53 protein-coding genes, 1 pseudogene and 1 riboswitch (2 of these 55 cut by a window edge) are annotated in these 56,460 nt (G+C 73.2%); of the genes and pseudogenes, 10 read left to right on the top strand and 44 right to left on the bottom strand.

What is annotated here, in order from left to right; genetic code table 11:
* Nucleotides 1-176: the 3' end of a manganese catalase gene (locus tag FHX45_RS05460; protein WP_167097221.1), read on the top strand. The gene continues 691 nt to the left of window position 1, outside the view; the window shows 176 of its 867 coding nt (coding positions 692-867); the start codon falls outside the window, past its left edge; it ends in the stop codon at nucleotides 174-176.
* A gap of 45 nt (nucleotides 177-221) precedes the next feature.
* Here FHX45_RS05460 and FHX45_RS05465 read toward each other — a convergent pair whose 3' ends face one another.
* The 4 genes from FHX45_RS05465 to FHX45_RS05480 form a co-directional block, all read right to left on the bottom strand.
* Nucleotides 222-1,139, bottom strand: a complete 918-nt coding sequence (locus FHX45_RS05465) for a hypothetical protein (protein WP_167097223.1) — start codon at nucleotides 1,137-1,139, stop codon at nucleotides 222-224.
* 65 nt (nucleotides 1,140-1,204) lie between these two features.
* On the bottom strand, nucleotides 1,205-2,446 hold the full coding sequence (locus FHX45_RS05470) for a glycosyltransferase (protein ID WP_167097225.1): 1,242 nt from the start codon (nucleotides 2,444-2,446) through the stop codon (nucleotides 1,205-1,207).
* Entirely contained in the window at nucleotides 2,443-3,267 is an 825-nt protein-coding gene (locus tag FHX45_RS05475; protein WP_167108457.1) for a glycosyltransferase, read from the bottom strand. The genes FHX45_RS05470 and FHX45_RS05475 overlap by 4 nt, the downstream gene beginning before the upstream one ends.
* 235 nt (nucleotides 3,268-3,502) lie before the next feature.
* A complete protein-coding gene (locus FHX45_RS05480) occupies nucleotides 3,503-3,907 on the bottom strand; it encodes a DUF4383 domain-containing protein (protein WP_167097227.1) in 405 nt (134 codons plus the stop codon).
* Nucleotides 3,908-4,047: 140 nt separating this feature from the next.
* On the opposite strand from FHX45_RS05480, the gene FHX45_RS05485 reads away from it, so the two are divergent.
* From FHX45_RS05485 to FHX45_RS05495, 3 genes are all read left to right on the top strand, one after another.
* The gene (locus FHX45_RS05485; RefSeq protein WP_167097229.1) at nucleotides 4,048-4,842 is read left to right on the top strand and encodes a SigB/SigF/SigG family RNA polymerase sigma factor; all 795 of its coding nucleotides are present in this window, start codon (nucleotides 4,048-4,050) and stop codon (nucleotides 4,840-4,842) included.
* Between the two features lie 119 nt (nucleotides 4,843-4,961).
* On the top strand, nucleotides 4,962-7,469 hold the full coding sequence (locus FHX45_RS05490) for an ATP-dependent Clp protease ATP-binding subunit (RefSeq protein ID WP_167097231.1): 2,508 nt from the start codon (nucleotides 4,962-4,964) through the stop codon (nucleotides 7,467-7,469).
* A gap of 5 nt (nucleotides 7,470-7,474) precedes the next feature.
* Nucleotides 7,475-7,762, top strand: coding sequence for a DUF6480 family protein (locus tag FHX45_RS05495; protein WP_167097232.1), 288 nt, complete (start codon nucleotides 7,475-7,477; stop codon nucleotides 7,760-7,762).
* A gap of 9 nt (nucleotides 7,763-7,771) precedes the next feature.
* Here the strand turns inward: FHX45_RS05495 and FHX45_RS05500 are convergent, their stop codons facing one another.
* The gene (locus tag FHX45_RS05500; protein ID WP_167097234.1) at nucleotides 7,772-8,605 is read right to left on the bottom strand and encodes an SCO6745 family protein; all 834 of its coding nucleotides are present in this window, start codon (nucleotides 8,603-8,605) and stop codon (nucleotides 7,772-7,774) included.
* Nucleotides 8,602-10,017: an amidase gene (locus FHX45_RS05505; protein WP_167097236.1), complete on the bottom strand. Its 1,416-nt coding sequence runs from the start codon at nucleotides 10,015-10,017 to the stop codon at nucleotides 8,602-8,604. The genes FHX45_RS05500 and FHX45_RS05505 overlap by 4 nt, the downstream gene beginning before the upstream one ends.
* A 93-nt stretch (nucleotides 10,018-10,110) precedes the next feature.
* On the opposite strand from FHX45_RS05505, the gene FHX45_RS05510 reads away from it, so the two are divergent.
* Together FHX45_RS05510 and FHX45_RS05515 are read left to right on the top strand one after the other, a co-directional pair.
* A complete protein-coding gene (locus FHX45_RS05510) occupies nucleotides 10,111-10,872 on the top strand; it encodes an HAD family hydrolase (protein ID WP_167097238.1) in 762 nt (253 codons plus the stop codon).
* Nucleotides 10,869-13,250, top strand: a complete 2,382-nt coding sequence (locus tag FHX45_RS05515) for a glycoside hydrolase family 65 protein (RefSeq protein WP_167097240.1) — start codon at nucleotides 10,869-10,871, stop codon at nucleotides 13,248-13,250. Before FHX45_RS05510 ends, FHX45_RS05515 begins: the two co-directional genes overlap by 4 nt.
* A gap of 51 nt (nucleotides 13,251-13,301) precedes the next feature.
* On the opposite strand, the gene FHX45_RS05520 is transcribed toward FHX45_RS05515, so the two are convergent.
* From FHX45_RS05520 to FHX45_RS05530, 3 genes are read right to left on the bottom strand one after another with little or no spacing between them, the layout of a single operon-like run.
* Nucleotides 13,302-13,496 carry an HVA1 family protein gene (locus tag FHX45_RS05520; protein WP_167097242.1) on the bottom strand — a complete coding sequence of 65 codons (195 nt, stop codon included), beginning with the start codon at nucleotides 13,494-13,496 and terminating at the stop codon, nucleotides 13,302-13,304.
* Between the two features lie 6 nt (nucleotides 13,497-13,502).
* Entirely contained in the window at nucleotides 13,503-13,676 is a 174-nt protein-coding gene (locus FHX45_RS05525; protein WP_167097244.1) for a hypothetical protein, read from the bottom strand.
* A gap of 30 nt (nucleotides 13,677-13,706) precedes the next feature.
* Nucleotides 13,707-14,483 (bottom strand): Fpg/Nei family DNA glycosylase, encoded by a 777-nt coding sequence (locus FHX45_RS05530; protein WP_167097246.1) that lies wholly within the window; start codon nucleotides 14,481-14,483, stop codon nucleotides 13,707-13,709.
* Between the two features lie 85 nt (nucleotides 14,484-14,568).
* Here FHX45_RS05530 and FHX45_RS05535 point away from each other — a divergent pair, with 85 nt between their 5' ends.
* Nucleotides 14,569-14,949 carry a nitroreductase family deazaflavin-dependent oxidoreductase gene (locus FHX45_RS05535; RefSeq protein ID WP_167097248.1) on the top strand — a complete coding sequence of 127 codons (381 nt, stop codon included), beginning with the start codon at nucleotides 14,569-14,571 and terminating at the stop codon, nucleotides 14,947-14,949.
* Here FHX45_RS05535 and FHX45_RS05540 read toward each other — a convergent pair.
* The 3 genes from FHX45_RS05540 to FHX45_RS05550 are packed head-to-tail and all read right to left on the bottom strand — an operon-like array spanning nucleotide 14,942 to nucleotide 19,309.
* Nucleotides 14,942-15,982: an LLM class F420-dependent oxidoreductase gene (locus tag FHX45_RS05540; RefSeq protein ID WP_167097250.1), complete on the bottom strand. Its 1,041-nt coding sequence runs from the start codon at nucleotides 15,980-15,982 to the stop codon at nucleotides 14,942-14,944. The genes FHX45_RS05535 and FHX45_RS05540 overlap by 8 nt on opposite strands.
* Nucleotides 15,983-16,028: 46 nt before the next feature.
* Nucleotides 16,029-17,660, bottom strand: coding sequence for a DUF885 domain-containing protein (locus tag FHX45_RS05545; protein WP_167097252.1), 1,632 nt, complete (start codon nucleotides 17,658-17,660; stop codon nucleotides 16,029-16,031).
* Entirely contained in the window at nucleotides 17,657-19,309 is a 1,653-nt protein-coding gene (locus FHX45_RS05550) for a DUF885 domain-containing protein (protein WP_167097254.1), read from the bottom strand. The genes FHX45_RS05545 and FHX45_RS05550 overlap by 4 nt, the downstream gene beginning before the upstream one ends.
* Before the next feature lie 116 nt (nucleotides 19,310-19,425).
* Here FHX45_RS05550 and FHX45_RS05555 point away from each other — a divergent pair, with 116 nt between their 5' ends.
* A complete protein-coding gene (locus FHX45_RS05555) occupies nucleotides 19,426-20,376 on the top strand; it encodes an AsnC family protein (RefSeq protein WP_167097257.1) in 951 nt (316 codons plus the stop codon).
* Here the strand turns inward: FHX45_RS05555 and FHX45_RS05560 are convergent.
* The 9 genes from FHX45_RS05560 to FHX45_RS05600 form a co-directional block, all read right to left on the bottom strand.
* Nucleotides 20,373-21,299, bottom strand: a complete 927-nt coding sequence (locus FHX45_RS05560) for an RluA family pseudouridine synthase (RefSeq protein WP_341771357.1) — start codon at nucleotides 21,297-21,299, stop codon at nucleotides 20,373-20,375. The two genes, FHX45_RS05555 and FHX45_RS05560, sit on opposite strands and share 4 nt — an antisense overlap.
* The gene (gene lspA, locus FHX45_RS05565; protein ID WP_167097259.1) at nucleotides 21,296-21,871 is read right to left on the bottom strand and encodes a signal peptidase II; all 576 of its coding nucleotides are present in this window, start codon (nucleotides 21,869-21,871) and stop codon (nucleotides 21,296-21,298) included. The genes FHX45_RS05560 and lspA overlap by 4 nt, the downstream gene beginning before the upstream one ends.
* 36 nt (nucleotides 21,872-21,907) lie before the next feature.
* Nucleotides 21,908-23,230 (bottom strand): aminotransferase class V-fold PLP-dependent enzyme, encoded by a 1,323-nt coding sequence (locus FHX45_RS05570; RefSeq protein ID WP_167097261.1) that lies wholly within the window; start codon nucleotides 23,228-23,230, stop codon nucleotides 21,908-21,910.
* Nucleotides 23,231-23,261: 31 nt separating this feature from the next.
* A riboswitch (SAM riboswitch) is annotated at nucleotides 23,262-23,376 on the bottom strand.
* Between the two features lie 46 nt (nucleotides 23,377-23,422).
* Entirely contained in the window at nucleotides 23,423-24,901 is a 1,479-nt protein-coding gene (locus FHX45_RS05575; protein WP_167097263.1) for a potassium/proton antiporter, read from the bottom strand.
* Nucleotides 24,902-24,933: 32 nt separating this feature from the next.
* The gene (locus FHX45_RS05580) at nucleotides 24,934-25,206 is read right to left on the bottom strand and encodes a DUF167 domain-containing protein (RefSeq protein ID WP_167097265.1); all 273 of its coding nucleotides are present in this window, start codon (nucleotides 25,204-25,206) and stop codon (nucleotides 24,934-24,936) included.
* Nucleotides 25,207-25,261: 55 nt separating this feature from the next.
* Entirely contained in the window at nucleotides 25,262-25,942 is a 681-nt protein-coding gene (locus FHX45_RS05585) for a metalloregulator ArsR/SmtB family transcription factor (RefSeq protein ID WP_167097267.1), read from the bottom strand.
* 43 nt (nucleotides 25,943-25,985) lie between these two features.
* On the bottom strand, nucleotides 25,986-27,581 hold the full coding sequence (locus FHX45_RS05590) for a penicillin-binding transpeptidase domain-containing protein (RefSeq protein ID WP_341771358.1): 1,596 nt from the start codon (nucleotides 27,579-27,581) through the stop codon (nucleotides 25,986-25,988).
* Between the two features lie 40 nt (nucleotides 27,582-27,621).
* Nucleotides 27,622-30,792, bottom strand: a complete 3,171-nt coding sequence (gene ileS, locus FHX45_RS05595) for an isoleucine--tRNA ligase (protein ID WP_167097269.1) — start codon at nucleotides 30,790-30,792, stop codon at nucleotides 27,622-27,624.
* Between the two features lie 244 nt (nucleotides 30,793-31,036).
* On the bottom strand, nucleotides 31,037-32,386 hold the full coding sequence (locus FHX45_RS05600; RefSeq protein WP_167097271.1) for an MFS transporter: 1,350 nt from the start codon (nucleotides 32,384-32,386) through the stop codon (nucleotides 31,037-31,039).
* 91 nt (nucleotides 32,387-32,477) lie between these two features.
* Here FHX45_RS05600 and FHX45_RS05605 point away from each other — a divergent pair, with 91 nt between their 5' ends.
* Nucleotides 32,478-33,236 (top strand): ArsR/SmtB family transcription factor, encoded by a 759-nt coding sequence (locus FHX45_RS05605; protein ID WP_167097273.1) that lies wholly within the window; start codon nucleotides 32,478-32,480, stop codon nucleotides 33,234-33,236.
* Between the two features lie 3 nt (nucleotides 33,237-33,239).
* Here FHX45_RS05605 and FHX45_RS05610 read toward each other — a convergent pair.
* The 8 genes and pseudogenes from FHX45_RS05610 to FHX45_RS05645 form a co-directional block, all read right to left on the bottom strand.
* Nucleotides 33,240-33,879, bottom strand: a pseudogene (locus tag FHX45_RS05610) (hypothetical protein).
* A gap of 77 nt (nucleotides 33,880-33,956) precedes the next feature.
* Complete coding sequence (gene wag31, locus FHX45_RS05615; protein WP_167097275.1) at nucleotides 33,957-34,787, bottom strand: DivIVA-like cell division protein Wag31; 831 nt, start codon at nucleotides 34,785-34,787, stop codon at nucleotides 33,957-33,959.
* Nucleotides 34,788-34,843: 56 nt separating this feature from the next.
* Nucleotides 34,844-35,128 (bottom strand): YggT family protein, encoded by a 285-nt coding sequence (locus FHX45_RS05620; protein ID WP_167108465.1) that lies wholly within the window; start codon nucleotides 35,126-35,128, stop codon nucleotides 34,844-34,846.
* A 178-nt stretch (nucleotides 35,129-35,306) separates the two neighbouring features.
* The gene (locus FHX45_RS05625) at nucleotides 35,307-35,930 is read right to left on the bottom strand and encodes a cell division protein SepF (RefSeq protein ID WP_167097277.1); all 624 of its coding nucleotides are present in this window, start codon (nucleotides 35,928-35,930) and stop codon (nucleotides 35,307-35,309) included.
* A gap of 65 nt (nucleotides 35,931-35,995) precedes the next feature.
* A complete protein-coding gene (locus FHX45_RS05630; protein ID WP_167097279.1) occupies nucleotides 35,996-36,730 on the bottom strand; it encodes a YggS family pyridoxal phosphate-dependent enzyme in 735 nt (244 codons plus the stop codon).
* Complete coding sequence (gene pgeF / locus FHX45_RS05635) at nucleotides 36,727-37,428, bottom strand: peptidoglycan editing factor PgeF (RefSeq protein WP_167097281.1); 702 nt, start codon at nucleotides 37,426-37,428, stop codon at nucleotides 36,727-36,729. Before pgeF ends, FHX45_RS05630 begins: the two co-directional genes overlap by 4 nt.
* 110 nt (nucleotides 37,429-37,538) lie before the next feature.
* The gene (gene ftsZ, locus FHX45_RS05640) at nucleotides 37,539-38,825 is read right to left on the bottom strand and encodes a cell division protein FtsZ (RefSeq protein WP_167097283.1); all 1,287 of its coding nucleotides are present in this window, start codon (nucleotides 38,823-38,825) and stop codon (nucleotides 37,539-37,541) included.
* A gap of 190 nt (nucleotides 38,826-39,015) precedes the next feature.
* Nucleotides 39,016-39,510, bottom strand: a complete 495-nt coding sequence (locus FHX45_RS05645) for a DinB family protein (protein WP_341771359.1) — start codon at nucleotides 39,508-39,510, stop codon at nucleotides 39,016-39,018.
* Nucleotides 39,511-39,575: 65 nt separating this feature from the next.
* Here FHX45_RS05645 and FHX45_RS05650 point away from each other — a divergent pair, with 65 nt between their 5' ends.
* The gene (locus FHX45_RS05650; RefSeq protein WP_167097287.1) at nucleotides 39,576-40,010 is read left to right on the top strand and encodes an OsmC family peroxiredoxin; all 435 of its coding nucleotides are present in this window, start codon (nucleotides 39,576-39,578) and stop codon (nucleotides 40,008-40,010) included.
* A gap of 18 nt (nucleotides 40,011-40,028) precedes the next feature.
* On the opposite strand, the gene FHX45_RS05655 is transcribed toward FHX45_RS05650, so the two are convergent.
* From FHX45_RS05655 to FHX45_RS05725, 15 genes are all read right to left on the bottom strand, one after another.
* The gene (locus tag FHX45_RS05655) at nucleotides 40,029-40,820 is read right to left on the bottom strand and encodes a cell division protein FtsQ/DivIB (RefSeq protein WP_167097289.1); all 792 of its coding nucleotides are present in this window, start codon (nucleotides 40,818-40,820) and stop codon (nucleotides 40,029-40,031) included.
* Complete coding sequence (gene murC / locus FHX45_RS05660) at nucleotides 40,821-42,230, bottom strand: UDP-N-acetylmuramate--L-alanine ligase (protein WP_167097291.1); 1,410 nt, start codon at nucleotides 42,228-42,230, stop codon at nucleotides 40,821-40,823.
* The gene (murG, locus tag FHX45_RS05665; RefSeq protein WP_167097293.1) at nucleotides 42,227-43,330 is read right to left on the bottom strand and encodes an undecaprenyldiphospho-muramoylpentapeptide beta-N-acetylglucosaminyltransferase; all 1,104 of its coding nucleotides are present in this window, start codon (nucleotides 43,328-43,330) and stop codon (nucleotides 42,227-42,229) included. The genes murC and murG overlap by 4 nt, the downstream gene beginning before the upstream one ends.
* Nucleotides 43,331-43,336: 6 nt before the next feature.
* The gene (gene ftsW, locus FHX45_RS05670; RefSeq protein ID WP_167097295.1) at nucleotides 43,337-44,758 is read right to left on the bottom strand and encodes a putative lipid II flippase FtsW; all 1,422 of its coding nucleotides are present in this window, start codon (nucleotides 44,756-44,758) and stop codon (nucleotides 43,337-43,339) included.
* The gene (murD, locus tag FHX45_RS05675) at nucleotides 44,745-46,139 is read right to left on the bottom strand and encodes a UDP-N-acetylmuramoyl-L-alanine--D-glutamate ligase (RefSeq protein WP_167097297.1); all 1,395 of its coding nucleotides are present in this window, start codon (nucleotides 46,137-46,139) and stop codon (nucleotides 44,745-44,747) included. The genes ftsW and murD overlap by 14 nt, the downstream gene beginning before the upstream one ends.
* A gap of 4 nt (nucleotides 46,140-46,143) precedes the next feature.
* Nucleotides 46,144-47,229, bottom strand: coding sequence for a phospho-N-acetylmuramoyl-pentapeptide-transferase (gene mraY, locus FHX45_RS05680; RefSeq protein WP_167097299.1), 1,086 nt, complete (start codon nucleotides 47,227-47,229; stop codon nucleotides 46,144-46,146).
* Nucleotides 47,226-48,695: a UDP-N-acetylmuramoyl-tripeptide--D-alanyl-D-alanine ligase gene (locus FHX45_RS05685; RefSeq protein WP_167097301.1), complete on the bottom strand. Its 1,470-nt coding sequence runs from the start codon at nucleotides 48,693-48,695 to the stop codon at nucleotides 47,226-47,228. Before FHX45_RS05685 ends, mraY begins: the two co-directional genes overlap by 4 nt.
* The gene (locus tag FHX45_RS05690) at nucleotides 48,692-50,281 is read right to left on the bottom strand and encodes a UDP-N-acetylmuramoyl-L-alanyl-D-glutamate--2,6-diaminopimelate ligase (RefSeq protein WP_167097303.1); all 1,590 of its coding nucleotides are present in this window, start codon (nucleotides 50,279-50,281) and stop codon (nucleotides 48,692-48,694) included. Before FHX45_RS05690 ends, FHX45_RS05685 begins: the two co-directional genes overlap by 4 nt.
* 156 nt (nucleotides 50,282-50,437) lie before the next feature.
* Entirely contained in the window at nucleotides 50,438-52,327 is a 1,890-nt protein-coding gene (locus FHX45_RS05695) for a peptidoglycan D,D-transpeptidase FtsI family protein (RefSeq protein ID WP_167097305.1), read from the bottom strand.
* Complete coding sequence (ftsL, locus tag FHX45_RS05700; protein WP_167097307.1) at nucleotides 52,327-53,052, bottom strand: cell division protein FtsL; 726 nt, start codon at nucleotides 53,050-53,052, stop codon at nucleotides 52,327-52,329. The genes FHX45_RS05695 and ftsL overlap by 1 nt, the downstream gene beginning before the upstream one ends.
* Nucleotides 53,049-54,008: a 16S rRNA (cytosine(1402)-N(4))-methyltransferase RsmH gene (gene rsmH / locus FHX45_RS05705; protein ID WP_167097309.1), complete on the bottom strand. Its 960-nt coding sequence runs from the start codon at nucleotides 54,006-54,008 to the stop codon at nucleotides 53,049-53,051. The genes ftsL and rsmH overlap by 4 nt, the downstream gene beginning before the upstream one ends.
* Nucleotides 54,009-54,202: 194 nt before the next feature.
* Entirely contained in the window at nucleotides 54,203-54,634 is a 432-nt protein-coding gene (gene mraZ, locus FHX45_RS05710) for a division/cell wall cluster transcriptional repressor MraZ (protein WP_167097311.1), read from the bottom strand.
* Between the two features lie 359 nt (nucleotides 54,635-54,993).
* The gene (locus FHX45_RS05715) at nucleotides 54,994-55,707 is read right to left on the bottom strand and encodes an ESX secretion-associated protein EspG (protein ID WP_167097313.1); all 714 of its coding nucleotides are present in this window, start codon (nucleotides 55,705-55,707) and stop codon (nucleotides 54,994-54,996) included.
* Nucleotides 55,704-56,261, bottom strand: coding sequence for a PE-PGRS family protein (locus FHX45_RS05720; protein WP_167097315.1), 558 nt, complete (start codon nucleotides 56,259-56,261; stop codon nucleotides 55,704-55,706). The genes FHX45_RS05715 and FHX45_RS05720 overlap by 4 nt, the downstream gene beginning before the upstream one ends.
* Nucleotides 56,262-56,270: 9 nt before the next feature.
* Nucleotides 56,271-56,460, bottom strand: the final stretch of a protein-coding gene (locus FHX45_RS05725; RefSeq protein WP_341771360.1) for a DUF3558 family protein. Its footprint extends 383 nt past the window's final position; only the last 190 of its 573 coding nucleotides appear in the window; the start codon falls outside the window, past its right edge; its stop codon occupies nucleotides 56,271-56,273.

Below are 56,460 nucleotides of genomic sequence, written 5' to 3' on the forward strand. Positions count from 1 at the left end.
GCGGCTGGTCCACCGGCGAGGACCGCATCGAGTACCTCATGGACCCCAAAGCCCTCGGCGGCCCCGGCACCGCCCCCAAACCCGACCCCGACCTCTACGCCACCTACTCGCCCACGAAGGACGCGCTGGGCACGGTCAAGGGCAAGGCCCAGTCCGCGGTCAACAAGCTCACCTGAGGCGGCCGCCCCCTCGGGACCACTCCCGAGGGGGCGCCCCACCGTTCACGTCGCGGGCAACCGCCCGGTCGGACGTTCGGCCAGGATCTCCCTGATCCCGGAACGGTCCACCAGCAGAACGGCGGGCACGAGGTCGCCGCTCGTATCCGGCGAGGTGCGGACCCAGTCCGTGATCTCCCCGGCCCAGCCCGACCTGGCCCCCGCCACACAGATCTGGTCCGGGCTGATCAACCCCACGATCAGCTCGTCTTCACCGATCTGCTCGGCGGCCTTCCCGGGGAAGTCGTCCATCACGATCGCGGACGCGGCGCACAGGTTGCCGTCGGGGCGTTCCAGGATGGCCATGCGTCCCTTCGCCTCATCCACGAACACCGTGAAGCGAAGCCCGTCCATGAGGTTGCCGGCCGCTTCCGCGACCAGTTCCGCGATCTCGTCCCGGCTCATTTGCATGAACGTGGTCCGCAGGAGGTGGGACATCCCGATCCGGCCGGTTTCCGAGATCACCACCTTGGCGAACCCCACGTGCAGCCGGTCGCCCACCAGGGGGTAGGACGCGTAGAGCTGCAACGGGCCGTCGTAGGTGTGGAGGGTGGGCAGCCACTCACCCGCCGCCCGGGTCTTCGCGGACGACTGGGCGCCGTGGTCCAGCTCGATCCGCGCGACAGCCTTCGCCGCCCTGTCGAAGGCCGCACTCCAGTCGCCGTCCTGGGGACGGTCGAACACGTAGGTGCACTCGGCGTCGCGGAACGTCTCCGCCAGGAAGATCCGGTCCGCTTCCGAGGGCTGCCAGGTGCACCGCACCTGGGTGATCTCGGAAGCCGGAACCTGCCGCTCCTCCTGCACCTGGCGCCAGGCCAGCCGGACGGCATCCTCCGCCTGGGCGGGCGCGACCCCCCGCAGGACCTCGTCGTCGTTGCCGTTCACCTGGAAGAAGACGACGTTGGTGTCCACAGCCGGATCCATGCGAGATGATCTTACTCAGCGGAGAACCGTCCCCTGTCCGCACCGGCCCGGCTACGCGATGTCCGTCAGCCCTGGCTCACCACGGCGTCGGTGCTCACCACCGGCCTCGCGGTGGACGGGAGTTTCTCGCCCAGGGTCTTCTCGTAGATGCGCAGCACGTCGACCGCGATGCGGTCCCACGAGTACCGGGACCGGGCGCGGTCACACCCGGCGATGCCGTACGCCTCGCGCTGGGCGGGGTCGCCGAGCAGGCGGCGCAGGGTGGCGGCGAGGACCTCCGGGCGCTGGGGCGGCACCAGCTCACCGGTCACGCCGTCGACGACGGTGTCGATCAGTCCGCCGACCGCGGCGGCGACCACCGGGACACCGCAGGCCATCGCCTCCAGCGGGACGATGCCGAACGGCTCGTACCACGGCGTGCACATCACGAGATCCGCCGAGCGCAGCAGCGCGGGCATCTCGTCGCGCGTCACCTGCCCGAGCAGCCGCACCCGGTCGGCGACGCCGAGCCGTTCCGCCAGCTGGAGCAGCCGCTTGGCCTCCGGGTCGTCGGCCAGCCGTCCCCGCTCCGGACCACCGGCGATCACGAGCTCGGCGCCCGGCACCGCGGCCAGCGCGGTGATCGCCGTGGCGAAGCCCTTGCGCGGCACCAGCCGGCCGACGCTCACGATCCGGTGCAGGTCACCGCGCGGCGCGACCGGGCCGTCCGGGGTGAACCGGTCGAGATCGACCCCGCACGGCGCGACGGACATGCGTGAGCGCGGCAGGCCCATCCGCGCCAGCTCGAACACCTCGTCGGAGCAGGTCGCGGCCACCCGGGCGGCGTTCTTGCCGATCAGCCGTTCCAGCTGGACCCGTTCCGGCGGGCTGGTGTCCGCCGTGCCCTGGTAACGCTTCTTCACCACACCGAGTGCGTGGAAGGTCTGGACCACCGGGATGCCGGTGCCGCGCGTGGCGAGCAGCGACGCGAGCCCGGACATCCAGAAGTGCGCGTGCACCACGTCCGGGACCTCGCGCTGCCAGGTCCGCGCGAGGAAGCGGCCGAACTCGGTCATGTGGGGCAGCAGATCGTCCTTGGGCAGGTGCTGCGCCGGCCCGGCCGGCACGTGCACCACGCGGTAGCCGCCGGGCGTGGTCACCTCCTCCGGCTGCCCCGGATCGTCGCGCCGGGTGTAGACGGTGACGTCGTGGCCCTGGCGGCACAACGCCGCGGACAGCTCCGCCACGTGCAGGTTCTGCCCGCCCGCATCCACCTCACCCAGGACGGCCAGCGGGTTGGCGTGCTCCGACACCATCGAGATCTTCATGCGCTACCTCCACTCGTCACCCGGCCGAGCTGGACGTCCCAGTTGCGCAGGAAGGCGTCCAGGCCGTAGCTCGCCAGCGCGTGTTCGCGCGCTTGTTTGCCCATCCGGTGCGCGAGCTCCGGATCCGCCATGAGGGCGGCGACCGCGCGCACCAGCTCGTTCACGTCCGCCGAGACGAAACCCGCCTCCGGCGGCACCGCCCGGGACGCCTCGGTTCCGGCGACCGCCACCACCGGCATGCCCAGGTGCATCGCCTCGATCAGGGACAGGCCCAGCGACGTCCAGCGCGGGGTGTGCACGTACACCCGGCACCGCGCCAGCTCCGCGTGCAGGGCGTCCTGCCCGAGGTCGCCCTGCGGCCTGAGCCGCTCCCCCAGGCCGAAGTGGTCGCCGAGCTCGTCGACGCCGATACCCCACACGTGCAGCGGGGCGACTTCGGCGAACGCGGGCAGCAGGTCCGTGCCCACCGCCCGGCCGCGGCGCACCGGCTCGTTCATCACCAGGCCGGCCGCGGCCTCCTCGCCGGTGTAGAGCTCGCCCGGATCGACCACGCCGTGCTCGATGACCGTCGCCGGGGCCCGCCCGGAGTCCCAGATCAGGTGGTTGAAGTGGGTGACGTGCACCAGCGGGATCGCGGTCTGGCCGGCCAGCGGGTGCCGGGTACGGGGCACGTCGCCGGTCGGCGTGTTGTGTTCGACGAACACCGCCGGTATGTCCCGGCCGGGGCGCCGGCCGGTCCAGCGCTCGGCCAGCTCGATCTCCTCCGGGCGCTGGAGGACGACCACGTCGATGTCGGTGTCCCGCAGCTCGTCCGGGCTCACCTCCCGGGCCGCCGGCCACGCTCGGTCACAGCGGCCCCGCCCCCAGGGGCCGCCCTCCGGCAGCAGCGGGAGCAGGTACTCGTGCCGTCCGCGCACGAACGAACTGGTCCATGACCCGTGCACGTGCCACAACAGGATGCGCAGCGAGTCGTCCTCTGCCCGTCTCATGGGGAAGTTCTTTCACCCTGGCAGAGGAACTAAACACGCTGCGCAGCACTGCTACTCTACGTAATCGTCACACGGGTTCCGTGGCCCTCTTCCGGGCGGGCAGGAGGAAGACCACCAGGCCCAGCACGGCGACCACGGCGTGCAGGGCGTTGTCGGCCCAGTGCGGGTCGAACACCCGCCGCACGTCGCTCGGATCGTTCGTCCCCGCGGACAGCAATCCCCAGATCGTGACACCCAGCAGGGGGAAGAAGACGGCCACGCCGAACACGCGCGCCGTCCGCGCCCGCGGCGCGGCGAGCAGGGCGAGCAATCCCAGCGCGGTGCGCAGCACATCGAGCACGGTGCCGGTGTGGAAGCCCAGGATCGTCCCGGACGTGGCGAAACCCGCGATACCCAGCGCCAGGAACACCACACCCACCACCAGCGCGAAACCCTGGGCCAGCGGCGCGCGCTCGCTCGTCTGCTCAGCCATCGATCGGACCTCCTTCGTCGGACTCTGTCGGCGGCGGGGTTCCCCTACCGGGCGGAAAGCAACCAGGTGTGGCACCCGGCGGGACTGGGTAGCCCGGGCCATGACCAGCCGGGTACGAGGTGACGGGGAGAACCGGGACGTTGGCTGAGACGCGCCTCGCGGGCACGCTCGAGGACAACGATTCCTCGGACGGGAACACGCCCACTTTCGCGGACCTGGCGGCTGCCGCGCCGGGCGATCCGCACCGCGAGCAGCTGCGTACCGCACTGGTCACCCAGTACCTCTCGGTCGCCGAGCACATCGCCCGGCGCTTCAGCGGGCGCGGCGAGGCGTACGAGGACCTGTTGCAGGTCGCCCGCGTGGGGCTGATCAACGCCGTGGACCGCTTCGAGCCGGAGCGCGGCACCGATTTCCTGTCCTTCGCGGTGCCGACGATCATGGGCGAGGTGCGTCGGCACTTCCGCGACGCCAGCTGGTCGGTGCGGGTGCCCCGCCGCCTCAAGGAGCTGCACCTGCAGATCGGGCAGGCCAGCAGCGAACTCGGCCAGCGCCTCGGCCGCGCGCCCACCCCCACCGAGATCGCCCGCGAGCTCGACCTCACCCCGGACGAGGTGAACGAGGGCCTGCAGGCCGGCAACGCCTACTACGCCGTGTCGGTCGACAAGCCCGCCGGGGAGGACGACGAGGCGGCCTCGCTCGCCGACACGCTCGGCGAAGAGGACTACGGCATCGAGACGGTGGAGAACCACGAGGCGCTGCAACCACTGCTGCGCGACCTGGCGCCCCGCGAACGGACCATCCTGATGCTGCGGTTCTTCGGCAACATGACGCAGACGCAGATCGCCAAGCGTGTCGGAATTTCCCAGATGCACGTGTCGCGCCTGCTCGCGCAGACCCTCCAGCACCTGCGCGACAAGCTCACCGAAGAGCCCTGAGCCCGTCGTTTCACCCCGCCCGGCCCCGGGTAGCCGACACGCTGGACGGTCCGGGCGTGCTCCGTCCGAAGTGGATGCGGCCGGGCCGTGTCCCCGACGGCACAAGGAGCGTTCCCGACATGACCGGCTTCTTCCCGGGCGGCTCCGGCAGCCCCCTCGACCAGTTCCTGGCGCAGTTCTTCGGCAACGCCGTGCCGAGCAGGCGGCCGAACGCGGTCGACATCACCCGGCTGATGTCCGACCAGGCGCGGGCACTCGTCGCCCAGGCCGCGGAGAAGGCCGCCGAGCAGGGCCGTGCCGACGTCGACACCGAACAGCTGCTGTGGGCGGCCGCGCAGCTGCCACCGACACGCGAACTGCTGGAGAGCGCGGGAGCGAAGCCTGACGAGATCGCGCGCGAGATCGACCGGCAGGGCGGCGCGGGTGAGCGCACCACGCCGGCGATGCTGGCTCCGGGCGCCAAGCGGGCCCTGCTCGACGCGCACGGCATCGCCCGCACCCTCGGCTCCACCTACATCGGGCCCCAGCACCTGCTGCTCGCGCTGGTCGCCAACCCGGAATCGGCGGCGGGACGCATCCTGGCCCAGGCCGGGGTCACGCCGGAGTCGTTCCAGGGCCCCGGCCCGGCGCGCGCCCGCCCGGACCAGCGGCCCCAGGCCCGCACCGGCACACCGACGCTGGACCAGTACGGCCGCGACCTCACCCAGGCGGCCGAGGAGGGCGACATCGACCCGGTTGTCGGGCGGGACACCGAGATCGAGCAGACCATCGAGGTGCTGTCGCGGCGCACCAAGAACAACCCGGTGCTCATCGGCGAACCCGGGGTCGGCAAGACGGCCATCGTGGAGGGCCTGGCGCAGCGCATCTGCGACGGCGACGTGCCCGACCTGCTCGCCCGCCGCCGGGTGGTCCGGCTGGACCTGACCGCGATGGTCGCGGGCACCCGCTACCGCGGCGACTTCGAGGAGCGCATGACCCACCTGCTGGACGAGATCCGCCGGCACCGCGACGAGTTGATCGTGTTCATCGACGAGCTGCACACCGTGGTCGGCGCCGGTGCGTCGGAGGGCTCGATGGGCGCGGGCAACATGCTCAAACCGGCCCTGGCGCGCGGCGAGCTGCACATCGTCGGCGCGACGACGCTCGACGAGTACCGCCAGCACATCGAGAACGATGCCGCGCTGGAGCGGCGGTTCCAGCCGATCCTGGTGCCCGAACCATCGGTCGCCGACACCGTCGCGATCCTGCACGGCCTCCGCGACCGGTACGAGGCGCACCACCAGGTCCGGTTCACCGACGAAGCGCTCGCCGCGGCCGCGGACCTGTCCGACCGCTACCTGACCGACCGGTTCCTGCCGGACAAGGCGATCGACCTGATCGACCAGGCCGGCGCGCGGGTCCACCTGCGGTCCGGCCGCCGGCCGGGCGACGTGCGCGAACTGGAGGGCCGGCTGGAGGAGCTGTCCCGGGACAAGGACCAGGCCGTGGCGGCGGAGAACTTCGAACGCGCCTCGGCGCTGCGGGACGAGATCGCCGAGCTGCGGGAGCGGCTGCGCTCGGCCGACAGCGGCGGGCGCCCGTCCGGTGTGCAGGAGGTGACGCCGGAGGACATCGCCGAGGTGATCTCGCGGCTGACCGGCGTCCCGGTGAGCCAGCTGACCGAGGACGAGCGGGACCGGCTGCTGCACCTGGAGGAGCACCTGCACGAGCGCGTCATCGGGCAGGACGAGGCGGTGGACGCCGTCGCCGAGGCCGTGCGCCGGTCCCGGGCCGGCTTCGCCCCGCCGGACCGGCCCTACGGCAGCTTCCTGTTCCTCGGCCCCACCGGGGTCGGCAAGACCGAGCTGGCGCGCGCGCTGGCCGCCGCGCTGTTCGGCGACGAGGACCGGATGATCCGGCTCGACATGTCGGAGTACGGCGAGCGGCACACGGTCAGCAGGCTGATCGGCGCTCCCCCGGGCTACGTCGGGTACGAGGAGGCCGGGCAGCTCACCGAGGCGGTGCGGCGGCGCCCGTACTCGGTGGTGCTGTTCGACGAGATCGAGAAGGCCCACCCGGAGATCTTCAACGTGCTGCTGCAGGTCCTCGACGACGGCAGGCTGACCGACGGGCGCGGCCGCACGGTGAACTTCACCAACACCGTACTGATCATGACCAGCAACATCGGATCGGAGCTGATCTCGAGCAGCACCCAGGGGGCGCTGGGGTTCGCGCCGGCACCGGAGTCCGGCGGTGCGGACCCGCTGCGGGACCGGCTGCTGCGGCGGCTGCGGGAGTCGTTCCGGCCGGAGTTCCTGAACCGGATCGACGAGATCATCGTGTTCCGCAAGCTGGAGCCCCGGCAGCTGGAGCAGATCACCGAGCTGATGCTGGACCAGACGAAACGGCGCGCGCACGCCCAGGACATCACCCTGGAGTTCACCCCGGAGGCGGTGTCCTGGCTGGCACACGCCGGGTACCAGCCCGAGTTCGGTGCCCGGCCGATGCGCCGGACGATCCAGCGCGAGGTCGACAACCCGCTGTCGCGGATGATGCTGCGGGGTGAGCTGTCACCCGGTTCACGGGTGCGGATCGGCGCTGCCGACAAGGGCTTGACGTTCGACGTGTCAGCGTCGGTGGGAAGGTGAATCCGATGAGCAGTCCCGATCCCCGGTCCGGTCGCACACCCGGCGCCGAGCGCGGCGCGCCCGGCGACGTCCCGCCCGGCCCGGACCCCGCCCGCACCCCCGGGCTCGAGCCCGGCGGCGGCGTCGCCCCCGGCGACACGCCGCCCGAGGCGGGCCAGACCTCGGGCCTGTCGCACCACCAGCAGAAACCACCGAAGGCGATACCGGTCGTGACGATCGTGATCGCGGTCGTGATCGCGTTGCTGATCGCCGCGCTGATCGTCTCCTCCGCGGTGGGCTGGATGCGCTTCTGACCCCTTGCGTCACGGGCTCGGTGCGCCCACCGGGTTGGGGTGCGGCACCGGCGCGGGCACCAGCCGGCGGGCGATCGGCCGGAGCAGGGTGTCCAGGGCGGCCAGTTCGTCCTCGGTGGCGGCCGCGTACGGCGCCGCGGCCAGCTCGTCGGTGCGCCGTTCGATGTGCTCGCGCAACCGGACGCCCTCCGGGGTCAGGCCGTCCGCCGCGATGAGCCCCCGCGCCGCGAGCCGGTCGCGGGCGGCGGCCCACTCCTCGTCCGTCCAGCCGCGGTGCGGCGCCACCACCGCACGGCTGCCGTCCGCGGCGTCCCGCAGGGCGTGCGCCTCCAGCCCGTCGATCCCCTCCGCCGCCAGGACCGCCACGTGCCCGTCCCCGCGGTGCTCCCGCAACGTCGTCGCCGCCTGCCACAGCGCGGCGACGGGCTCGTCCGGCCACGGGAGCGCGGCGTTCGCGGCCCCCAGCGGCCGGCCCGCCCAGCCTGCTGCCGCGGTGACTTTCCGCAGCACTGCGAGCGCCCCGGCGGGCACCTCCCCCACCTGCGGCCGCAACGCGGCCACCGCCCCCGCGACCCGGGCCGCCAGCGCCCGCTCCGGCGGCACCGCCTCCCAGACCGAGGGCACGGACCGGGCCAGGAACGACGGCGCGAAGTTGTAGAACACGGCGGTCACCGTGCCCAGGCTCGCCGCGCCCAGCGGCGCCGCCCTGGTCCCCACGTACCCGCGCCAGAACCCGCGCAGACCCGCGGCGGCGTGCGCCGCCTTCGCCTCCGGCGCGAAGTAGGTGACGTCGTGCACCGTTTCCAGCACCACCCACAACGCGCGCGCCCGCTGCGCCCTCATCGCGCCACCTCCGGCCGTTGCCGTGCCACTCCCGTGGCCTGCTCGAACACGTGCCCGGCCTGCAGCACGGCGAAATCCGCGCGGTGCGGGCCGACGATCTGCAGCCCTACCGGAAGTCCCCCGGGGGTGAACCCGGCCGGTACCGACAGTGCGGGCGAACCGCTCACCGTGACGAAGTAGGCCGACCGCATCCAGTCCAGGTAGGTCGCCATCGCGGTGCCCGCCACCCGCGCCGGGTATTCGAGCCCGGCATCGAACGGCGGCACCTGGCTGACCGGCAGCAGCAGGAGGTCGTGGCGGGTGAAGAACTCGCGGAACCGGTGGAACAGTTCGGTGCGCAGGACCTCGGCACGGCCCACGTCGACCGCCGACAGCCGCAGCCCCTCCTCGGTGTTCCACACGATGCTGTCCTTGAGGCGGTCGCGGGAGGCCGCCAGCAGCGGTCCGAACTTCACCGCGAACTGCCAGGCGCGCAGGATCCGGAACGCCTCGTCCGCGCCGGCGAAATCCGGGCACGCGCGCTCCACGACGCAGCCGAGGCCGTCGAACACCTTCGCCGACTCCTCGACCACGGCCGCGACCTCCGGTTCGACCGGCACCGCCCCACCGAGGTCGGGCGACCACGCGACCCGCAGCCCGCGCAGGTCCCGGTCCAGCGGGCGCGCGAACACCTCGCCCGGTTCGGCGAGCGCGATCGGCGAGCGCGGGTCCGGCCCGGCGAGCACCGACAACAGCAGGGCGGCGTCGGCCACGGTGCGGGCCATCGGGCCCGGCGTGCCCAGCCCGGTCCAGCCGAGCGGGGCCGGCCACGACGGCACCCGCCCGATCGAGGGGCGGAAACCGACCACGTTGCAGAACGACGCCGGGTTGCGCAGCGACCCGCCGAGGTCGCTGCCGTCGGCGAGCGGATGCATCCCGGTGGCCAGGGCAGCCGCCGCGCCCCCGCTGCTCCCGCCCGCGCTTCTGCCGAGGTCGTAGGGGTTTCGGGTGGTGCCGAAGACCGGGTTGAAGGTGTGCGAGCCGGCCGCGAACTCCGGCACGTTGGTCTTGCCGAGGCTGATCACCCCGGCCGCGCGCATGCGTTCGACGACGAGCTCGTCGCGGTGCGGCACGTGGTCGGCGAACAGCGGCGAACCGAACGTGGTGCGGATCGCAGCCGTCTCGTGGGTGTCCTTGTGCGCGATCGGGATGCCGTGCAGGGGTGGCAGTTCCGCGCCACGCGCGGCGCGGTCGTCGGCCGCGGCGGCCTCGGCCAGCGCCCGGTCCGCGACGAGCGTGACGACGGCGTTGACGTGCGGGTTCACGCGCTCGATCTGGTCGAGGTGCGCCCGCACGACCTCACGGGCGGACACCTCCCGGGCACCGAGCGCGGCCCGCAGCTCGCGGGCGGTGAGGAAGCACAGGTCGGTCACGGCTCGATCCTGCCAGCAACACCGGCCCGCGTGGTGCGCTTCCGCCGGCCCGGAACGCGGCGAGCGTCCGCGTTCCCCGGTACCGTGCAGGGCATGATCGGGTTGCCCGACGACATCACCGCGTGCCTGTTCGATCTGGACGGTGTCCTCACCGGCACCGCCGCCCTGCACCGCGAAGCCTGGAAGCAGACGTTCGACGAGTTCCTGCGCGAACGGGACGGCGACGCGTTCCGCCCGTTCACCGACAGCGACTACGCCGAGTACGTGGACGGCCGGCCGCGGTTGGACGGGGTGCGCTCGTTCCTCGCCTCGCGCGGGATCGAGCTGCCCGAGGGCGGCCCGGACGACCCGGTGACCGAGCACACGGTGAACGGGCTGGGCAACCGCAAGAACCACCTGGTGCTGCGGATCATCGAAGAACGCGGGCCGAACCCGTTCGAGGGCTCACGCCGCTACCTGGAGGCCGCGCGGGACGCCGGGCTCAAGATCGCCGTCGTCACGTCGTCGGCGAACGCGCAGGCGGTGCTGGACGCCGCGGGCTTCACCCCGTTCGTGCAGGCCCGCATCGACGGGCTGGTCATCACCCGGGACCGGCTGCGCGGCAAACCGGCGCCGGACTCCTTCGTGGCCGGGGCGAAGGCGCTGGGCGTGGAGCCCGCGCGGGCCGCGGTGTTCGAGGACGCGCTGGCCGGGGTCGAGGCCGGGCGGGCGGGCCACTTCGGGTTCGTGGTCGGCGTGAACCGGGCGAACCAGGCGGAGGCACTGCGGGCCCACGGTGCCGACGTGGTGGTGGACGACCTGGCGGAACTGCTGGGGGACACGGGGGTCCCGGGGGTCACGGGGGTCACGGCATGAGCCTGGTGACGCGTGGATACGAGTGCGCGCCGTGGGAACTGCGGTGGCGCGGGCTCGCGGTCGACCAGCTGCAGCGCACGGAGTCGGCGTTCGCCCTGTCCAACGGGCACATCGGCCTGCGCGGAACCCTGGAGGAGGGTGAGCCGCGCGGTCTGCCCGGCACCTACCTCAACGGGTACTACGAGGAGCACGAGCTGCCCTACGCCGAGGCCGGTTACGGCTATCCGGAGGCCGGGCAGACGGTCGTCAACGTGACCGACGGCAAGATCATCCGCCTGCTGGTCGAGGACGAGCCGTTCGACATGCGGTACGGCACCGCCACCGAGCACGAGCGCGTCCTCGACTTCCGCACCGGCACGCTGACCCGGACCACGGAATGGTCGTCGCCGACCGGGCGGCAGGTGCGGGTGCGCACGCAGCGGCTGGTGTCGTTCACGCAGCGTGCGGTCGTGGCGATCCGGTACGAGGTCGAGCCGCTGGACGGGAAGATGCAGCTGGTGCTGCAATCGGACCTGCTGGCCAACGAGCCGATCGAGACCGACACCACGGACCCGCGGGTGGCCGCGGCACTGCAATCGCCGCTGGAGTCGGAGTTCTTCCTGGCCGACGGTTACCGCGCGGTGCTGGTGCACCGGACGAAGCGGTCCGGGCTGCGGATGGCCGCGGCGATGGACCACCAGATCGAGTCGCCGGACGGGCTGCGCACCGACATCCTCGCCGAGGAGGACCTGGCGCGGCTGAGCATCGCGGTGGACGTGCCGCAGGGCAAGGTGCTGCGGATGACCAAGTTCGTCGGGTACGGGTGGTCGGCGCAACGGTCCGTCCCGGCGCTGCGCGCGCAGGTGGACGCGGCGCTCGCCGGGGCGCTGCAAACCGGCTGGGACGGGTTGCTGGCCGAGCAGCGCGCGTTCCTGGACGACTTCTGGGAGACCGCCGACATCGAGATCGACGGCGATCCCGAGCTGCAGCAGGCGACCCGGTTCGCGTTGTTCCACATCCTGCAGGCCGGGGCCCGCGGGGAGAGCCGGGCGATCCCGGGCAAGGGCCTGACCGGGCCGGGCTACGACGGGCACGCGTTCTGGGACACCGAGTCGTTCGTGCTGCCCGTGCTCACCTACAGCGTGCCGGAGGCGGCCCGGGACGCCTTGCGGTGGCGGCATTCCACGTTGCCCCAGGCGCGGGAACGCGCCCGCCAGCTCGGGTTGCGCGGCGCCGCGTTCCCGTGGCGGTCGATCAACGGCGCGGAGTGCTCGGCGTACTGGCCGGCGGGCACCGCGGCGTTCCACGTCAGCGCCGACATCGCGGACGCGGTCGCCCGCTACTACTGGGCCACCGGTGACGCGGACTTCGAGCGGCAGTGCGGCGCCGAGCTGCTGCTGGAAACGGCGCGGTTGTGGATGTCGCTGGGCCACTTCGACCGGCACGGCCGGTTCCGGATCGACGGGGTGACCGGCCCGGACGAGTACTCGGCGGTGGCGGACAACAACGTCTACACGAACCTGATGGCGCAGCGGAACCTCCGCGAGGCGGCGGCGTCCTGCGAGCGCGTGCCGGAGGTCGCGTCGCTGTTCGGGGTGGACGAAACGGAGCTGGGCGGCTGGCGCGAGGCCGCCGAGCGGATGTACGTGCCCTACAACGAAGAACTCGGGGTGCACCCGCAGTCGGACGGTTTCACCGAGCACCTGGACTGGGATTTCGCCGCGACCCCGCCGGAGAACTACCCGTTGCTGCTGCACTACCCGTACTTCGACCTGTACCGCAAGCAGGTGGTGAAGCAGGCCGATCTGGTGCTGGCACTGCACCTGCGCGGCGACGCGTTCACCCCTGAGCAGAAGCGCCGCGACTTCGCCTACTACGAGGCCCGCACGGTGCGGGACTCGTCCCTGTCCGCCGGCACCCAGGCGGTGATCGCGGCCGAGGTGGGACATCTGGACCTCGCCTACGACTACCTGGCCGAGGCGGCGCTGACCGATCTGCACGACGTGCACAACAACGTCCGCAATGGACTGCACATGGCGTCGCTGGCCGGGGCGTGGCTGGGCGTGGTCGCCGGGTTCGGCGGGATGCGCGACCACGACGGGAAACTGACCTTCGCGCCGCGGCTGCCACCGGCACTGGACCGCATCCAGTTCCGGATGTCCTTCCGCGGCAGCCGGTTCGCGGTGGAGATCCACTCCGACAGCGCCACCTACCGGCTGCTGTCGGGCAAGCCGGTGGAGATCCGGCACCACGGCGAACCGATGTCGGTCACCGAGGAGCCGGCCACCCGGCCGGTCCCGGAGATCGACCCCGGCCCCGCGCCGCACCAGCCGAGCGGCCGCGCGCCGGTGCACCGCGACCCCGGCCGGGTGCGGCGCAACCTCGCCGCGTCCGGCTGACGACCGGCTGATCAGGGGGTCTTCCCGGCCGCGGGAGTCGGCCGGGGCCGGTCAGTCCGCCGGGTGCAGTTTGTCCGGCTTGTGCACCGCCGTCCAGCCGGACTTCTCGCTCCGCACCAGGTACTGCGGGTTGTCCGCGGACGCCCGCACCTGGCGCCCGCCGGCGTGGGTGTCCTCGGTGATCTTCTCCTCGACGGTGCCGGCCGAACTCTCGTTCCCCGCGTCCGGGAACGCCCGGTTCCGCACCCACGCTCAGTCGGGCGGTTCGGGCACCCCCTCCCGGGGCTCGACCTCCTCCGAGTTCGGGGGCGTCTCGACGTCGTCGGTGGGACCGAGGTCCAGGTCGGGGTGCCGCACATCGGGGAAGTCCGGGGACAGCGGCGGCTCCGGGCTGACCTGCTTCTTCTCGTCGTCCTTGTCGGTCATGGCACCGGCTTACCCCGTTTCGGCCCGCTGTCAACCGGGTTGGCAGCGCGGGCACCACACGGTGCCGCGGCCGCCGGCCCGGCCGTGCTCCAGCGTCGCGCCGCATCGCGGGCACGATCCGGCGGGCTCGTCGCGGCGGCCGGTCAGCCAGCTCTTGCGTGGCGGCACCCGTTCCGCCTGCACCGCCGCGCGCAGCACCGTGCGCATTTCCCGGTACAGCGCGTCGGCCGCCGCCCGGTCCAGGTCGGCCGCCGGGGTGTGCGGGTTGAGCCGCGCCCGCCACAGGATCTCGTCGACCAGCAGGTTTCCCAGGCCGCCGAGGACGGACTGGTCGGTGAGCAGCGGCTTGAGCTGACGGCGGCGGCCGAGCAGTTCGGCGAACCGGTCCTGGCCCACCGCGAGCGCGTCCGGTCCGGTGTCCGCGAGCAGCCGGTCCAGTTCCGCGTCGTCGGCGGCCAGGCGCAGCCCCTGGAGCTTGCGCATGTCGCGGTAACGCAGCTCTCCGTCGTCGAACGCGAAGATCACCCGGTCGTGACGTTCCCGGTCCCCGGTCTCCCACCGCAGTGACCCGGTCATGCCGAAGTGCAGCACGACCGTCTCCGGGTGGTCCGCCAGGGGCGCGATCAGCCACTTGCCGAGCCGCCGCGGCTCGCCGAACCGGCGTCCGGTGAGCGTGTCCCGCAGGCGGCGGGCGGTCACACCGCGCAGGACGCCCGCGTCGAGCGTCGTGACGTCCGTGATGCGCTTGCCGGCCGCGTGCCGGGCGAGGACCCGGCGGAACCCTTCGACGTCCGGCAGTTCAGGCATGCCGGAGCGTTCCACCCGGCGAGCTCGCCGAAACCCGAATTCATCGTGCGTTGATTTCCGCGCACCGGCTTGGCATGCTGATCGCATGGTGCTGTCGAAGAAGGTCGCCAGGTTCAACCGCCTCGCGACCAACCGCGTGCTCGGGCCGTTGAGCATGTGGCTGCCCGGGTTCGCCATGATCGTCCACCGCGGCCGCCGGTCGGGCCGGACCTACCGGACTCCGGTGAAGATCTTCCGGGTGGCCGACAGTCTCGTCGTGGCCCTGACCTACGGGCCGGACTCCGACTGGGTCCGCAACGTCCTGGCGGCGGGCGGCTGCGAGATCGAGACGCGCAGGCGGATCATGACGGCGACCCGGCCCAGGGTCGTGCGCGACGAGCGCCGGACGGGCATGCCGCCCGGCGTCCGCCAGATCCTCGGTGCCGCCGGAGTGACCGAGTTCCTGTTCCTCGACCGGGTCAGCTGAGCAGTTCGCGCAGCTCGGCGACGATCCCGGCGCGGCGGGCCGGGTCGGGATCGAGGAAGGTGAGCTGCAGGGTGGTGACCCCGGCCTCGCGCAGGGCGGCCAGCCGCTCCCGCACGTACCCCTTCGAACCGACCAGGCAGATGGCCCGCAGCAGGTCCAGCGGGACGGCGGCGGCGGCCTCCTCCTTCTTGCCGTCGAGGTAGAGGTCCTGGATCAGCTTGGCCTCCGCCTCGTAGCCGTAGCGGCAGGCCAGCTCGTTGTAGAAGTTCTTGCCGCGGGCACCCATGCCGCCGACGTAGAGCGCCACCAGCGGGCGGACCCAGTCGAGCAGGGAATCGACGTCCTCGCCGATCGCCACCGGGACTCCGACGGCGACGTCGAGCTCGCCCAGGGACGGATCGCGCTTGGCCTTGCCCGCGGCCAGCGCCTCGCCCCACACCTCCTCGGCCCGCTCCGGGTGGAAGAAGATCGGCTGCCAGCCCTCCGCGATCTCCGCGGTCAGCGCCACGTTCTTCGGGCCGATCGCGGCGATCTGGACCGGGATCCGCTCCCGCACGGGGTGGTTGATGATCTTCAGCGGCTTGCCCAGACCGGTGCCCTGGTCCGCCGGCAGCGGGATCCGGTAGTGCTTGCCGTCGTGCACGACGCGCTCCCGCCGCCACACCTGGCGGCAGATCTCCACGATCTCGCGCGTACGGCCCAGCGGCGCGTCGTAGCGCACCCCGTGGAAGCCCTCGACGACCTGCGGCCCGGACGCCCCGATGCCGAGGATGAACCGGCCGCCGGACACGAAGTCCAGGCCCGCCGCCGTCATGGCGGTCAGCGTCGGCGTCCGCGTGTAGATCTGCAGGATGCCCGAGGCCAGCTGGACGTGCTCGGTCTTCGCCGCGAGGTAGCCGAGCTGGCTGACCGCGTCGAACGAGTAGGCCTCGGGGACGGTGACGACGTCGAGCCCGGCCTTCTCCAGCTCGACCACGTCCCGGACGCTCTCGGCGAACCCGCCGGAGTAGGAGATCTGGGTGCCGATCCGCATCGATGCCACCTTTGCTTCTAAGCGTGCGCTTACCTCGAGCGCCACACTACCGGCTGGTAATCCAGTCCGAAACCACCCGGTCCAGAACGGGCAGCGGGAGAATCCCGTGACCCAGCACCACGTCGTGGAAGTCTCGGACGTCGAACCGCTCCCCCAGCGCGCGCTCGGCGCCGGCCCGGATCCGCTGGATCTCCAGCCGCCCGACCGCGTACGACAACGCCTGCCCCGGGCAGCCGAGGTACCGGTCGACCTCCTCGTCGATCTCCACCGCGGCCATCGGCGTGTGCTCCCGCAGGTAGTCCACCGCCCGCTGCCGGGACCAGCCCAGCGCGTGCAGCCCGGTGTCCACCACCAGGCGCCCGGCGCGCATCGCGTCCTGCGTCAGCATGCCCAGCCGCGCCACGTCGCCGGAGTACAGGCCCATTTCGTCGGCCAGCCGCTCGGCGTAGAGGCCCCAGCCCTCGGTGTAGGCGTTGACCTCGGCGATCCGGCGCAGCAGCGGCAGGTCCAGCCCCTGCGCGAGGGAGATCTGGAGGTGGTGGCCGGGGATCACCTCGTGGTAGGCGACCGCCTCGCCGACGTGCCGCAGCCGTTCCGTTGCCTGGAAGGTGTTGGCGTAGTAGACGCCCGGCCGGGAGCCGTCCAGCGCCGGTTCGATGTAGTAGGCGATCGTGCCCGCGCCGGCGTCGGTCTCCGGCACCGGCCGCACCTCGCACCGCGCCGACGGGATCGTCCGGAACCACCGGGGTGCCGCGGCCTCCGCCCTGGCGATCGCCGCACGCGCGGCGGTCAGCAGTTCCTCGCCGCTGCCCCAGCGCAACGCGGGATCGGTGCGCAACCGCCGGAAGATCTCCGCCCGGTCCGTGGTGCCGAACACCCGGCGGCCGACCGCCCGGAACTCCCCGGTCAGGTCGGCGATCAGGGCGAGCCCGATGTCGTGCAGTTCCTGCGCGGTGCGCTCGGTGGTGGTGTGCGCCCGGATCAGCCCCGCGTACCGGGGTAGCCCGCCGGGCTGCCAGCACAGGCCCGGCTCGTCCGCGGGCCGGGCACGCGCCCGCAGCTCACCGGCGAGGAACTCGCGGTAGCGGACCAGAGCGGGCCGTACCTTCCCTGCCAGCAACGCGTCCCGCTCGGCGGCGAGCGCGCCGGATCCGACATCCAGGCGCAACGGCGCGACCCCGGGTGCGGCCAGCAACCGGTCGAAGTAGCCGATCGTCGCGTCCACCAGGAAACCCGGCGGCGTGAGGTCGCCGGACTGCCGCTCGATCACCTGGTCCACCAGGGCCGGCACGGCGGCGAGCCGGGCGAGGAAACCCCGGGCCCGGCGAGCGCCGGTCAGCTCGATCATCGGCAGCGTCATCAGCATCAGCTGGACCGGCGCGGTGAACGCGTCGCTGACGGCGAACTCGGGCAGCCGCGCGTCGAGGACGTCGACGGCCGCCCGGGCCTGCTGAACGACGACGTCGCGGGTCACCGCCTCCCCGGGCCCGGCCGGGGAGGCCGCCCCGGCACGTGCGGCGAGATCGAGACAGGCGGCGCGGTGCCGCGCCTGCGCCCGCGCGGTCAGATCCGGCAGCCGGTCGTGGTCCCCCGGCAGGCCGAGCACGGACGCCCGCAGCGGATCGGCCGCCAGCAACAGGCCGGTGAGCTCCTCGCCGAGTGCGTCCACCGCGCTCATGATCGCGCGATCCAGTCGTCCACCACGCCCTCCAGCACCGGCAGCGGCAGCGCGCCGCCACCGAGGACCAGGTCGTGGAAGGCGCGGATGTCGAACCGCTCCCCCAGCGCCCGCTCGGCCTTCGCCCGCACGCGCTGGATCTCCAGGCGCCCCACCATGTACGACAGCGCCTGCCCCGGATAGGCGATGTAGCGGTCCACTTCGGACTCGATCTCCACCTGGGCCATCGGGGTGTTCTCCCGCAGGTAGTCCACCGCCTGCTGCCGCGACCACCCCAGCGCGTGCAGCCCGGTGTCCACCACGAGGCGGCCGGCCCGCATCGAGTCCATGGTGAGCATGCCGAGCAGCGCGACGTCGCCGGAGTACAGGCCCATCTCGGCGGCCAGCCGCTCGGCGTAGAGGCCCCAGCCCTCGGCGAACGCGGTGAAGTCGCCGATCCGGCGCAGCAGCGGCAGATCCGTCAGCGTCAGCGCGGTGGAGAGCTGGAAGTGGTGACCGGGGATGGCTTCGTGGAAGGCCACCACCTCGGCGGCGTGCCGGAACCGCTCGGTGACCTCGTGGGTGTTGGCGAAGTAGATCCCGGGCCGGGACCCGTCGACGGCCGGTTGCAGGTAGAACGCGGGCGGCCCGCCGGGCGCCTCGGCCGGCGGCACCGGCTCCACCACCCACGGGTGCGGCGGGATGCGGCCGAACCAGCGCGGTGCGGCCTCCTCGGCCCGGGTGATCGCCGCCCGGGCGGTGTCGAGCAGTTCCCCGGCGCTGCCCCACCGCAGCTGCGGATCGGTCCGCAACCGGTGGAAGATCTCCGCCAGATCGGTGGTGCCGAACACGCGCGAGCCGATCTCGCGGTACTCGCCCGCCAGGTCGGCGATGAGGCGCAGACCGGTTTCGTGCAGCTCGTCCGGTGTGCGGCCGGTCGTGGTGTGCGCGCGGGCGAGGGCGGCGTAGATCGCCTCACCGTCGGGCAGCCAGCACACGCCGGGCTTCTCCGGCGGGCGCCCGTGCGGCGCGATGCCGGTGAGCGCGTCCCGGTAGGCGGCGAACGCGGGCCGCACCACCTCGGCGAGCAGGCGCTCCCGCTCGCGGGCGAAGTCCTCGCTCGGCGCGGGCTGGCGCAGCAGCGGGTCGGAGCCGGGCTCGGCCAGGTAGCGGTCCAGGTGCGCGATCGCGGCGCGGACCAGGTGCTCGACCGGCACCCGTCCGGCGGCCACGCCGGCGCGGTGGCGGCCGGCAGCCTGGTCCAGGTAACGCGGGACGTCCGCCAGCCGGGCGAGGTGCCGGCGGCCGTGCTCGTCGTCGGGCACGCCGATCATCGGCAGGATCGTCAGCAGGCCGACCGCGGGGGCGACGAAGATGTCGCTGATGGTGAACTCGACCGCGCGCGTGTCCAGCCGGTCCAGGTGACCGCGCGCCTGCGTCAGCAGCACGTCCCGGGTCACCCGGTCCTCGGCGCTCAGCCCGGCCGGGTCGATCGCCCCGGCGCGCCGCACGAAGTCCGCGAGCCGGTCGCGGTGGGCGGCCTCGGCCTCCTCGCCGAGGTCGCCGATCCCGTCCCGGGCGGACTCCAGCCCGAGTGCCGCCGGCCACAGCGGTTCGGCGTCGAACAGGGCTTCCACGAACTCGTCGGCGAGCTTCACGACCTCGGTCATCCATCCATCCCTGTGTCGTCGGGTGCGGGTTCCGCCAGCCTAGAACCGCTGGAACCACGGTGCCCCGCGACGGGGTGAGCACGCGCCGCGACGGTCAGCAGGTAGCGTCTGCTGCCGTGGCCGTGACCGATCCCGCCGATGCCCGCCTGCTCGCCGCGCTGGCCGAGCTGGGCAAGGTGGCCGTGCACGAACTCGCCGCCCGGATCGGGATGGACCCGCGGGAGGCCGCCTACCGGCTGGTGGCGCTGTCCGGCAGCGGGCTGCCCCTGCTGGTCGGGGTGGAGAGCGACCCGCAGGGCCTGCGGGCCGCACTCGCCGGGGCGTTCCCGCCGCCACGCCATCCCGTTCCGGGGATGCCGCCCGGGCCGTACCCGGTGCCCTCCGGCGCCGTCCCCGCCGCCGGCTACCCGGCACCGGCTCCTCCCGCGCCGCCCCAGGCCCACCCGCCGGGTGGGCCCACCGGTTTCGGCGGGCCGCCTGCCGGCGTGCCGGGTCCGCACGGGGTGCCGTCCGGGCCGTACCCGGCACCCGGCGCGGACCAGCGGCCCGCTCCGCCGCCGCTGGACCCGGTGATCAGCACGTGGGGCCCGCCGCAGACGGCGTCGTGGGCCCGCGGCGACGCGCCACCCGCTCCGGCGCCGGGGCCGCGCTCCGGCCGGGTCGGCGACAGGCTGGCCGGGCAGGGACTCGACGGTGAGCAGCTCACCGTCCAGCTGTTCGAGGTGCAGGACCCGGCGGACTACCTGTTCGGCGCGGCCGGCTACCGGCTCCAGCCGGGTGAGCGGGCCGTCGTGGTGCACACCGAGGTCACCAACACCGGCCCGGTCCCGTTCCGGTCCCTGCCGGACAACTACCTGGAGCTGCTGACCGCCACCGGCGCGGCGATCGCCAAGGCGCCGGTGTCGCTGACCTCCCGGCCGCCGCACCGGATCGGCGTCCAGCCGGGCGAGACCGCGGGCGGGCACACCGTGTACGTGGTGCCGGAGTCCACCCGGGTGGTGGCGGTGCGCTGGAGCCCCCGCCCGGAGCCCGACGCACGCTCCCTGACCTGGTCGCTAGAGGACTAGCTCTCCGCGCGCAACACGTCCAGCGCGTGGGTCAGGTCCGCCGGGTACGGGGCTTCGAACCGCACCCAGCGTCCGTCCGCGGGGTGCGCGAATCCCAGCGTGCGTGCGTGCAGCCACTGCCGGGTCAGGCCGAGTTTGCGGGCGAGCACCGGATCCGCCCCGTAGGTCAGGTCCCCGGCGCACGGGTGGCGAAGCGCGGAGAAGTGCACGCGGATCTGGTGGGTGCGGCCGGTCTCCAGCTTGACGTCCAGCAGGGACGCCGCACGGAACGCTTCGATCACCTCGTAGTGCGTGACCGACGGGCGGCCGCCCGCGACGACGGCGAACTTGTAGTCGTGCCGCGGGTGCCGGTCGATCGGCGCGTCGATGGTGCCGCGGGTCGGGTCGGGGTGGCCCTGTACGACGGCGTGGTAGCCCTTGTCGACGGTGCGCTCCTTGAACGCCCGCTTCAGCACGGTGTAGGCGTGCTCGCTCTTCGCCACCACCATCACCCCCGTGGTGCCCGCGTCGAGCCGGTGCACGACACCCTGCCGCTCGGCGGCACCCGAGGTCGAGATCCGCAGTCCGGCCGCCGCGAGCCCGCCGACGACGGTGGGCCCGGTCCAGCCCGGGCTGGGGTGCACCGCGACCCCGACCGGTTTCGACACCACCACGATGTCGTCGTCGTCGTGCAGGATGCGCAGGCCGTCGACCGGTTCGGCGACCAGCTCGACCGGGTTGTCCGGCTCGGGCAGGGTCACCTCGAGCAGCACACCGGCGGAAAGGCGGTCGGACTTGCCGGCCGGACGGCCGTCGAGCAGGACGTCACCGGACTCGGCGAGGTCGGCGACCACGGTGCGGGACAACCCGAGCAGCTTCGCCAGCCCGGCGTCCACGCGCATGCCGTCGAGCCCGTCCGGGACGGGCAGCATCCGTGCGCTCACCGCTTCGCCCTGCCCTTCACGGTGCCGTCGTACTCGCGGCCCAGCAGCGACAGCAGCACGATCAGCGCGCCGCCGACGCAGATCGCGGAGTCGGCCACGTTGAAGACCGGCCACACGTCGCCGTTGGGCGCGAACAGCGACACGAAGTCGACCACGTGCCCGCGCAGCACCCCCGGTGCCCGGAAGATCCGGTCCGCCAGGTTCCCGACCGCGCCGGCCAGGACGAGCCCGAGACCGATCGCCCAGCCGACCGACCGCAACCGCTTGGCGAACCAGATCAACGCCACGACCACCCCGAACGCGACGACCGCGAACACCCAGGTCATCCCGGTGACGCCGAGGCCGAACGCGGCGAACGGGTTGCGGATCAGCTGCAGGTAGACGAGCCCGCCGAGGATCCGCACCGGTTCGTGCCCCGCCAGGGTGGCCACGACGATCGACTTGGTGACGACGTCCAGGGCGAACACGGCGACCGCGATCACGGCCAGCAGCAGGGCACGCCGCTTGGGCCGCGGGGTCACCTGCTGCTCGTCCGGCACGGTGTCCGGGGAGGGCTGGGGGTCACTGCTCACCCCGTCATTGTCCACGTCAGGCGGGACCGCTCCGGTTCAGGCCAGGAAATCCGGCAGCGGCCGCGGGTCGGGGCTGGGCGCCCACCGGCCGTCGGTCACCGCGTAGGTCCAGCGGGCACCGCGGGCGACGATCTGCCGCAGCGCGGTCAGCAGCCGGTCCACGTGCTCGGCGGTGGTGCCCAGGCCGAGGCTCACCCGCAGTGCCTGCTGTCCCGCGCCCCCGGTGCGTGCCACCAGCCGCCGGGTCGCGACGTGGGCGCAGAACGCGCCGTCGCGCACACCGATGCCGTACTCGGCCGACAGGACCGCCGCCACCCAGCCGGGGTCGAACCCGTCGAGCACGAAAGCGACGGTGCCGACCCGCTCGGCGGCGCCGTCGAACAGGCGCAGCTCCGCCAGCCCGGGCACGGCCGCGAGGCCGCGGGTGAGCCGCTCCAGCAGCTGCTGCTCGTGCGCGGTCACCGCGTCCCAGGAGGCCGCCAGCTGCTCGCACGCCACGCCCAGCGCGTACACCCCGACGGTGTTGGGCGAGCCGGCCTCGTGCCGCTCGGTACCGGTCTGCCAGGCGACGCCGAGGCGGTCGCCGTCGCGGCGCACCGCTTTCGTCGCCCCACCGCCGGCCAGGTACGGATCCGCGGCGCGCAGCCAGTCCGCGCGGCCGACGAGCGCACCGGCACCGTAGGGCGCGTACAGCTTGTGACCGGAGAGCGCGACGTAGTCCACGTCGAGTTCCCGCAGCGAGATCGGCCGGTGCGGGGCGAGCTGGGCGCCGTCCAGCGCGATGCGCGCGCCGTGGCGGCGGGCCACCGCCGCGATCTCGGCCACCGGCAGCAGTTCGCCGGTCACGTTCGACGCGCCGGTCACGACCACCAGCCGCGGCCCCTCCGGGCACGCCGCGAGTGCACTGTCCACTGCGGACACGGCGGCGAGCCGGGTGTTCGGCAGCGCGATCCGCCGCACGTGGGGCCCGCGCCACGGCAGCAGCGCCGCGTGGTGCTCGGTGTCGAACACCACCACCGACGTGTGCCGCGGCAGGCTGCGGGCCAGCAGGTTCAGCGCATCGGTGGTGTTGCGGGTGAACACGACCGCGTCGCCGGTGCGGGCACCGGTGAACCGGCGCAGCACCTCGCGGGTGCGCTCGTAGACCTTTGTGGACACCTGCGAGGCGAACCCGGCGCCGCGGTGCACGCTGGCGTAGTGGGGCAGGAACTCGTCCACCGCGCGCCGCACCGGCTCCAGGCAGGGAGCGCTGGCGGCGTGGTCGAGGTTGGCGTAGCCGAGCTGACCACCGGTGACCAGGGGGACGGCGGCGGCAGCGGTGACGGCCGGGGTGGTGACGCGATCGAGAGCGAGAGTCATCGAGGCTCCTCGGGTCCGGGGACCCGCAGGGGGTCCGCGCTTGCCCGCCGCACTGCGCGACGAGCCAGGTCCTCACCCGGGGCACCCCACCGCGGAAGGAGGGTTGCCGGCCAGCGAGCCGGGGCTTGGCGCTGGCACTCATGACCTACCGCGACACCGTAGCGGATCCGGTCCGCACCGCGCCAGCGGGTCTCACTTCCCGGACTCGCCCATCCAGCGGGCCAGCGGCCCGGCCCGGTCCACCGCGCGGATCCGGCGCTCGGCCGCCTCCCGCGCGGATTCGGTGCTCACGATCAGGATCTGGTCGCCGCGCTGCAGCCGGTCGGTGCGCCCGGGCGGGAAGCTGCGGCCGTCGCGGACGATCAGGCTCAGCGAGGCCCCGGCCGGCAGCCGCAGCTCCGACAGGTACACCCCGTGCAGCCGGGAGCCGGGCGCGATCTTGACCTGGAGCAGTTCGGCCTGCAGCTCGTCCAGCGGCGCCGCGTCGACCTCGATCTCCTTCGGCTCGGCCGCGGCGGACAGCCGGAGCAGCCGCGCGAGCGGGCCGAGCGAGAGGCCCTGCACCAGGGTGAGCACGATGACCAGCACGAACACCGCGTCGACGAGCCGTTGCGCGCCGGGCACCTGCCGGGCGAGCGGGATCATCGCCAGCACGATCGGCACGGCCCCGCGCAGCCCGGCCCAGGCCACGAAGACCTGTTCGCGCAACGGCACCTGGAACGGCAGCTGCGCGATGAGCACCGACACCGGGCGGGCGACCACCAGGACGACGCCGGCGGCGATCAGGCCGGGCACGATCGACTCCAGCAGCCGTTCCGGTGAGGCGAACAGGCCCAGCAGCACGAACAACCCGATCTGGGCGAGCCAGCCGAGCCCCTCGGCGAAGGACAGGGTGTCCGAGCGATGCGGCAGCCGCGAGTTGCCCAGCACGACCGCGGTGACGTAGGTGGCGAGCAGACCGGAGGCGTGCAGCAGCTGACCGGACGAGTAGGCCACCACGCACACCGCGACCGTCGCAAGTGGATACAGGCCGGTGGCCGGCAGCGCGGCCCGGCGCAGCGCCCATCCCCCGGCGAACCCGAGCAGCAGCCCGAGCACGACACCCGCGGCGAGCTCGTACACCACCAGCAGCGGCAGCGACCAGTCGAAGCGGGTGCCCTCGGCCAGCACGACCACCGCCATGTACGCGGGCGCGTCGTTGATGCCGGACTCCAGTTCCAGTGCGCCGGCGAGGCGTCTGGGCACGCCGACACCGCGCAGCACGGAGAACACCGCCGCCGAGTCGGTGGAGGAGAGGACCGCACCCCACAGCAACGCCGTCCGCCAGTCCAGTCCGAGCAGCCAGTGCAGGGCCGGACCGGTGATGGCGATGCTCAGCCCGACCGCCACTGTGGACAGTGCGACGCCCTGGGCGAGGGCGGGCCGCACCGCCGTCCACCGGGTGGTGAGGCCGCCCTCGGCGAGGATCATGACCAGGGCGGCCAGGCCCAGAGCCTGGGTCAGGAACGGGTCGGCGAAGCGGATGCCGAACCCGGATTCGCCGAGCAGTACGCCGATCGCGAGGTACAGCAACAGCGACGGCAGGCCCAGCCGGGTGGAGAGGCGGACCGCGAGCACCGCGGCGAGCAGGACGGCGGCGCCCAGCCCCAGCACGACCGGCAGCTCGCCCACCCGCACCTCCCCTGCCCGGTTTCGTCAGGCATTCAGAATAGGGAAGCGAGACGCTCGGCCGCGCCGGGCGGGTCGGAAGTGAGCTCGATCAGCTTGTCCCGGCCGCGTTCCCCTTGCACGACAACGAGATCGCGGGCGCGCACGCCGAGTGCCGCGGCGAGCACCTTGCGCACCGCCTCGTTCGCCCTGCCCTCGACGGCGGGTGCGCGCACGGCGACGACGAGTGCCCGGCCGCGCGAACCCTCCCAGGTGCCGCCCACGCGATCCCGCCGGGATCCCGGCTTCACCCGGATGGCGAACCTCATCGGGACGAGCCGGGCAGGACGGAGGTGCGGCGCGGAGCGGCGGACCGGTTCCGCATCACGCGGCGCCCGGCAGCCGCACGCCCAGCCGCGCCAGCGGCTCCGCGGCCGCGGCGGTCACGTGCACCGCCCGGTCCGGCCGCCGCTCGAACCAGCCCGCCCCGACACCGTGCGCGAACAACGCCGCCGCCAGCGCCCCGCCCAGGTGGTCGCGCCGCTGCGTCCAGTCCAGGCATCCGCGGAGCAGCGGGCGGCGGCCCCCGGCTGGTACCCCGACGCCCAGCTGGTCCAGCACGGCCCGGCCGTGCGGCGTCAGCGCCAGACCCGATCCGGCCGAGATCAGCCCGGTCCGCAGCATCCCGTCGTGCAGGGCGACCCCGACGGTGCCGGCGAGGTGGTCGTAGCAGGTGCGGGCGAACGCCAGCCGGCGCACGCGCAGTCCGTCCCGCAGGCCCGTGGGCGCCCGGTGCTGCGCGTGCTGCGCCAGGTGCTCGATCAGGTCGGCCACCCGCGGGTCGCCGATCCGCACGTACCGGTGCCGCCCCTGCCGCACGCCCACGACGAACCCGGCCGTCACCAGGCGCGCGACGTGCTCACTCGCCGTGGACGGGGCCACCCCGGCCGAACGGGCCAGCTCACCGACCGTCCACGCACGCCCGTCGAGCAGCGCCAGGCACATCGCCGCCCGGCTCGGATCGGCGAGCACCGCGGCCACCTCGGCCAGCGCGATCGTCTCCACCCGCCCACGGTAACGGCCGCACCCGTCGGCGGCCGCCGACACGTCAGCCCAGGCCGCCCAGGAACACCGACGAGACGTCCACCGCCGGCTTCGACGAGTCCGCACCCACCAGCAGCACCGCGAACGCCACGTCGTCCCGGTAGCCGGCGAACCACCCGTTGGCCCGGCTGCCGTCGCCGAACTGGGCCGTCCCCGTCTTGCCGTACACGGCACCGGCGCCCCGCAGGCCGGTCGCGGTGCCGCCGGTGACCACCTCGCGCATCATCGTGCGCAGCGCGGCGATCACCGGCGCCGCCGGCGGCTGGTAACCGGTGTTCACCTGGGTCGCCAGCTCCTGCCACAGCCGCGGTGTCACCGCACCGCCCCGCGCGACGGTCGCCGCCATCAGCGCCAGGCCGAACGGGCTGGCCTGCACGGTGCCCTGCCCGATGGCCGACTCGACCTGCTCGGCGCCGTTCGTGCTCGCGACCACCTTGCCGGTCTCGGTGGTGATCCCGGGAACCGCGAAGTCGGCGTTGAGGCCGAACCGGCTCGCCGCGGCGGCCAGCGCGTCCGCCGGCAACGCGGACGCCAGCTGCGCGAACGTCGTGTTGCACGAGTGCGCGAACGCCGAGTGCAACGGCAGCGGCGGGTAGGCGAACTGGTCGTCGTTGGGAATCGTGCGCTGGCCGATGCGCGCGGTCGCCGGGCAGCCGGCCACGGTGTCCGCGGTCGCCGTGCCGGACTCCAGCAGCGCGGCCGCCGTCACGATCTTGAAGGTCGACCCCGGCGCGTACAGGCCGTTCAGCGCGTTCGGGCCGGTCCCGGCCGCCGCGTTCTGCGCCACCGCGAGCAGGTCCCCGGTGGAGGGCTGGATCGCCACCAGCATCGCGGGTGCGCCGGCCGAGTCGACCGCCCGCTGGGCCGCGGCCTGGGTGGGCAGGCTCAGCGTCGTGGTCAGCGGCGGCGCCTCGACCTCACCCTGGCCGAACAGGGTCTCCGGCGCCGCGCCGTCGGGGTCGGTGCTGACCACCGACCAGCCGCCCGGCAACCGCTCGGTGGCGGTGCGCTGCAGCGCCGGCGTCAGCAGTCCGGCGACCTGCGGTGCCACCGGCTGCGGCCCACCGGCCTGCCAGGTCAGCACCGGCCGGCCGTTGCGGTCGGCCACCGCGGTGCGCCCGGCCGGGGTGCGCACCGCGAGCACCCGGCCGGCCCGCAGCTTCGGGTGCACCACGGCCGGGCTCCAGTGCACCAGCCAGTGCCCGTCCACGGAGACGAGGTCGAGGGTGTTGTCGTAGGACCACACCCGCCCGGCCGCGATGGTCCAGGCGACCTGGAACGACGCGGTGGCGCGCGCGGCACCGGGGGTGAGCTGGCGCAGCCGCGCCGACACCGACTCCGGGGCCAGGCCGCGGCGGGCGTCGCCCAGGGTCAACGCCGCCGCCCGCGGGTCGTCGGTCAGCGCCGCCGCCGCGTTCGCGTTCCCCTGCCCGAACGCGGCCAGGAACCGGGTGGCGACCGCGCCCGGGTCGTCGGCCGCGGACCCGTCCGCGGCCGGCCGCTCGGGCGACGAGCCACCCCACACGACGACCACGGCCGCCACGACGATCGCGACGACCGCGGCCGCACCACCCGCGAGCACCCACCTGCGCCAGGTCACCGGCGTAACCCCCTGTTGGTGTTTACCCTCCAGTCGGAGGTCAGGGGGCCTTCGTTACCGCCACGGTGATCTTGTCCCCGTCGCCGACCGAGCCCGCGAAACCGCCGTCCGCGTGCCCGAACGCCACCGTGTTCGCCAGCGTCTCGCGCGCGACGAACTCCTGGTGCAGGGTCGCCGCCGCGACCACCTCCTCCGATGCGTCCACGGTCAGTACGATGCGGTCGGCCACGTCGAGCCCGGCCTCGCGGCGGGCCTGCTGCACGACACGCACCACGTCGCGGGCCACGCCCTCGGCGGCCAGCTCCGGGGTCACCGCGGTGTCCAGCTGGACCAGACCGGAACCGCCGGGCAGTTCCGCCGTGGCGCCCCCGTCCTTGGCCACCAGGCGACGCTCGTACTCGCCCTCGGCCAGCTCGATCCCGGCCGCCACCACGGCCCCGCCCGGCGAGGTCGTCCAGTCGCCCGCCTTGACGGCCTTGATCACCCGCTGCACGTCCTTGCCCAGCCGCGGGCCCGCGGCGCGGGCGTTGACGGCGACCTCGAACCGGCCGTGCTCGGCGACGTCGGTGCTCAGCTCGACCGACTTGACGTTGACCTCGTCGGCGATGATGTCGGTGAAGCCGGCCAGCCGGTCCGCGTCCCCGGCCGCGATCAGCATCTTCGCCAGCGGCAGCCGCACGCGCAGCTTGTTCGCCTTGCGCAGCGACAGCGCCGCGGAGCACACCTGGCGCACCCGGTCCATCGCGGTCACCAGCGCCGCGTCGGCCGGCAGCTCGTCGACCAGCGGCCAGTCCTGCAGGTGCACCGAACGGCCGCCGGTCAGCCCGCGCCACACCACCTCGGTGGTCAGCGGCAGCAGCGGCGCCATCGTCCGCGACACCACCTCCAGCACGGTGTGCAGCGTGTCGATCGCGTCCTTGTCGCCCGCCCAGAAACGCTCGCGCGAGCGGCGCACGTACCAGTTCGTCAGCACCTCGAGGAAGTCGCGCGCCGACGCGCACGCCCCGGCGATGTCGCAATTGTCCAAAGCGGACCCGACGTCGGTGACCAGCTCACCGGTCTTGGCCAGGATGTAGCGGTCCAGCAGGTGCCGGGAATCGGTGCGCCACTGGCCTTCCACGCCCTCGGCGTTGGCGTAGAGGGCGAGGAAGTAGTAGGAGTTCCACAACGGCAGCACGGCCTGCCGCACCGCGTCCCGGATGCCCTTCTCGGTGACGACCAGGTTGCCGCCGCGCAGGATGGGGCTCGCCATCAGGTACCAGCGCATCGCGTCCGAGCCGTCCCGGGCGAACACCTCGTTGACGTCCGGGTAGTTGCGCAGCGACTTCGACATCTTCTGCCCGTCGGAGCCGAGCACGATGCCGTGCGAGATGCAGGCGTGGAACGCGGGCCGGTCGAACAACGCCGTCGCGAGCACGTGCAGCGTGTAGAACCAGCCGCGGGTCTGCCCGATGTACTCGACGATGAAGTCGCCCGGGTAGTGGTGCTCGAACCACTCCGCGTTCTCGAACGGGTAGTGCACCTGGCCGTAGGGCATCGAACCGGAGTCGAACCACACGTCCAGCACCTCGGGCACCCGGCGCATCGTGGACCGCCCGGTGGGGTCGTCCGGGTTGGGCCGGGTCAGCTGGTCGATGTGCGGGCGGTGCAGGTCCGTGGGCCGCACGCCGAAGTCGCGCTCCAGCTCGTCCAGCGAGCCGTACACGTCGACGCGCGGGTACGCCGGGTCGTCCGACATCCACACCGGGATGGGCGTGCCCCAGTAGCGGTTGCGCGAGATCGACCAGTCACGCGCGTTCTCCAGCCACTTGCCGAACTGGCCGTCCTTCACGTGCTCCGGGTACCAGGTGATCTGCTGGTTCAGCTCGACCATGCGGTCCTTGAACGCCGTCACCTTGACGAACCACGACGACACCGCGCGGTAGATCAGCGGGTTGCGGCAGCGCCAGCAGTGCGGGTAGGAGTGCTCGTAGGTCTCGTGCCGCAGCAGGACCGCACCCTGCCGACCGGCGGACCCGGTGCCGTTCTTGAGGTCCCGGATGATGTTCGGGTTGGCCTCGAACACCTGCTGGCCCTGGTAGTCCGGCACGGTCGCGTCGAAGCGTCCGCGCGGGTCGACCGGCGTGACCGGGGTGATGCCGACCGCGTCACAGGCGGCCTTGTCGTCCTCACCGTAGGCGGGGGACATGTGCACCAGGCCGGTGCCGCCGTCGGTGGTGACGAAGTCGGCGAGCAGCACCTGGTGGGAGTTCTCGGCGCCCACGAAGTACGGGAACGGCGGCGCGTAACGCAGCCCGGCCAGCTCCGCACCCCGGTAGCGGGCCACCACCGCCGGCTCCTCGCCCAGTTCCTTGGCGTAGGCCGCCAGGCGCGCCTCGGCGAGCAGGAACCGGCGGCCGTCGTGTTCCACCACCACGTACTCGACCTCGGGGTGCACCGCGACCGCCTGGTTGGACGGCAGGGTCCACGGGGTAGTGGTCCAGATCAGCAGATGGGCGCCGTCGAGATCGCTGCCGTTGCCCTCGACCCGGAACCCGACGGTCACCGCCGGGTCCTGGCGGCTGGCGTAGACGTCCTCGTCCATCCGCAGCTCGTGGTTGGACAGCGGGGTCTGGTCGCGCCAGCAGTAGGGCAGCACGCGGTAGCCCTCGTAGACCAGGCCCTTGTCCCACAGCTGCTTGAACGCCCAGATCACCGATTCCATGAAGGTGATGTCGAGCGTCTTGTAGTCGTGGTCGAAGTCGACCCAGCGCGCCTGGCGCGTGACGTACTCGCGCCACTCGCCGGTGTACCGGAGCACGGACTCGCGGCACGCCTCGTTGAAGGCCGCGATACCCATCTCGTCGATCTGCGACTTGTCGGTGATCCCGAGCTGACGCTCGGCCTCCAGCTCGGCCGGCAGGCCGTGGGTGTCCCAGCCGAACCGGCGCTCGACGCGGCGGCCGCGCATCGTCTGGTACCGCGGCACGATGTCCTTGACGTACCCGGTGAGCAGGTGACCGTAGTGCGGCAGGCCGTTGGCGAACGGCGGGCCGTCGTAGAACACGTACTCGTTGCTGCCGTTCGTCCCCGGTTCGCGCGCGTCGATGGTGGCCTGGAAGGTCCGGTCGGACTCCCAGTAGGCCAGCACGCTGGTCTCCAGCGCCGGGAAGGACGGCTGGGACGGGACCTGGCCGGCCGGTGCGTCGCCGAGCTGAACCTTCGGGTACATCGCTTGCGCTCCTCGCGTCTTCGTCGCTCTCGTGACGGATCCGGTCCGGACCCAGCACGGGGACGAAAAGGCGCCGGCTGAGCGCGCTTCCGCGGTACCACCCCGCTTGCCCGCCCGGGAGGGGCGGGCCACTTCGTTGACGGCTGTGACGGGCCGTACCCGTCCGGTTCTACTGAGGACCGCGTGGTCCCGTTCTTCCGGAGGCTCCCCGGTGATGGCCGGATCGACGCCGTGTCCTTCCAGGTTAGCGGTCTCCCGCAACCCGGTTCCGGCCAGGGTCGGCCACGGCGACGGCCGTCAGCGCGGCCGCGGCCAGCCACAACGCGGCGCCCACGAGCGCGGCGACGTGCAGCCCGTGGACGAACGCGGCCGGCTGTGCCGGGCTGCCCACGATGGCACCGAACGCCGCGATCCCGAGCGCACCGAACGCCTGCCGCGCGGTGTTGTTGACCCCGCTGGCCACGCCCGCCTTGTCCGGGGGCACGCCACCGACCGCCGCCGCGACGACGGCCGCGGTGAGCAGGCCCAGTCCCGCCCCGACGAGCGCGAACGCGGGCAGCAACGAGCCGGCCACGGTGCTGTCCTCGGTGACCCGCAGCAGCAGGCACAGGCCGGCCGCACCGGTGAGCAACCCGGAGATCATCACCGGGCGCGGCCCGAACCGCGCGGTGAGCCGGCCGGTGACCGGGGCCAGCAGGGACAGCGGCAGGAACCCGGGCAGCATCGCCAGCGCGGCCGTCAGCGGCGGCACGTGCCGCACACCCTGCAGGTACAGCGTGACGACCAGGATCGTGCCGAGACCGGCGAAGTTCATCGCGCCGGCGACGAGGTTGGCCGCGGCGAAGGTGCGTGACCGCAGCAGGGTGAGCGGCAGCATCGGCGCGGGGCTGCTCCGCTCGACGGCCACGAACACGACCGCGGCGGCCACCCCGGCCAGCCCGGCCACCACGCTGGACTCGATCACCGCGAAGACCAGCAGGGCGAGGGCGGCCGCGCCGGCGACGGTGCCCTTGACGTCGACCCGCCCGCTCGCCGGCGGATCCCTGGGCACCAGGAGGGTCCCGGCCATCGCGAGCGCGGTCAGCGGCACGTTGATCCAGAACAACGAGCGCCAGCCGGCCACGCTGACGAGGACACCGCCCAGCAGCGGCCCGGCGGACAGGGCCAGTGCGGACACACCGGCCCAGATGCCGAGCGCGCGGGCCTGCTCCCGGCGCCCGGGGTAGGTGCGGGTGATGACGGCGAGGGTGCCGGGCAGCAGCAGCGCGGCGCCGGCGCCCTGCGCCACGCGGAACGCGATCAGGGTGGAGCCCGCCGGGGCGAGCGCGCACCCGGCGGAGGCGGCGCCGAAGACCGCGAGCCCGGCGAGGACGACGCGGCGGTGGCCGAGCACGTCGCCGAGCGCGCCGCCGGACAACAGCAGCGCCGCGAGCACGACCGTGTACCCGTCGACGATCCATTGCAGCACCGGGAGATCCGCGTGCAGCCGGGCGCCGATCGTCGGCAGCGCGACGTTGACCACGGTCACGTCCAGCTGGACCAGGAACATCCCGGCGCACTGGGTGAGCAGCACGGTGGCACGGTGGTCGCGCATGGGTTCAGCAAACCGCGGAATCACTTCCACCGGGACGGAAGTGTCGCACGCTTCGCTCCCGGTGGAAGTGTTCGTGCGGCATCCTGGGGGCATGAGCGGAGGGGATGCCGACATCGCCCGCACCGCGGCGCTGTTCGCGGACCCGGCCCGGGTGCGGGTGCTCACCGCCCTCGCCGACGGGCGGGCCCTCGCCGCGTCCGTGCTGGCCGCCGAGGCCGGGCTGACCGCGCAGGGTGTCAGCGCCCATCTGGCGAAGCTGCGCGAGTCGGGGCTGGTCGAGGCGGAACGGTCCGGGCGGCACCGGTTCCACCGGCTGCGCCCCGAAGGGGTGGAAATCCTCGAAACGCTCGCCCGGTTCTCCCCCGCCCGGCCGATCACGTCGCTGAAGGAGGGAACGCGGGCGCAGGCGCTGCGGTTCGCCCGGACCTGCTACGACCACCTGGCCGGCCGGCTGGGCGTCGAGGTCACCGCCGCGCTCGTCGGCCGCGGTGCGCTGATCACCACCGACGGCGTGGCGGGCACCGGACGGCGGCCCGGCGACCGGTTGTCGGCGCCGACGGCGACACACCCGTACGCGCTCGGCCCGGCCGCGGACGCGGTCTTCGCGTCGCTCGGGCTGGATCTGGCCGGGGTCGACGCGACCCGGCGGAAGCGCCCGCTGCTGAAGTTCTGCCTGGACTGGTCCGAGCAACGCCACCATCTCGCCGGCGCGCTGGGCGCAGCGCTCGCCGCGCACTTCCTGGAGCGCGGCTGGGTGGTGCGGCACCGGCCCGGGCACCGCGCGCTCAAGCTCACCGGCAGCGGCGCGGATGCGCTCGCCGCGCACCTCGCCGTGCGGCTCGCGGCCTGACCGTCACGCCTTGGACTTCGCCCGGTGCGTGTTCGCCAGGCCGGCGTCGGGGGTGCACCGGGCGCAGGGGGTGAACCCGAGGTCGCGGGCCTCGCTGACGGAGATCGGGATCGTGTCGCGGCCGGTGAGCCAGTCGCAGTCGGTGAGGTGGTAGCGCGGGTGCTCGTCGACGACCACGACCTCGACGTCCAGCCCGCTCACGATCTCCGCGTCGGCCGGGTCGGTGCGCTCCACGCCCGGCTCGCCCTCCTCGGCGGTGCCGACGAGTTCCCCGGCCGCCGGGAGCAGGGCGGTCTGGTCCACCGGGACGTCCTGCTCGTCCGGCACCTGCCCGGGCTCGCCAGCCACCTTCGCCGGCTTCCCGGCGGGCGGCGCCTCAGCAGACGCCGCGGTGTCCGGCTCGTCCGTGGCCGTCTCCGGCTCCTCGTCGTCCGCCGTCGCGGCGACCGGCTCCTGCCCGGATTCCCCGGCGGCAGCCCGGCGGCGGGCCGCCCGGCGCCGCGCGAAATCGGCCACCAGCAGCAACCCGGCCACGACCGACAAGCCGATCGAGAGCCACGCCCCACAGCGAGCTCGCCGTGATCAGTGCCGATATCAGCAGCCCCAGCGCGGCCAGAACCAGCAGCAGAACGATGAAGAGCACGGTGAATTACAACACGGGTCACACCCGGAACGGTTCCGACCCTCCGGCGCGGAGTGCCGGAACCGTCACCGGGGAGCTCAGCCGGCCTCGGCGCGGGGACCGAACGAGTAGCCCTGGCTGTTGCCGGATCCGGAACCGGCCTGGCCGGAGTTCGACGAGGCCGACGCCGGTGCGGCCGAACCGCGGTCGTCGAGCTCGCGCAGCTGCGACTCCAGGAACCCGCGCAGCCGCGTGCGGTACTCGCGCTCGATGGTGCGCAGTTCCTCGATCTTCTTGCCCAGAGCGGTCTTCTCGCTGTTCAGCGTGTTCATGGTCTCGCTGTACTTGCGCTGCGCGTCGCGCTCCATGGTCGTCGCCTTGTCGCGTGCCTGACGCTCGAGCGTCTCGGCCCGCGTGCGGGCGTCGTTGAGCATGCTCTCCGCGCGGGTGCGCGCCTCGTTGACCATCGAGTCGGCCTTGGTCCGGGCATCGGACAGCAGCTGCTCGGACTTGGCGCGGGCCTCGGCCAGCATCCCGTCGGACTCGGTCTTCGCCTCGGCGGTCAGCCGGTCGGCCATCTCCTGGGCCAGTCCGAGGACCTTCGCCGCCTGCACGTTCGGCTCGGCGGCGTCCGACATCGGGTGGGCCTGGGTCTGCTCCACCGCCGAGGGCGGTGGCACCGGGGCGAGGCGGCGCTCCTGGGGGCCGGCACCGGCGCGGGCGGCTTCGAGGTCGGCACGGGTGCCTTCGAGCTCGGCGTCGAGCTGCTCGACCTGCTGGCGCAGCTCGTTGTTGTCCTCGATGAGCCGCGCGAGCTCGGTCTCCACCAGGTCGAGGAACGCGTCCACCTCGTCCTCGTTGTAGCCCCGCTTGCCGATGGGTGGCTTGCTGAACGCGACGTTATGCACGTCAGCGGGGGTCAACGACATCAGATCACCTCACGCACTCCATGGCCTGCTGCTCCGACACCCGGGTTCCCCCGAAGTCACCCGGGAAGCGCCAGTTGCATCAGTATGAACACAACCAACAGCAGCACCATAATCGACAAGTCCAGTCCGACGCCGCCAATGCGAACCGTCGGGATGATCCTCCGGGCCACGCGGACCGGAGGATCGGTCACTGTGTAGATGGTCTCCAGCGTCACCGCAACCCCGCCGGCGGGGCGCCAGTCCCGTGCGAACGCCCGCACGAGCTCCACCACGACACGCGCTGTGAGCAGCAGCCAAAAGACGAACAGCACGTAGTAGAGAACCAGCCGGACCGCATCCACGAACACCACTCTGCCACATCGACGCGACCCCCGGAGCACCCGGAACACCCGGTCTGTCCGGGTCGCGTAATCGAACTGTGATTTCGCCTACGGTTTCACCCGTTCAGCCTAAATTGCTACGGATTGTAGTTGGATCATCACACTGTTCCACCCCTTTTCGCGGAAACGGCCACCACGTTCAGTGGCGAAGGAACAGCCCGCCCTCGGCGATCCGCCGGCGCTCCTCGGCGGTCACCTCCACGTCCGGCGGGGAGAGCAGGAACACCTTGTTCGTGATCTTGTCCATCGAACCGCGCAGCGCGAACGCCAGGCCGGCCGCGAAGTCCACGAGGCGCTTGGCGTCGGCGTTCTCCATCTGGGTCAGGTTGATGATCACCGGGATGCCCTCCCGGTACGCCTCACCGATCCCCCGCGCCTCGACGTAGCTCGTGGGGTGCAGCGTGGTGATCCGGCCCAGCGCGTCCCGCGCCGCCGGCCGGGCCGGCTCCGGGACCGGGCGGAGCCGCGCCACCGGCTCGGGCTGCCGGTCGACCGCGAGCGCACCGTGCGCCACCGGCTCCGGCGCCCGCGGGCGGGCGCGAACCGGGGTCTCCTCGTCGTAGTCGGAACCGGCGCGGTACCGTCGCCGGGCACGCGGCTGCGGCTCCCCCTCGAAGCCGTCGTACGCTTCGTCGTCGGCGTAGTCGCGCCGGTAGTCGTCGTCGTACCGGTCGGCGGCCTCGTACGAGTCGTAGCCGTCGTAACCGTCACTGTCGGCCGGGATCATGCCGAAGTAGGCCTTCAGCTTCTGCAGCGCGCTCATGCCTCTCCCTAGCCGCTCCCTCACCTGACTACCCGGACGCGATCGCTCACTTCCGGGTGATCTCGCTACGGCGAGGCTAAACCGCGGGCGCCGAGCAACGCGGTTCCGACACGCACACATGTCGAACCGTGCGCGATCGCGGCTTCCAGATCACCGCTCATGCCGGCCGACAGCTCTACCGCGTCCGGGTGGTCCCGCCGCAGGTCGCCGGCGGCCCCGGCCAGCCGGGCGAAGGCTTCGGCCGGGTCGGCGCCCAGTGGCGCGACGGCCATCAGGCCGCGCAGCCGCAGCCCGTCCAGACCGGCGACGTGATCGGCCAGTTCACCCAGCCGGGCGAGCGGACAGCCGCCGCGTGACGGATCGTCGTCGAGGCTGGCCTGGATCAGCACGTCCAGCGGACCGGAGCGCTCGCCCGCCTCGTGCGCGGCGTGCAGGGCCTTGGCGAGGGCGTCGGCGAGGCGCACCGAGTCGACCGACTGGACCTCGTCGGCCCAGCGCACCACCGACCGCGCCTTGTTGCGCTGCAACCGTCCGACCATGTGCCAGCGGGGCCGCGCCTCCGGCCGCAACGTCCGCACCTCGGCCGCCTTGGCGCCGGCCTCCTGGTCGCGGTTCTCCGCGAGGTCGATCTGGCCGAGATCGGTGAGCAGGGCCGCGTCGGTCGCGGGGAAGGTCTTGGTGACGGCCAGCAGGCGCACCCCGGCCCGCGGACGCCCGGCCGCGGCACACGCGCGCGCGATCCGCTCGTCGACGGCCGCCAGCGCCCGCGCGATCCCGTCCCGCCGCTGCTGCTCGCTCATTCCGGCTCGGCCCAGGTCAGCGCGGCGATGCGGCCGGTGGTGCCGTCGCGCCGGTAGCTGAACAGGGCCGGGTCCTCGGCCGTGCAGCGCGGGTCGACGCCGACCTTGCCGACACCGGCCTCGGCGAGCTGGCGCCACAGCCCGGCCCGCAGGTCGAGTCCGGGCTTGCCGCCGCGGGTGCGGGTGGCACTGCCCGGCAGGTGCTTGTCCACGTCCGCGGCCATGTCGGCGGGCACCTCGTAGCACTCGCCGCAGATCGCCGGGCCGAGCAGCACTTCGATGCGGCTCGTCTCGGCGCCCGCCGCGGCCATCGCCTCCAGCGCGGCCGGCAGCACCCCGACCCGGGCGCCGACGCGGCCGGCGTGCACCGCGGCGACGACACCGGTCTCCGGGTCGCCCAGCAGGACCGGCACGCAGTCGGCGACGAGGACCGCCACGGGCAGGCCCGGGGTGGCGGTCACCAGGGCGTCGGTGGCCTCGGCCGGCGCGGTCTCGCTGCCGTCCACGACGGTGACGGTCCGGCCGTGCACCTGCTCCATCCAGGCCACCCGCGCGACACCGAGCTCGGTGCCCAGCCGCTTGCGGTTGGCCGCCACTGCGGCCGGGTCGTCACCGACGTGATCACCGAGGTTGAACGTGTCGTACGGCGGCGCCGACACACCGCCCGCCCTGGTCGTGACCACCCGACGGATGCGCAAGTCCACTACCTCCACTCGCCTGGTTCCTCGCGAGCCTACTGGGGCACCGGATCTCGCCGGACTGGAGCCGCACCACCGGGCCCGACCGGGCGGGTCAGGCGCCGGGGGGCTCAGCGCCGCATGAACGGCGGGACGTCCACGTCGTCGTCGGACGGGTCGTCGGTCACCGGCACGGCCCGGCTGGGCAGGCTGCCCTGGGTCGTGCTCGTCCGCGGCGCGGGATAGCTCCGGCTGCCGCCGCCGGCCTGCGGCAGACCGCTGGACGGCGTGCCGTAGCTGGTGCCGGACGGCGGCGTACGCGGCGGTGTGACCGGGAAGCCCCCACCGGCGGGCGGGGCGGGCGGCGTCGTCGAGGCCGCCGGGGCCGGCGTGCGGACCTGACCGGCCTCCGCGGAGGCCGTCGCCGAGCGGGTGCCCACCGCGGGCGGTTCGAGCTTCTTGTGCGTGGGGGAGCCGGAGTCGAACCCGGCCGCGATCACCGTCACGCGCACCTCGTCGCCCAGCGAGTCGTCGATGATCGTCCCGAAGATGATGTTCGCTTCCGGGTGCGCGGCCTCCTGCACCAGGGAGGCGGCCTCGTTGATCTCGAACAGGCCCAGGTCCGAGCCGCCCGCGATGGACAGCAGCGCGCCGTGCGCGCCCTCCATCGACGCCTCGAGCAGCGGCGAGTTGATCGCCTTCTCCGCGGCCTGCACCGCCCGGCCCTCGCCGCGCGCGGAGCCGATGCCCATCAGCGCGCTGCCCGCGCCGGACATGACCGACTTGACGTCGGCGAAGTCCAGGTTGATCAGACCGGGCGTGGTGATCAGGTCGGTGATGCCCTGGACACCGGAGAGCAGCACCTCGTCGGCGGAGCGGAACGCGTCCATCAGGCTGACGCCGATGTCGCCGAGCTGCAGCAGCCGGTCGTTGGGGATGACGATGAGGGTGTCGCACTCGTTGCGGAGCGCCTGGATGCCGTCCTCGGCCTGCTTGCCGCGGCGCTTGCCCTCGAAGGTGAACGGCCGGGTCACCACGCCGATCGTGAGCGCGCCGAGCTTGCGCGCGATCGAGGCGACCACCGGGGCGCCACCGGTGCCGGTGCCGCCGCCCTCGCCCGCGGTCACGAAGACCATGTCGGCGCCCTTGAGCACCTCCTCGATCTCCTCGCGGTGGTCCTCGGCGGCCTTGTGCCCGACCTCGGGGTTGGCGCCGGCGCCGAGGCCACGGGTCAGCTCCCGGCCGATGTCGAGCTTGACGTCCGCGTCGGACATCAGCAGCGCCTGCGCGTCCGTGTTGATCGCGATGAACTCGACACCTTTGAGGCCGACCTCGATCATGCGGTTGACGGCGTTGACACCGCCGCCGCCGATGCCGACGACCTTGATCACCGCGAGGTAGTTGTGCGGGGGCGTCATCGGGTCCGCCTTCCTATCGTGAATTCCTCGTACCGCTCACCGGGAGCGAAAAACCCTCAACCTAAACTCAAGGTTCAGAGTTATGTCAACTCCCCGCTCCGTCCGCCGAAGGTAGGGATCCGGCGAAGCGGAATCCAGTAGCCACGCCGCGTGTCGGGCGTGGCATTGCAAAATCCTGGCGCCGGCGGTCTCATTCGCCGGTCCGGCCGTCGATCATCTCGCGCAGCAGGTCCAGGTGCCCGGCGTGCCGCCCGGTCTCTTCGACCAGGTGGATCAGCACGTACCGGAGGTTGATCGAGCCGCCCCGGAACGGCACCCGGCTCTCCGGTTCCAGCTTCGCGGCGATCTCCCGGCTGACGGCGCATTGCGCACGGTAACCGGCCACCAGATCCCCGAGGGGCACGGTGAGCGCCTCCCGGAACTCGGCGTCGGGGTCCCGGTCCAGCCGCGCGGCCCACCGGTTCGAGCGGCCGTCGAGAACCACTTCGAACCAGTAGTGCTCGACGTAGGTCAGATGGCCGACGAGACCGGCGATCGTGGTCAGCTCGCTGGGGACCAGGCTGCGGCGGGCCTGCTCGTCGGTCAGGCCCGCGCACTTGAGCACCACGGCCTCCCGCAGGAAGTCCAGGAAACCGCTCAGCTGGTCGTACTCACCGCCGTCACGGGCCGGTTCGGTCCTGATCACGGTGCGAGCTTCCCACATCCGAGGTTACGGTTGCGCTGTCCCGGTCTCGTCGAAAGGGGAACACCATGCCCAGCCGCGACGCCACCACCCACTGGGAAGGCGGCCTGCAGAACGGCTCCGGTCACGTCACGCTCGACTCGTCCAACGCCGGCCAGTTCGACGTGTCCTTCCCGACGCGCGCGGGCAGCCCGGAGGGCCAGACCAGTCCGGAGGAGCTCATCGCCGCCGCGCACTCGTCGTGCCTGGCGATGAACCTGTCCGGTGTGCTGGAGTCGCAGAACCTGACCGCGGAGTCGATCGACGTGAGCGCCGAGGTCACGCTCGGACCGGCCGAGGGCGGCGGGTTCGAGATCAGCGGCATCGTGATCACCCTGCGCGCCAGGGTGCCCGGCGTGGACGCGGCGAAGTTCGCCGAGCTCGCCAAGACCGCCGAGCAGACCTGCCCGGTCTCCAAGGCGCTGGCCGGAACGACGATCACGCTCGACGCCGCACTGGACTGACGTCCGGTTCACCGCGGGTCAGGAGACGGTGGGCAGCTCGGGGCTGGCGACGTCGTAGATCTGGCCCTCGCGGGTCAGCAGCACGTCCAGCACGCGTGCCTTGCGGTCCGCGTTCTCCGCGTTGCCCCATCGCACGGTCTTGCCCGTGGCCAGGGTGAACTCCACACCCCCCGGGGTTTTGGCGCGCACCACGGCGATCTGGCCCTTCAGCGGCTGCGGCACGGTCGCCAGCACGGCCACCACCGAGCGGGTCACCGGATCCTCCGGCGACACCGCCGCCAGCTGGAGCTCAGGCAGGCCCGCCGGCTTGTTCTGCACCGTCTTGTAGTCCAGGCCACCGGAATCGACCAGGTGCAGCCCGTCCCCCGCCGCGGTGAACCCGACCGGTGTCCGCTCCGTCACCGTGATGTCCACAGTAGACGGCCACGAACGGGAGACGTCCACAGTGGCCACACCGGGGATCGCCGTGACGCGGGCGGCTATCCCACCGGTGTCCAGCAGCAGCATCGGCTTGAGGTCCGGCACCGCCGCCGCGGCCAGGATCTGGTCGCCAGGCACGCTGCGCGCGCCGTGCACCTCGACCGATCGCACTCCCAGCAACGAGGTGAACAGCACGACGTACCCGAGCCCGAGCACCGACAGCACGGTCAGCACCGCCACCCAGCGGCGCCGCAGCGCGCGCCGCCGCGACAGACCCGTGCCGGTGCGCCGCCGGGCGGCCAGCGGGCGACGGCCCCGCCTGCTGCGCGCGGCCGACGGGCGCCGCGTGGACGGCCGGCTACGCTCCTCGCTCCGCGCTCGCGCCGCCACCTAGCCCCCGGCCCGCCGGTCCAGCTCGGCCAGGATCTCCGGGCCCAGCTGGGTCACGTCACCAGCGCCCATGGTCAGCAGCAGGTCCCCGGGCTTGACCAGATCGGCGGCCAGCGCCACGGCCCGGTCGAACGCCGGCTCGTAGTGCACCCCCGCGCCGGTGATCCGCTCCGCGATCAGCGCCCCGCTGACCCCCGGCTCCGGTTCTTCACGCGCCCCGTACACATCCAGCAGCACGACCTCGTCGGCCAGCCCGAGCGCGTCCGCGAACTCCGCGGCGAACAGCTTGGTGCGCGAGTACAGGTGCGGCTGGAACACCACGACCACCCGGCCCCCGCCCGCCGCGTGCCGCACCGCCCGCAGCTGCGCCGCGACCTCCGTCGGGTGATGGGCGTAGTCGTCGTAGACCCGCACGTCCCCGGCCCGGCCCTTGAACTCGAACCGCCGCCGCACGCCCCCGAACGCGGCCAGCCCCTCGGCCAGCCCGTCCAGCGGTGCGCCCAGCTCCAGCCCGGCCAGCAGTGCCGCGACCGCGTTGAACGCCATGTGCTCGCCGGGCACCGCGACCCGCACCTCGGTCTCCGCGCCGTCCAGGGCGATCCGGACCACGCCACCGACCTCCGCCGGGCGGTAGTCCAGCACCCGGGCATCACCCGGCACGGTCACCGAGCGGCCGTAGCGGCGCACCCGCACGCCCTCGCGGGCGGCGTGGTCCCCGAGGGCGTTCGCGGCCTCGTCGTCGGCGCACACGATGAGCAGGCCGCCGGGCTCGATCCGGCGCGTGAACCGCGTGAAGACCGCGGTGTAGGCCTCGGCGGTGCCGTGGTGGTCCAGGTGGTCGGGCTCCACGTTGGTCACCACCGCCACCGACGGCGAGTAGCTCAGGAACGACCCGTCGCTCTCGTCGGCCTCGGCGACGAACAGCCCGCCCTCGCCGTGGTGGGCGTTGGCGCCCGACTCGTTGAGGTCCCCGCCGATCGCGAACGACGGGTCCAGGCGGCAGTGCTGCAGCGCGACCGTGAGCATCGAGGTGGTCGACGTCTTGCCGTGGGTCCCGGCGATGCACGCGACCCGGTGCCCGGCCATCAGCAGCGCCAGCGCCTGCGCCCGGTGCAGCACCGGGATGCCGCGCTCGCGGGCGGCCACCAGCTCCGGGTTGCTCTCCTTGATCGCGGTGGACACCACCACGGCGGACGGGCCGCCGGGCAGCGCGTCCAGGTTCTGCGGGCGCTGCCCGATGCCGATCTCGGCGCCCTGCGCGCGCAGCGTCAGGAACGCCCGGGAATCCTTGGCATCCGAGCCCGACACCCGGGCGCCGCGCGCCAGCAGGATCCGGGCGATCCCGCTCATGCCGGCGCCGCCGATCCCGATCAGGTGGGCCCGGCTCAGCTCGGCGGGGACGTCGCTCACTTGCCGCACACCTCCAGGACGATGCGCGCCAGCACCTCGTCGGCCTCGCGGTGCCCCAGCCCGACGGCCGCGGCCCCCATCTTCGCGACCCGGTCCGGGTCGGTGAGCAGCGGGACGACCAGCTCGGCCACCTTCGCCGGGCTCAGCTCGGCGTCGTCGACCATCAGCGCCGCACCGGCGTCCACCGCAGGCCGCGCGTTGATCGCCTGCTCGCCGTTGCCGTGCGGCAGCGGCACGAACACCGCGGGCAGCCCGACCGCGGACACCTCGGCGGCCGTCATCGCACCCGACCGGCACAGCACCATGTCCGCGGCCGCGTACGCCAGGTCCATCCGCTCCAGGTAGGGCACCGGCACGTAGGCCGGCCGCCCCGGGAACTCCTGCACCACCAGGCTGTTCTTCGGGCCGTGCGCGTGCAGCACCCCGATGCCGGCACCGGCCAGCTCCCTGGCCGCCCCCGAGACCGCGGCGTTGATCGACTGGGCGCCCTGCGAACCGCCGAACACCAGCAGCGTCGGCGCGTCCGGGTCGAGGCCGAAGTGCTCGCGCGCCTGCGCCCGCAGGGCCGCGCGGTCCAGTGAGGTGATCGAGCGCCGCAGCGGGATCCCGACGACCTCCGCGCCGGGCAGCGGCGTGCCCGGGACGGCGACGGCGACCCGCTTCGCGAACCGGGCACCGACCCGGTTGGCCAGGCCGGGCGACTGGTTGGCCTCGTGCACCACGATCGGCACCCGGCCGCGGGCGGCGAAGTAGGCGGGCAGCGACACGTAACCGCCGAACCCGACCACGACGTCCGCCCCGACCCGGTCCAGGACCGCGCGGGTCTGCTTGACCGAGTCGCGGACCTTCAGCGGCAGCCGCAGCAGGTCCGTGGTCGGCTTGCGCGGCAGCGGCACCGGCGGGATCAGCTCCAGCGGGTAACCGCGCGCCGGGACGAGCTTGTTCTCCAGTCCCCGGGACGTGCCCAGGGCGACCACCGTGGCGTCCGGCCGCAGCCGCCGCACGGCGTCGGCCAGCGCCAGCGCGGGTTCGATGTGTCCGGCCGTGCCGCCGCCCGCCACCACCACGGTGGGAGCCACGCCGGTAACCGCCTTGCTCACTTGCTCCTACGTCCCTCTCCGCACTGAACTTCCCCGTCTTCCCGGCGCTGCGCGCCGGCGCTCGGGCGCCTGCGCCGATCGTGCCCCGCGGGCCGACGGGCGGTCCCCGCGGGGGGTGCCGCGCCCGCTGCCCCGCCGCCGGGCCGGCGGCCGGTAGACCTCGGGTGCCGGCAGGCGCAGCAGACGGCCGAACTTACCCGGTCCCTGCGAGCGCAACGCGGCGACCGACTCCGGTTCGTGCCGCGCCGCGTTGGCCAGCAGCCCCATCAGGAACATGGTGACCCAGATCGACGTGCCACCCGCCGAGATCAGCGGCAGTGTCACACCGGTGACCGGCAGCAGACCCACCACGTAGCCGATGTTGATGCCGGCCTGGGACACCGTGAACACCGTCAGCGTGCCCGCGGTGATCCGGATCCACGGGTCCAGGTTACGCATGGCGATGCGCAGCCCGACGATCGCGAGCCCGACGAACAGGCCGATCACCACGATGCAGCCGATGAACCCGAGCTCCTCGCCGATCACCGCGAATATGAAGTCGTTCTGCACGTTCGGCAGGTAGGACCACTTCGACGGGCCCTGCCCGAGTCCCTTGCCGAACAGGCCGCCGTCGGCCAGCGCGTACTTGGCCTGCGTGGCCTGGTAGGCCGCGCCGCTGGTGTCCGACCCCGGCGACAGGAACGACAGGACCCGCGACATGCGGTAGGACGCGGTCAGCGCGAGCACCACGGCCCCGGCGACGCCGCCGGCGAGGATCACCGCGAACAGCCGCTTCGGTGCGCCGGCGAACCACAGCAGCGACATCAGCACCACGCCGAGCGTGATCGTGCCGGACAGGTTCGGCTGCGCCATGACCAGCGCGAACATCAGCAGCGCGACCGGTACCACCGGCACCATCAGGTGCCGCCACTGGTGCAGCACGTGGTACTTGGTGACGAGCACGTGCGCGCCCCACAGCGCGAAGGCGACCTTGGTGAACTCCACCGGCTGCACCGAGAACCCGCCGACGACGAACCACCGCTGGGCGCCGCCACCGGCCGAACCGAGCGGCGTCAGCACCAGCGCCAGCATCGACAGGCACACGACCACGGCCATCGACGACAGCGCGCGGGTGCGCCGCAGCGGCATCCGCAGCGCCACCCAGAACACCACCGACCCGCTCAGCACGAACACCAGGTGCTTCTTGAACAGCGAGTACACCCCCGCCCCGGTGTCCGGGTCGACCGAGGCGACCGAGGACGCCGACAGCACCATCACGATGCCGATCGAGGTGAGCAGGCCGGTCAGCGCCAGCACCAGGTGGAAGTCGGCCAGCGGGCGCGACAGCCACGCGGTCAGCGCGGTGAAGGTCGCGCGCGCCGGGCTGGGCCGGTCACCGCGTTTGCGCTCGCGTTCCTGCTTCTGCTCCGGCTGCTCAACGACCGTCATCGGCAGACCCCGTCGCACGGGCCAGGACCGCGTCGGCGAAGGCGTCACCCCGATGGGCGTAGTTGCGGAACATGTCCAGGGAAGCCCCGGCCGGTGCCAGCAGCACCACGTCACCGGGCCGGGCCAGGTCGCTGGCCACCGAGACCGCCTCGTTCATGGCCTCATCGTCACCCGAGGCAACCCGATGGACGGGGACATCCGGCGCGTGTCGCGCGAGAGCGGCGGCGATCACCGGCGCGTCCGCGCCCATCAGCACCACACCCCGCAGCCGGCCCGCGACCACCTCGACCAGGTCGTCGACCGCGGCGCCCTTGAGCTGACCGCCCGCGATCCACACCACGCTGCCGTGCGCGAGCAGGGAGCCGGCGGCGGCGTGCGGATTGGTCGCCTTCGAGTCGTTCACGTAGCGGACCCCGCCGAACTCGCCCACCTCGACGGCCCGGTGCGCGCCCGGCCGGAACTCGCGCAGGCCCTTGGCCACCGCGTCCGGCTGCACGCCGTAGGCGCGGGCCAGTGCGGCGGCGGCGAGCGCGTTGGCCAGGTTGTGCGGACCGGGCGGCCGCACCTCGGCGGCGGAGATCAGTTCGTCGGCGGAATGTCGCGGGTCCGGCCCGTAGGCGCGGTCGATCAGCAGGTCCTCGACCAGGCCCAGCTCCCCCGGCCGCGGGGTGTCCAGCCGGAACCCCACCCGCCGCGCCCCGGCAGGCGCGTAGGAGTCGGCCAGCCGCACCGACCACGGGTCGTCGGCGTTGTGCACCACGACCGACGAGTGCGCGTGGATGGTGCCCTTCGCGGCGGCGTACTCGGCGAGCGTGCCGTGCCAGTCCAGGTGGTCCTCGGCGAGGTTGAGCACCACCGAGGCGTGCGGGGCCAGGGTCGAGGACCAGTGCAGCTGGAAGCTGGACAGCTCCACCGCCAGCGCCTGGTAGCCCTCGAAGACGGCGTCCAGCACCGGCAGGCCGATGTTGCCGCAGGCCAGCGCGTGCACGCCGCCGGCGCGCAGCATCGACTCCAGCATGCCGACCGTGGTGGTCTTGCCGTTGGTGCCGGTGACGGCGAGCCAGGTGGCCGGTTCCGGCAGGTCGCGGGAGGCGCGCCAGGCGAGCTCGACGTCGCCGATCACCTCGACGCCGGCCGCGGCCGCGGCGACCAGCAGCGGCGCCGCCGGCCGCCAGCCGGGGCTGGTGACCACGAGGTCGGTCCCGGCCGGCGGGGCGTCCAGCCCCGGGATCAGCTCGGCGCCCAGGCCGTCCAGCTCGGCGAGCCGGCCGGCGTCGCCGTCGGTCACGGTGACCCGGGCGCCCCGCTCGGTCAGCGCCCGCACCGCCGAGCGGCCGGTCACCCCGGCGCCGGCGACGAGGACGTTGCGTCCGGCGAACACGGTCCTAGCCTCCCGCGCCCAGCTGTTCGGAGTAGAACAACCCCAGGCCGAACATGCAGCAGATCGCGGCGAGCAGCCAGAACCGGATGATCACGGTGGTCTCGGCCCAGCCCGCCAGCTCGAAGTGGTGGTGGAACGGGGCCATCCGGAACAGCCGCCGCCGGGTCGTGCGGAACACCGCGATCTGGAGCACCACCGAGATCATCTCGACCATGAACAGGCCGCCGATGACGATGGCGAGCAGTTCGGTGCGGGTGGTGATGGACAGCCCGGCGACCAGGCCGCCCAGCGCGAGCGCGCCGGTGTCGCCCATGAAGATCTTGGCCGGGGCGGCGTTCCACCACAGGAACCCGATGCACGCCCCCGCGGCGGCGGCCGCGACGACCGCGAGGTCCAGCGGGTCGCGCACGTCGTAGCAGGCGGCCTGCGGGGTCACCACGCAGGACAGCCGGGCCTGCCAGAACGCGATCACCACGTAGGTCGCCAGCACCATCGCCGAGGTGCCGCCGGCCAGGCCGTCCAGGCCGTCGGTGAAGTTCACCGCGTTCGACCAGCCGGAGACGACCACGTAGCAGAAGATCACGAAGATCACCGCGGGGAAGGTGATCAGCGCGAGGTCGCGGACGTAGCTCAGGTGCAGCGACGCCGGGGTGAGGCCGTAGCGGTCGGCGAACTGCAGCGCCATGATGCCGAACGCGACCGCGACCACGAGCTGGCCGACCAGCTTGGCGGTTTTGTTCAGCCCCAGGTTGCGCTGCTTGCGGATCTTGATGAAGTCGTCGAGGAACCCGACCACGCCCAGGCCCACCGCGAGGAACAGCACCAGCAGGCCGGACGCCGACGGGCCGTCGGTTCCGCTGTCGGTGCCCATCCAGTTCACCAGGTGCGCGGCGAAGTAGCCGACCACCATCGCGACGATGATCGCGACCCCGCCCATCGTGGGCGTGCCGCGCTTGGACTTGTGGCCCTGCGGGCCTTCCTCGCGGATCTCCTGGCCGAAGCCCTGCCGGGAGAACACCCGGATCAGGTAGGGCGTGAGCAGGATGGAGACCAGGAGACCGATCGCGGCCGCGATCAGAATGCTGATCACGCAACACCTTCCTTGAGCAGTGCGTCGGCGACGAGCCAGAGCTCGGCGACCTTCGAAGCTTTCACGAGCACGACGTCACCGGGCTCCAGCTGCTCCCGCAGGAGCGTGATCGCGGCCTGGGCGTCGGGCACCAGCACGGACTCCTCACCCCACGAACCCTCGTGGCTGGCGCCCTGGTGCATCGCGGCGGCCTCGTCACCGACCACCACGAGCCTGCTGATGTTGAGCCGGACCGCGAGGCGGCCGATCTCGTCGTGCGCGGACACGCTATCGGCACCGAGTTCGCCCATCACACCGAGGACCGCCCACGAGCGCCGGCCACGGCTGGCCGAGGCGAGGGTCTTGAGCGCGGCGCGCATCGACTCGGGGTTGGCGTTGTAGGAGTCGTTCATGACCACCACACCGTCGGCGCGGGTGGTGACCTCCATGCGCCGCGCGGAACGGCGCTGCGCGGCCGACAGCCGCTGCGCGACCTCCGCCACCGTGGCGCCGAGCTCCAGGGCGATCGCCGCGGCCGTCAGCGCGTTGCCGACGTGGTGCTCGCCGTACAGCGACAGTTTCACCGGCGCCGTACCGGACGGCGTGATCAGCCGGAACGAGGCCCGGGCCTGCTCGTCGAGCGTGATGTCCTCGGCGCGCACCTGGGCGTCCGGGTGCTCACCGACCCCCACGACGCGGGCCGTGGTGCGGCTCGCCATCGCCGAGACCAGCGGGTCGTCCAGGTTGAGGATCGCGACCCCGCCCTGCCCGGCCGGCGGCAGGGCCTCGACCAGTTCGCCCTTGGTCTTCGCGATCCCCTCGCGCGAGCCGAACTCGCCGACGTGGGCGCTGCCCACGTTGAGCACCGCCCCGATGCGCGGCGGGGCGATCTCCGCGAGGTGGGCGATGTGTCCCGGCCCGCGCGCGGACATCTCCAGCACCAGGTGCCGGGTGTTCTCGTCGGCGCGCAACGCGGTCCACGGGTGGCCCAGCTCGTTGTTGAACGACCCCGGTGGCGCGACGGTCGGGCCCATCGGCTCGAGCAGCTGCGCGATGAGGTCCTTGGTGGAGGTCTTGCCGGACGAGCCGGTCACCCCGACGACGGTGAGCCCGGCGCGGGACAGCTCGAGCACCACGTACCGGGCCAGCCTGGCCAGCGCGCCCAGCACCGCCGCCCCGGAGCCGTCCCGGTCGCCGGTCAGCGCGAGCGCGCGCTCGTGCGCCTCGCCGGGCGGCAGCGGCGGAACGATCACCGCCGGCGCGTCCACCTCGCGCGCGGCGAGCACACCGGCCGCGCCGCTCGCGACCGCCGTGGCGGCGAAGTCGTGCCCGTCGACCTTCTCACCGGGCAGGGCGACGAACAGCCCGCCCGGCGTCAGCTTGCGGGAGTCGAACTCGACGGTGCCGGTGACCGTCGCACGACCGTCGGTGCGGTGCAGCCGCCCGCCGGTGATGGCGGCGATCTGCTCGAGCGTGAGCGGGATCAACGGGTCTCCTGGTTGTCTTCGAGCCGGCGCCGGATCGCCGCCGCCAGCTCGTCGCGGTCGGAGAAGGGGTGCACGACGCCCGCGGCCTCCTGGCCCGTCTCGTGGCCCTTCCCCGCGATCAGCACGACGTCCCCCCGGCGGGCCAGCTCGACCGCCCGGACGATCGCGTCGCGCCGGTCACCGATCTCGAGCACCTCGCCGGCCTCGTGCCCGGCGGCGCGGGCACCGGTGAGCATCGCCGCGCGGATGGCGGCCGGGTCCTCGGAGCGGGGGTTGTCGTCGGTGACGATGAGGACCTCGCTGCGCCGGGCCGCCGCCTCGCCCATCATCGGGCGCTTCGCGGTGTCCCGGTCGCCACCGCAGCCGAGGACGGTGATGATCCGGCCCTCGGTGCGGGCGCGCAGCGCGTCCAGCGCCTGCGCCACCGCAGCCGGCTTGTGCGCGTAGTCGACCACGGCAGTGAAGTCCTGGCCCAGGTAGACCCGCTCCATCCGGCCGGGGACCTCGACGTGCGCCAGACCGGTCACGGTCTCCTCCAGGGTGACCCCGCACGTCTCCAGGATCGCCGCCGCGAGCACGGCGTTGGCGATGTTGAACGTGCCGGGCAACGGGAGCGTGGCCTGCGCCGAGCGGCCGCCCGGGGCGTGCAGCGTGAACGTCTGCTCACCGGCGGCGGTGGTGGCGAAGTCGGTGGCCGTCCAGCTCGCGTCGACGCCGGGCTCGGTGGTCACCGTGATGGTGTGCGGCGTGACCAGCTGCTGACCCCACGCGGTGTCGATGCACACCACCTCTGTGGTGGAGCGGCCGTCGAACAGCAACGACTTGGCGGCGAAGTACTCCTCCATGTCCCGGTGGAAGTCGAGGTGGTCCTGGGAGAGGTTGGTGAACGCGCCGACCGCGAAGCGGGTGCCGTTCACCCGGCCCAGCGCCAGCGCGTGGCTGGACACCTCCATCGGCACGTGGGTGACACCCTGTTCGACCATCACCGCGAGCAGCGCCTGCAGATCGGGCGCCTCCGGCGTGGTGAAGGCGCTGGCCAGCCGCTCCCCCGAGATGCGGGTCTCGATCGTGCCGATCAGCCCGGTGACGTGCCCGGCGGCGCGCAGGCCGGACTCGACCAGGTAGGTGGTGGTGGTCTTGCCGGAGGTGCCGGTGATGCCGAGGACGGCCAGCTCCAGCGACGGCTCGCCGTAGATCCAGGCGGCCACCGGCCCGAGCACCCCGCGCGGGTCCGGGTGCACCAGCACCGGAACACCCGCGTCGCGCAGCGCCGGCCGCTGCGCACCCGCCTCGTCGGTGAGCACCGCGGCCGCACCCGCGGCGATGGCGTCCGCGGCGAAGTCGGCGCCGTGCGCCCGCGCGCCCGGCAGCGCGGCGAACAGGTCGCCGGGCAGGACGTGCTGCGCCCGCAGCGTTGCCCCGGTCACGACCGTGTCACCGGGCCAGTGCGGCTCGCCGACCAGGCGCGCGTCCGCGCGCGCCACCAGAGTGGTGAGCGGGACCGGCTCGATGCGGGTCGGCCGTGGCGGCGCCACCGCCGCCTTCACGGGGCTGTCCGGTACCCGCCCCTCCGCTTCCTGCGACATGGTGCTGTTTCCAGACGCGTTCACCGACACAGCACGGAAGGTTACCGAGGTGGTTTTCCCCGCCGTCGCCCCGGTACTCCTAGCGCTTGTGTCTCGATTGGACAGCGCTTGATCGCGGCAGCGCTCGATGGGACAGCGCCCGATGGGACAGCGACGCTACGGCAGCACCAGGGGCACGTACGGCGCGGCGCCCTGCGACAGCGGGATCTGGAACCGCTGCGTCAGGTAGGAGGCGATGTCGTGGAACAGCGGCGCGGCGGAATGGCCCGCGGGCAGCGTGGTGTCCGGCGCGTCGAGCCGGATGCCGACGACGAGCCGCGGGTTGTCCGCGGGCAGGATCCCGGCGAAGGTGATGTTGTAGAGGGTGTCGCTGTAGGCCCCGGTGGCCGGGTTGACCTGCTGGCCGGTGCCGGTCTTGCCGGAGATCTGGTAGCCCTCCAGCGCCGCGGTGGGCGCCGTCCCGCTGTTGCCGTTGCGGCCGCTCTGCGTGACCGCCCGCATCATGTTCCGCACGGTCGTCGCGGTCTGCGGGCTCACGACCTGGGTGGTTTGCGGCGCCGCCTTGGGCACCACCGTGCCGTCCGGCCGGACCTCCTCCTTGACGATGCTCGGCTGCACGCGCAGGCCGTTGTTCGCGATCGCCTGGTACATCCCGGCCATCTGCACCACCGTCATCGACAGGCCCTGGCCGATCGGCAGGTTGCCGAACGTGGTGCCGGTCCAGGTGCTGCGTGGCGGCACGAACCCGCGGCTCTCCCCGGACAGGCCCAGGCCGGCGCTCTGCCCGACGCCGAAGCGCTTGAGGTAGTCCAGGTACTTGTCCGGGCCGAGCTGCTGGGCCAGCAGCAGGGTCCCGATGTTCGACGACTTCGCGAAGACACCGGTGACCGAGAAGTTCTGGGTGCCGTGGGACCACGCGTCGTGCACGACGTGGTCGGCGACCTTGAGCTGGCCGGGCACCTGCAGCACCGAGTCGGGCGTCACGATGCCCTGGTCGATCGCCGCGGTGGCGGTCACGATCTTGTTCACCGAACCCGGTTCGAACGGCGTGGACACCGCCTGCAGGTCCATCAGCGACTGGGTGTAGGTCTTGTTGTCGTACGGGTCGAAGGTCGCGTCGTCGGCGATGGCGTAGATCTCACCGGTCCCGGCGTCCATCACGACCGCGCTGGCGCCCTTGGCGTGCGACTTGCGCACGTAGTCGGCGAGCGCGTTCTGCAGGAAGTACTGCGTGTCCGAGTCCAGCGTGAGCACGACGTCGTTGCCCGGGGTGGCGGGTTGCACGTCCCGCTCGGTGCCCGGGATGATCACGTTGTCGTTGCCCTGCTTGGTGTCGGCGACGTAGCGGCCCGGACGGCCGGCCAGGTCCGCGTTGAGCGTGTACTCCAGCCCGGACAGGCCCTGCAGGCTGTGCTTGGACACGTCCGGGTCGTCCATCCGCCAGTTCGCCAGGCCCACCACGTTGGAGGCGAGCGTGTCGCCCGGGTACTGCCGGGCGGCGCGCACCTCGGCGCCGATCTCCGGGAAGGCGGAGGTGATCTGCCCGGCGATCGACGGCTCGACCCCGTCGACGAGGTAGGTGAACGACGCGGTCTTGTGGAAGTCGTCGAGCAGCTCCCGCTCGGTGATCCGGCCGGGCAGCTTGGCGGCGATGAACCGGGCCGCGTCCGCCGCGCGCCGCTCGAAGTTCTGGCCCCCCGCCGGGTTCTTCGCGGCGACCTCGTCCCATGCCTTGCGCATCGCGCGCAGGTTCACCGACAGCGCGCGGGTCTCCACGGTGAAGGCGAGCTTGACGTTGTTCCGGTCCACAATGGACCCGCGCTTGGCGGGGATGGGGATGGCCGTGCTGCGCTGGCTCTCCGCCTTCGCCGACAGCGACGCGGCCTGGAAACCCTGGACCTGCACGAGCTTGAGCCCCGCCAGCACCAGCACCGCGACCAGCGCCACGCGCACGCCGACGTAGCGGCCCTTGCCGGTGGCGGCGTTGGGCTGGCCCGCCACCTGGCGCATGCGGGCGCCGTAGCTGCGGCGTCCCGGCTTCGCCATCACTGCCCTCCCGCGGTCTGCTGCCCCGGCGCCGGGCCGTCCGCGGGCGGGACCGGCGACTGCTCCTGCTGGCCCTCGTCCTGCGGCACGTCACCCTCGATCGGGCGGCCACCGGCCGGGGTCCCCGGCTGCAGGACCGGCCCCGACGGCGCCGGCGCGACCGGCGCGCCCTCGGCCTTCTTCGGCTCGCCGACCACGGTGACCGACCCGTCCGGGTTCTGCACCAGGTGCGCCGGGTCGCCAGCCGGGACCATGCCCAGTGCCCTGGCCCGCTCGGCGAGGGAGGACGGCGATTCGGCCCCGCTGACGTCCTGCTGCAACTGCTCGATCCGCTCGGTCAGGCCCGCGTTGGAGTGCCGCAGCTGTTCCAGCCGGTAGGAGTCGGCGATCGCCTGCGTCGACAGCAACAGCGTGGTCACCACGCCGGCGGCGAGCAGCATCATCACCATCAGCACGAACGTGGCACGGGAGCGCGGCAACCGCAGCGCCAGCCGCGCCTGCCGCCGCTCCGGCGCCGGGGCGGTGCGCTTGAGCCCCTCGGCGCGCTGCGCCCGGCGCGCGTAGGCGCGCTCCGCGGCCGTGCTGCGCTGCGGCTGCTGCTGGCGGCCGCGGCGCTTGACCGGGACCGGTGTGCCCAGCCCCTCGGGCACCGGCGCATCCGAGCGGCGCGGACGCCGTCGCGGCTGGGCACCGGCCTGCCTGCGGGCCCGCGTAGGCGCTGTCATGCGTCCGCCTCCTTGATCCGTTCGGCCGCCCGGAGGCGGACCGAGGCCGCCCGGGGGTTGTGTTCGATCTCCGCCTCGCCCGCCTTCTCGGCGCCGCGGGTGACCAGCTTCAGTTCCGGCCCGTGGCCGGGGAGTTCGACGGGCAGGCCGGGCGGGGTACGGGACTTCGCCAGCTCCGCGAACGCCTGCTTCACGATCCGGTCCTCCAGCGAGTGGTAGGACTCCACGACGATCCGGCCGCCCACGGCCAGCGCGGAGAGCGCCGCCGGGACGGCCCGGCGCAGCACCTCCAGTTCGCCGTTGACCTCGATCCGCAGCGCCTGGAAGGTGCGCTTGGCCGGATGCCCGCCGGTGCGCCGGCTCGCCGCCGGCACCGCGTCGTAGAGGAGGCGCACCAGCCGTTCGCTGCGGTCGAACGGCTGCCGGGCGCGCTCCGCGACGATCGCCTTGACGATGCGCTGGGCGAACCGTTCCTCGCCGTACTCGCGCAGGACGCGGACCAGCTCGCCCGGTTCGTAGGTGTTGAGCACGTCGGCCGCGGTGGGCCCGGTGGTGGGGTCCATCCGCATGTCCAGCGGGGCGTCCCGGGCGTAGGCGAACCCGCGCTCGTCGGAGTCCAGCTGCATCGAGGACACGCCGAGGTCGAACAACACACCGTCCACATGGGACAGTCCGAGCCGGGAGAGTACCCCGGGCAGGGTGTCGTAGACCGCGTGCACGAGCTCCACCCGGTCGCCGAACTTCGCCAGCCGCGCCCGGGAGAGCTCCAGCGCGCGCGGGTCGCGGTCCAGGCCGATGAGCCTCAGCTGCGGGAACGCGGTGAGCAGCGCCTCGGAATGCCCGCCGAGGCCGGTGGTGGCGTCGACCGCGACGGCGGGACGGCCCTCGAGGGCGGGGGCGAACAGCTCCACCACGCGCTCGATCAGGACCGGCACGTGCGCCGCCTCGGCTGCCACTACTCCCACCCCCTCGTCCCGTCGTCCGGATGCCGTCAGGTCCCCGCCCGCCCGCTGCGGACCTGGTGCCGGGGAAGGTGCACCAGGGCCGCTGAGCGGACAGAGGCCTCACGGCATCCGCCGCCGGATCCCGCCCCCACTGCTGTGCTGCTCCCCGGGCCCGCGCCCCCCGACGGCGCGGGTACCGGGAACCCTCAGAAGACGCCCGGCAAGACCTCTTCCTGGGCCTTCGCGTAGCTGTCCTCGTGTTCCTCCAGGTAGGACTCCCAGCGCTGGGCGTCCCAGATCTCCAGCCGGGTGATCGCGCCGATCACCACGCACTCCTTGTTGAGCCCGGCGTAACGCCGCAGCTCGGGCGCGATGGCGATGCGCCCCTGACCGTCCGGACGCTGCTCGTCGGTACCGGCGAACAGGTACCGCTGGTAGGCCCGCACCGCCTCGTTGGTGAAGGGCGCCTCCGCGACCTTGCGGGCCAGCTGCTCGAACTCGGCACGCGGGAAGACGAAGAGGCAGTGATCTTGCCCCTTGGTGACCATCAGCCCACCTGCCAGCGCGTCGCGGAACTTCGCGGGCAGCGTGAGCCGCCCCTTGTCGTCCAGCTTCGGGGTGTGCGTGCCGAGGAACACCGGCACTCACCTCCCCGCCGCTCCCGGTGGTCGCACCGGTCACGGCCCCGGGGCCTCCCTTCCGCCCCACTGGGCACCACCGTACCCCACTTTTCCCCACAGTCAACGCGGGGACAGAGCCCGACCGGGCGATCCTCGCGCTGTTTTCGCAGGTCAGGAGGTGGGGGGTGAACTGGGGAGGAGGTGGGGCGGCCGGCGGCGCCTCCCCCGGGCCGGGTATCTCACACCGCCGCGCGGGCCCCGTTCCCCGGCGTGCGGACCCCTCGGGTGGGCGGATGTGGGGCCGCCGGTGGTGGAGAGTGGGGAGCCCGGATGGGGCACCGTGGGTCACCAACCGCACGGCCGGCACGGCGGGCGCGTCAGGGCAGCAGGTCGGCCAGCCGCGCGGCGATCTTCGCCGAGCCGGCCGGCACCACGTTCACCCAGTCCGCTCCCCCGCGCCCCGGTTCGACCGTGCCCAGGTACGCACCCAGGTCGGTGCGGAACCAGCTGACCCCGCCGGCGCGGCGGACCCGGGCGCCGTCGCGCACCCGGACCGAGAACTGGCCCGCTCCGAGCACGGGCCGGGACCGGATCGCGTGGATCTCCGCCATCTGCCGCGCAGCGGCCCGCGACCCCTCGCCCCCGGACAGGGCGTCCGCCGGCAGGCTGACCCCGTGGCCCGGTCCCGGCTCCAGTCCGGGCAGCAGGTCAACGACCGCGGCGACGATCTCGGTGTCCCGGATCCCGGACAGCCCGATCGTGCGGCTCGGTTGCGCCGCCAGCACGCCGCGCCTGCCCCCGGCGGCGGCGACGGCCCGGAGCGGCACCCCGGCGCCGAGGTCCGGCAGCGCCTCGCACTCGACGTAGACGGCGGCCGAGGCGAGCGTCGCCAGGCGGGACTCCAGCGCCGGGTCCAGGCGGTCACCGTCGAGCAGGTTGCGCCCGGCCAGGTTCGCGTGCACGGCGCGGCGCACCTCGGCACGTTCGGCCTCGGTCGCGCCGACGCTGCGCACCGCCAGCGGCGGTGGCACGCGGCCGTGGCCGAGGTCGTGCCACAGGATGTCGAAGGCGGACGCCGAAACCCGGATCACCGCTGCCCCAGCTCCGGCGGGGGCTCGAAGAAGTGCCCGGGCACGGACTCGCGCAGCGCCGCGTCCCGGGCGTTGAGCACGTCGATGGCCTTCTGGCGCGCCTCTTCCGCGGCGGCGCGGCGCTGCGCCATCGCGTCCGACAGCCCGGCGAGCGCGGCGAGATCCCCGCTCGTGGCGGCCGCCCGGATCATCGCGACGGCGTCGTACCCGACCGGCGGCGGCATCTCGTCGCGGGCGCGCGCGGCGATCTCGGCCTGGCGGACCACCGCGCCGGACAGCGTCAGTGACAATTCGGTGGCGTTCCCGGACCAGCTCTGCGCCTTCGCGATCGTCTTGCCCAGCGCCTCACCCGCGGGCCCCTCGAACGCCGCCCCGGCCTGGGTGGCGAGGGCGGCCAGCGCCCGCGCCGACTCGCGCAGGCTCCGGGCCAGCCCCGCCCACTGCTCACCGATCCGGCCGGCCGTGGCCGGGTCGTTGCCGTCGGTCACCTCGGCCGCCATCGCCTCGTGGCTGGCGGATTCATAGCGCCGGGTCGGCTCGGGCACCTTGTCCACACTGGCTCCCTACGGCAGTTTCGGCTCGATCAGCCGGGCGACGGTGTCGGCCCGGCGGCACGCGAGCGGGGTGTCGGTGAAGCCGGAGTTGGTCACGTCCACCTGAACGCTGCCCGCCCGGCCGATGCCGAGCAGGACCGCGCAGGTGCCGTCCCCGGCGCCGCGGTCGGACACCCGGAAACCCTGGTGCCGCCCGACG

It is taken from the genome of Amycolatopsis granulosa (assembly GCF_011758745.1).
Taxonomy (GTDB): Bacteria; Actinomycetota; Actinomycetes; order Mycobacteriales; family Pseudonocardiaceae; genus Amycolatopsis_E; species Amycolatopsis_E granulosa.

Excerpts from the sequence above, each read along its gene's own strand:
- FHX45_RS05465 (WP_167097223.1), bottom strand. The coding sequence starts at position 1,139 with ATGGATCCGGCTGTGGACACCAACGTCGTCTTCTTCCAGGTGAACGGC.
- FHX45_RS05470 (WP_167097225.1), bottom strand. The coding sequence starts at position 2,446 with ATGAAGATCTCGATGGTGTCGGAGCACGCCAACCCGCTGGCCGTCCTG.
- FHX45_RS05480 (WP_167097227.1), bottom strand. The coding sequence starts at position 3,907 with ATGGCTGAGCAGACGAGCGAGCGCGCGCCGCTGGCCCAGGGTTTCGCG.
- FHX45_RS05490 (WP_167097231.1), top strand. The coding sequence starts at position 4,962 with ATGACCGGCTTCTTCCCGGGCGGCTCCGGCAGCCCCCTCGACCAGTTC.
- FHX45_RS05495 (WP_167097232.1), top strand. The coding sequence starts at position 7,475 with ATGAGCAGTCCCGATCCCCGGTCCGGTCGCACACCCGGCGCCGAGCGC.
- FHX45_RS05500 (WP_167097234.1), bottom strand. The coding sequence starts at position 8,605 with ATGAGGGCGCAGCGGGCGCGCGCGTTGTGGGTGGTGCTGGAAACGGTG.
- FHX45_RS05510 (WP_167097238.1), top strand. The coding sequence starts at position 10,111 with ATGATCGGGTTGCCCGACGACATCACCGCGTGCCTGTTCGATCTGGAC.
- FHX45_RS05515 (WP_167097240.1), top strand. The coding sequence starts at position 10,869 with ATGAGCCTGGTGACGCGTGGATACGAGTGCGCGCCGTGGGAACTGCGG.
- FHX45_RS05525 (WP_167097244.1), bottom strand. The coding sequence starts at position 13,676 with ATGACCGACAAGGACGACGAGAAGAAGCAGGTCAGCCCGGAGCCGCCG.
- FHX45_RS05530 (WP_167097246.1), bottom strand. The coding sequence starts at position 14,483 with ATGCCTGAACTGCCGGACGTCGAAGGGTTCCGCCGGGTCCTCGCCCGG.
- FHX45_RS05535 (WP_167097248.1), top strand. The coding sequence starts at position 14,569 with ATGGTGCTGTCGAAGAAGGTCGCCAGGTTCAACCGCCTCGCGACCAAC.
- FHX45_RS05540 (WP_167097250.1), bottom strand. The coding sequence starts at position 15,982 with ATGCGGATCGGCACCCAGATCTCCTACTCCGGCGGGTTCGCCGAGAGC.
- FHX45_RS05545 (WP_167097252.1), bottom strand. The coding sequence starts at position 17,660 with ATGAGCGCGGTGGACGCACTCGGCGAGGAGCTCACCGGCCTGTTGCTG.
- FHX45_RS05550 (WP_167097254.1), bottom strand. The coding sequence starts at position 19,309 with ATGACCGAGGTCGTGAAGCTCGCCGACGAGTTCGTGGAAGCCCTGTTC.
- FHX45_RS05570 (WP_167097261.1), bottom strand. The coding sequence starts at position 23,230 with ATGACTCTCGCTCTCGATCGCGTCACCACCCCGGCCGTCACCGCTGCC.
- FHX45_RS05580 (WP_167097265.1), bottom strand. The coding sequence starts at position 25,206 with ATGAGGTTCGCCATCCGGGTGAAGCCGGGATCCCGGCGGGATCGCGTG.
- ileS (WP_167097269.1), bottom strand. The coding sequence starts at position 30,792 with ATGTACCCGAAGGTTCAGCTCGGCGACGCACCGGCCGGCCAGGTCCCG.
- FHX45_RS05600 (WP_167097271.1), bottom strand. The coding sequence starts at position 32,386 with ATGCGCGACCACCGTGCCACCGTGCTGCTCACCCAGTGCGCCGGGATG.
- FHX45_RS05605 (WP_167097273.1), top strand. The coding sequence starts at position 32,478 with ATGAGCGGAGGGGATGCCGACATCGCCCGCACCGCGGCGCTGTTCGCG.
- wag31 (WP_167097275.1), bottom strand. The coding sequence starts at position 34,787 with ATGTCGTTGACCCCCGCTGACGTGCATAACGTCGCGTTCAGCAAGCCA.
- FHX45_RS05625 (WP_167097277.1), bottom strand. The coding sequence starts at position 35,930 with ATGAGCGCGCTGCAGAAGCTGAAGGCCTACTTCGGCATGATCCCGGCC.
- FHX45_RS05630 (WP_167097279.1), bottom strand. The coding sequence starts at position 36,730 with ATGAGCGAGCAGCAGCGGCGGGACGGGATCGCGCGGGCGCTGGCGGCC.
- ftsZ (WP_167097283.1), bottom strand. The coding sequence starts at position 38,825 with ATGACGCCCCCGCACAACTACCTCGCGGTGATCAAGGTCGTCGGCATC.
- FHX45_RS05650 (WP_167097287.1), top strand. The coding sequence starts at position 39,576 with ATGCCCAGCCGCGACGCCACCACCCACTGGGAAGGCGGCCTGCAGAAC.
- ftsW (WP_167097295.1), bottom strand. The coding sequence starts at position 44,758 with ATGACGGTCGTTGAGCAGCCGGAGCAGAAGCAGGAACGCGAGCGCAAA.
- FHX45_RS05690 (WP_167097303.1), bottom strand. The coding sequence starts at position 50,281 with ATGTCGCAGGAAGCGGAGGGGCGGGTACCGGACAGCCCCGTGAAGGCG.
- FHX45_RS05695 (WP_167097305.1), bottom strand. The coding sequence starts at position 52,327 with ATGGCGAAGCCGGGACGCCGCAGCTACGGCGCCCGCATGCGCCAGGTG.
- ftsL (WP_167097307.1), bottom strand. The coding sequence starts at position 53,052 with ATGACAGCGCCTACGCGGGCCCGCAGGCAGGCCGGTGCCCAGCCGCGA.